General features: G+C 68.6%; 53 protein-coding genes (1 of these 53 cut by a window edge). 26 read left to right on the forward strand and 27 right to left on the reverse strand.

The window, feature by feature from the left end; all coding sequences use genetic code 11:
* From ACWDX9_RS09385 to ACWDX9_RS09405, 5 genes are all read right to left on the reverse strand, one after another.
* On the reverse strand, positions 1–730 hold a 730-nt coding region (locus ACWDX9_RS09385), incomplete at its 3' end, for an endonuclease domain-containing protein (RefSeq protein WP_449951047.1).
* Positions 731–1829: 1099 nt separating this feature from the next.
* On the reverse strand, positions 1830–2594 hold the full coding sequence (locus ACWDX9_RS09390; RefSeq protein WP_449951049.1) for a class I SAM-dependent methyltransferase: 765 nt from the start codon (positions 2592–2594) through the stop codon (positions 1830–1832).
* Positions 2595–2820: 226 nt separating this feature from the next.
* The gene (locus ACWDX9_RS09395; RefSeq protein ID WP_364259893.1) at positions 2821–3231 is read right to left on the reverse strand and encodes a DUF2000 domain-containing protein; all 411 of its coding nucleotides are present in this window, start codon (positions 3229–3231) and stop codon (positions 2821–2823) included.
* 56 nt (positions 3232–3287) lie between these two features.
* Complete coding sequence (locus ACWDX9_RS09400) at positions 3288–4121, reverse strand: SRPBCC family protein (protein ID WP_449951051.1); 834 nt, start codon at positions 4119–4121, stop codon at positions 3288–3290.
* An 80-nt stretch (positions 4122–4201) separates the two neighbouring features.
* Positions 4202–4969: a helix-turn-helix domain-containing protein gene (locus ACWDX9_RS09405; protein WP_449951052.1), complete on the reverse strand. Its 768-nt coding sequence runs from the start codon at positions 4967–4969 to the stop codon at positions 4202–4204.
* A gap of 61 nt (positions 4970–5030) precedes the next feature.
* Between ACWDX9_RS09405 and ACWDX9_RS09410 the strand changes: the two genes are divergently transcribed.
* Positions 5031–5864, forward strand: a complete 834-nt coding sequence (locus ACWDX9_RS09410; protein ID WP_449951055.1) for an AraC family transcriptional regulator — start codon at positions 5031–5033, stop codon at positions 5862–5864.
* 3 nt (positions 5865–5867) lie between these two features.
* Here ACWDX9_RS09410 and ACWDX9_RS09415 read toward each other — a convergent pair whose 3' ends face one another.
* The gene (locus ACWDX9_RS09415; protein WP_449951058.1) at positions 5868–6890 is read right to left on the reverse strand and encodes a GDP-mannose 4,6-dehydratase; all 1023 of its coding nucleotides are present in this window, start codon (positions 6888–6890) and stop codon (positions 5868–5870) included.
* A 255-nt stretch (positions 6891–7145) separates the two neighbouring features.
* Here ACWDX9_RS09415 and ACWDX9_RS09420 point away from each other — a divergent pair, with 255 nt between their 5' ends.
* The 4 genes from ACWDX9_RS09420 to ACWDX9_RS09435 all read left to right on the forward strand — a co-directional run bounded on the left by ACWDX9_RS09420 (position 7146) and on the right by ACWDX9_RS09435 (position 11290).
* Complete coding sequence (locus tag ACWDX9_RS09420; protein ID WP_449951060.1) at positions 7146–8405, forward strand: glycosyltransferase family 4 protein; 1260 nt, start codon at positions 7146–7148, stop codon at positions 8403–8405.
* Positions 8406–8408: 3 nt separating this feature from the next.
* Entirely contained in the window at positions 8409–9119 is a 711-nt protein-coding gene (locus ACWDX9_RS09425; protein WP_449951061.1) for a class I SAM-dependent methyltransferase, read from the forward strand.
* Complete coding sequence (locus ACWDX9_RS09430; protein ID WP_449951064.1) at positions 9116–10171, forward strand: prenyltransferase; 1056 nt, start codon at positions 9116–9118, stop codon at positions 10169–10171. Before ACWDX9_RS09425 ends, ACWDX9_RS09430 begins: the two co-directional genes overlap by 4 nt.
* 123 nt (positions 10172–10294) lie before the next feature.
* Positions 10295–11290, forward strand: coding sequence for a DUF1702 family protein (locus ACWDX9_RS09435; RefSeq protein WP_449951066.1), 996 nt, complete (start codon positions 10295–10297; stop codon positions 11288–11290).
* Here ACWDX9_RS09435 and ACWDX9_RS09440 read toward each other — a convergent pair whose 3' ends face one another.
* Complete coding sequence (locus ACWDX9_RS09440) at positions 11291–11920, reverse strand: class I SAM-dependent methyltransferase (RefSeq protein ID WP_449951186.1); 630 nt, start codon at positions 11918–11920, stop codon at positions 11291–11293.
* A gap of 85 nt (positions 11921–12005) precedes the next feature.
* On the opposite strand from ACWDX9_RS09440, the gene ACWDX9_RS09445 reads away from it, so the two are divergent.
* Genes ACWDX9_RS09445 through ACWDX9_RS09455 form a run of 3 tightly spaced genes read left to right on the forward strand, consistent with a single transcriptional unit; the run spans position 12006 to position 13766 of the window.
* Positions 12006–12458 (forward strand): pyridoxamine 5'-phosphate oxidase family protein, encoded by a 453-nt coding sequence (locus ACWDX9_RS09445; RefSeq protein ID WP_449951068.1) that lies wholly within the window; start codon positions 12006–12008, stop codon positions 12456–12458.
* Complete coding sequence (locus ACWDX9_RS09450; RefSeq protein WP_350729366.1) at positions 12455–12646, forward strand: ferredoxin; 192 nt, start codon at positions 12455–12457, stop codon at positions 12644–12646. Before ACWDX9_RS09445 ends, ACWDX9_RS09450 begins: the two co-directional genes overlap by 4 nt.
* Positions 12647–12677: 31 nt before the next feature.
* The gene (locus ACWDX9_RS09455; RefSeq protein ID WP_350729364.1) at positions 12678–13766 is read left to right on the forward strand and encodes a Zn-dependent alcohol dehydrogenase; all 1089 of its coding nucleotides are present in this window, start codon (positions 12678–12680) and stop codon (positions 13764–13766) included.
* Positions 13767–13805: 39 nt separating this feature from the next.
* On the opposite strand, the gene ACWDX9_RS09460 is transcribed toward ACWDX9_RS09455, so the two are convergent.
* Together ACWDX9_RS09460 and ACWDX9_RS09465 are read right to left on the reverse strand one after the other, a co-directional pair.
* Positions 13806–14390, reverse strand: coding sequence for a TetR/AcrR family transcriptional regulator (locus ACWDX9_RS09460; protein WP_449951070.1), 585 nt, complete (start codon positions 14388–14390; stop codon positions 13806–13808).
* 20 nt (positions 14391–14410) lie between these two features.
* Complete coding sequence (locus ACWDX9_RS09465) at positions 14411–15661, reverse strand: cytochrome P450 (RefSeq protein WP_449951072.1); 1251 nt, start codon at positions 15659–15661, stop codon at positions 14411–14413.
* 309 nt (positions 15662–15970) lie between these two features.
* On the opposite strand from ACWDX9_RS09465, the gene ACWDX9_RS09470 reads away from it, so the two are divergent.
* Entirely contained in the window at positions 15971–16414 is a 444-nt protein-coding gene (locus tag ACWDX9_RS09470) for a macro domain-containing protein (protein WP_449951075.1), read from the forward strand.
* 141 nt (positions 16415–16555) lie between these two features.
* Here the strand turns inward: ACWDX9_RS09470 and ACWDX9_RS09475 are convergent, their stop codons facing one another.
* The 8 genes from ACWDX9_RS09475 to ACWDX9_RS09510 all read right to left on the reverse strand — a co-directional run bounded on the left by ACWDX9_RS09475 (position 16556) and on the right by ACWDX9_RS09510 (position 25722).
* A complete protein-coding gene (locus ACWDX9_RS09475) occupies positions 16556–17557 on the reverse strand; it encodes a sugar phosphate isomerase/epimerase family protein (protein WP_350729357.1) in 1002 nt (333 codons plus the stop codon).
* A gap of 3 nt (positions 17558–17560) precedes the next feature.
* Complete coding sequence (locus tag ACWDX9_RS09480) at positions 17561–18718, reverse strand: Gfo/Idh/MocA family protein (protein ID WP_350729355.1); 1158 nt, start codon at positions 18716–18718, stop codon at positions 17561–17563.
* Positions 18719–18729: 11 nt separating this feature from the next.
* The gene (locus ACWDX9_RS09485) at positions 18730–19779 is read right to left on the reverse strand and encodes a substrate-binding domain-containing protein (protein ID WP_449951078.1); all 1050 of its coding nucleotides are present in this window, start codon (positions 19777–19779) and stop codon (positions 18730–18732) included.
* Positions 19776–20705 (reverse strand): ABC transporter permease, encoded by a 930-nt coding sequence (locus ACWDX9_RS09490; protein ID WP_449951081.1) that lies wholly within the window; start codon positions 20703–20705, stop codon positions 19776–19778. Before ACWDX9_RS09490 ends, ACWDX9_RS09485 begins: the two co-directional genes overlap by 4 nt.
* Positions 20706–20788: 83 nt before the next feature.
* The gene (locus tag ACWDX9_RS09495) at positions 20789–22264 is read right to left on the reverse strand and encodes a sugar ABC transporter ATP-binding protein (RefSeq protein ID WP_449951189.1); all 1476 of its coding nucleotides are present in this window, start codon (positions 22262–22264) and stop codon (positions 20789–20791) included.
* Between the two features lie 23 nt (positions 22265–22287).
* A complete protein-coding gene (locus ACWDX9_RS09500) occupies positions 22288–23445 on the reverse strand; it encodes an ROK family transcriptional regulator (RefSeq protein ID WP_364259837.1) in 1158 nt (385 codons plus the stop codon).
* Between the two features lie 292 nt (positions 23446–23737).
* Positions 23738–24610: an SDR family oxidoreductase gene (locus ACWDX9_RS09505; RefSeq protein WP_449951085.1), complete on the reverse strand. Its 873-nt coding sequence runs from the start codon at positions 24608–24610 to the stop codon at positions 23738–23740.
* Between the two features lie 53 nt (positions 24611–24663).
* Complete coding sequence (locus ACWDX9_RS09510) at positions 24664–25722, reverse strand: MBL fold metallo-hydrolase (RefSeq protein ID WP_350729344.1); 1059 nt, start codon at positions 25720–25722, stop codon at positions 24664–24666.
* Between the two features lie 44 nt (positions 25723–25766).
* Here ACWDX9_RS09510 and ACWDX9_RS09515 point away from each other — a divergent pair, with 44 nt between their 5' ends.
* Entirely contained in the window at positions 25767–26612 is an 846-nt protein-coding gene (locus tag ACWDX9_RS09515) for a glutathione S-transferase family protein (protein ID WP_364259831.1), read from the forward strand.
* On the opposite strand, the gene ACWDX9_RS09520 is transcribed toward ACWDX9_RS09515, so the two are convergent.
* The gene (locus ACWDX9_RS09520) at positions 26560–27843 is read right to left on the reverse strand and encodes an MFS transporter (protein WP_449951089.1); all 1284 of its coding nucleotides are present in this window, start codon (positions 27841–27843) and stop codon (positions 26560–26562) included. The genes ACWDX9_RS09515 and ACWDX9_RS09520 overlap by 53 nt on opposite strands.
* Entirely contained in the window at positions 27840–28406 is a 567-nt protein-coding gene (locus ACWDX9_RS09525; protein WP_449951092.1) for a winged helix-turn-helix domain-containing protein, read from the reverse strand. Before ACWDX9_RS09525 ends, ACWDX9_RS09520 begins: the two co-directional genes overlap by 4 nt.
* Positions 28407–28480: 74 nt before the next feature.
* Between ACWDX9_RS09525 and ACWDX9_RS09530 the strand changes: the two genes are divergently transcribed.
* From ACWDX9_RS09530 to ACWDX9_RS09550, 5 genes are all read left to right on the forward strand, one after another.
* Positions 28481–29125, forward strand: coding sequence for a B3/B4 domain-containing protein (locus ACWDX9_RS09530; protein WP_449951094.1), 645 nt, complete (start codon positions 28481–28483; stop codon positions 29123–29125).
* Positions 29126–29329: 204 nt separating this feature from the next.
* On the forward strand, positions 29330–32971 hold the full coding sequence (locus ACWDX9_RS09535; protein ID WP_449951097.1) for a multifunctional oxoglutarate decarboxylase/oxoglutarate dehydrogenase thiamine pyrophosphate-binding subunit/dihydrolipoyllysine-residue succinyltransferase subunit: 3642 nt from the start codon (positions 29330–29332) through the stop codon (positions 32969–32971).
* 68 nt (positions 32972–33039) lie between these two features.
* Complete coding sequence (locus tag ACWDX9_RS09540) at positions 33040–33219, forward strand: DUF6104 family protein (protein ID WP_192793777.1); 180 nt, start codon at positions 33040–33042, stop codon at positions 33217–33219.
* A 150-nt stretch (positions 33220–33369) separates the two neighbouring features.
* On the forward strand, positions 33370–34197 hold the full coding sequence (locus tag ACWDX9_RS09545; RefSeq protein WP_449951100.1) for a DUF4097 family beta strand repeat-containing protein: 828 nt from the start codon (positions 33370–33372) through the stop codon (positions 34195–34197).
* A complete protein-coding gene (locus ACWDX9_RS09550) occupies positions 34194–34934 on the forward strand; it encodes a helix-turn-helix transcriptional regulator (protein WP_449951104.1) in 741 nt (246 codons plus the stop codon). Before ACWDX9_RS09545 ends, ACWDX9_RS09550 begins: the two co-directional genes overlap by 4 nt.
* Before the next feature lie 7 nt (positions 34935–34941).
* Here ACWDX9_RS09550 and ACWDX9_RS09555 read toward each other — a convergent pair whose 3' ends face one another.
* The 6 genes from ACWDX9_RS09555 to ACWDX9_RS09580 form a co-directional block, all read right to left on the reverse strand.
* Positions 34942–35769, reverse strand: a complete 828-nt coding sequence (locus tag ACWDX9_RS09555) for an oxygenase MpaB family protein (RefSeq protein WP_364259813.1) — start codon at positions 35767–35769, stop codon at positions 34942–34944.
* 107 nt (positions 35770–35876) lie between these two features.
* The gene (locus ACWDX9_RS09560; protein ID WP_350729328.1) at positions 35877–36833 is read right to left on the reverse strand and encodes a zinc-binding dehydrogenase; all 957 of its coding nucleotides are present in this window, start codon (positions 36831–36833) and stop codon (positions 35877–35879) included.
* Between the two features lie 9 nt (positions 36834–36842).
* Positions 36843–37721: a hypothetical protein gene (locus tag ACWDX9_RS09565; RefSeq protein ID WP_449951106.1), complete on the reverse strand. Its 879-nt coding sequence runs from the start codon at positions 37719–37721 to the stop codon at positions 36843–36845.
* A gap of 46 nt (positions 37722–37767) precedes the next feature.
* Positions 37768–38196, reverse strand: a complete 429-nt coding sequence (locus ACWDX9_RS09570; RefSeq protein WP_449951109.1) for a TA system VapC family ribonuclease toxin — start codon at positions 38194–38196, stop codon at positions 37768–37770.
* Positions 38183–38446 (reverse strand): hypothetical protein, encoded by a 264-nt coding sequence (locus ACWDX9_RS09575; RefSeq protein WP_449951112.1) that lies wholly within the window; start codon positions 38444–38446, stop codon positions 38183–38185. Before ACWDX9_RS09575 ends, ACWDX9_RS09570 begins: the two co-directional genes overlap by 14 nt.
* Before the next feature lie 96 nt (positions 38447–38542).
* Complete coding sequence (locus tag ACWDX9_RS09580; RefSeq protein ID WP_449951115.1) at positions 38543–39979, reverse strand: acetyl-CoA synthetase; 1437 nt, start codon at positions 39977–39979, stop codon at positions 38543–38545.
* A gap of 283 nt (positions 39980–40262) precedes the next feature.
* Between ACWDX9_RS09580 and ACWDX9_RS09585 the strand changes: the two genes are divergently transcribed.
* From ACWDX9_RS09585 to ACWDX9_RS09615, 7 genes are all read left to right on the forward strand, one after another.
* On the forward strand, positions 40263–41384 hold the full coding sequence (locus ACWDX9_RS09585) for a trypsin-like serine peptidase (RefSeq protein WP_449951118.1): 1122 nt from the start codon (positions 40263–40265) through the stop codon (positions 41382–41384).
* A 280-nt stretch (positions 41385–41664) separates the two neighbouring features.
* Positions 41665–42786: a trypsin-like serine peptidase gene (locus ACWDX9_RS09590; RefSeq protein WP_449951121.1), complete on the forward strand. Its 1122-nt coding sequence runs from the start codon at positions 41665–41667 to the stop codon at positions 42784–42786.
* Between the two features lie 197 nt (positions 42787–42983).
* On the forward strand, positions 42984–44147 hold the full coding sequence (locus tag ACWDX9_RS09595; RefSeq protein WP_364259789.1) for a trypsin-like serine peptidase: 1164 nt from the start codon (positions 42984–42986) through the stop codon (positions 44145–44147).
* Between the two features lie 132 nt (positions 44148–44279).
* Positions 44280–44681 (forward strand): transposase, encoded by a 402-nt coding sequence (locus tag ACWDX9_RS09600; RefSeq protein WP_449951123.1) that lies wholly within the window; start codon positions 44280–44282, stop codon positions 44679–44681.
* 572 nt (positions 44682–45253) lie between these two features.
* Positions 45254–46786 carry a trypsin-like serine peptidase gene (locus ACWDX9_RS09605; protein ID WP_449951126.1) on the forward strand — a complete coding sequence of 511 codons (1533 nt, stop codon included), beginning with the start codon at positions 45254–45256 and terminating at the stop codon, positions 46784–46786.
* A 435-nt stretch (positions 46787–47221) separates the two neighbouring features.
* On the forward strand, positions 47222–48748 hold the full coding sequence (locus ACWDX9_RS09610) for a trypsin-like serine peptidase (RefSeq protein WP_449951128.1): 1527 nt from the start codon (positions 47222–47224) through the stop codon (positions 48746–48748).
* A 174-nt stretch (positions 48749–48922) separates the two neighbouring features.
* Positions 48923–50410: a trypsin-like serine peptidase gene (locus tag ACWDX9_RS09615; RefSeq protein ID WP_449951131.1), complete on the forward strand. Its 1488-nt coding sequence runs from the start codon at positions 48923–48925 to the stop codon at positions 50408–50410.
* Between the two features lie 93 nt (positions 50411–50503).
* On the opposite strand, the gene ACWDX9_RS09620 is transcribed toward ACWDX9_RS09615, so the two are convergent.
* Together ACWDX9_RS09620 and ACWDX9_RS09625 are read right to left on the reverse strand one after the other, a co-directional pair.
* On the reverse strand, positions 50504–51862 hold the full coding sequence (locus tag ACWDX9_RS09620; protein WP_364259775.1) for a hypothetical protein: 1359 nt from the start codon (positions 51860–51862) through the stop codon (positions 50504–50506).
* 157 nt (positions 51863–52019) lie between these two features.
* Positions 52020–53234, reverse strand: coding sequence for an NAD(P)-dependent malic enzyme (locus ACWDX9_RS09625; RefSeq protein WP_449951134.1), 1215 nt, complete (start codon positions 53232–53234; stop codon positions 52020–52022).
* Between the two features lie 260 nt (positions 53235–53494).
* Here ACWDX9_RS09625 and ACWDX9_RS09630 point away from each other — a divergent pair, with 260 nt between their 5' ends.
* The 4 genes from ACWDX9_RS09630 to ACWDX9_RS09645 form a co-directional block, all read left to right on the forward strand.
* On the forward strand, positions 53495–54352 hold the full coding sequence (locus ACWDX9_RS09630; protein WP_449951137.1) for an ABC transporter substrate-binding protein: 858 nt from the start codon (positions 53495–53497) through the stop codon (positions 54350–54352).
* A gap of 3 nt (positions 54353–54355) precedes the next feature.
* Positions 54356–55183: an amino acid ABC transporter permease gene (locus tag ACWDX9_RS09635; protein WP_350729305.1), complete on the forward strand. Its 828-nt coding sequence runs from the start codon at positions 54356–54358 to the stop codon at positions 55181–55183.
* Positions 55180–55923 carry an amino acid ABC transporter ATP-binding protein gene (locus ACWDX9_RS09640; RefSeq protein WP_449951139.1) on the forward strand — a complete coding sequence of 248 codons (744 nt, stop codon included), beginning with the start codon at positions 55180–55182 and terminating at the stop codon, positions 55921–55923. Before ACWDX9_RS09635 ends, ACWDX9_RS09640 begins: the two co-directional genes overlap by 4 nt.
* 219 nt (positions 55924–56142) lie before the next feature.
* A protein-coding gene (locus tag ACWDX9_RS09645; RefSeq protein WP_449951142.1) for a CGNR zinc finger domain-containing protein crosses the window boundary here: on the forward strand, positions 56143–56492 show its 5' portion. The gene runs 76 nt beyond the window's last position; only the first 350 of its 426 coding nucleotides appear in the window; it begins with the start codon at positions 56143–56145; the stop codon falls past the right edge of the window.

Below are 56492 nucleotides of genomic sequence, written 5' to 3' on the forward strand. Positions count from 1 at the left end.
TAGCGCCCAGCCGACACTGCGGCGTAGCGCCCGGCTGATGCTCCGGCGTGGCGTCTGGCTGGCATTTGGGCACGGCACCGGTCATCGGTCCGGTGTGGGCGTGCGCCCGGCGTGCGGGCGCGGCCGTCTGACCGGCACTCGGCGTGGTGGGTTGGAGGAGCGGGTGGCTGAGTAATCGGAAGCGGGAGCGGCGGCGGGCGGCTCGGATGCGGCGGAGGATGTGGTTGGTGCGCTCCGGGCCGGGCTGCCAGCCGCATTCGATCAAGGCGTTGGCCACGTGGTGGAGGAGGTCGGCGATCTGGCCGGGGATGACGTCTCGACGGACGGCGATCACGCGCCAGCCGCGTCGGCGCAACTCCTCGCGGCGGTCCGCGTCGCGTTGCTGGTCGGCGGGTGAGGTGTGATGCTCCTGGCCGTCGTACTCGACTGCGACCTTGAACTCCTCCCAGCCCAGGTCGAGGTACGCGAACCGGTCTCCGTCCAGCCCGACCCGGATCTGGGTGGTGGGTCTGGGAAGGCCGCCTTCCACGAGGATGGCCCGGAGCCAGCTCTCCCTGGGTGAGGCGGCGCCCCGGTCGGCGAGGCCTAGGGTGTCGCGAAGGCGCCAGGAGTTGAGCGGGCGGTGCCACAGAGCTTCGAGATCGACGCCCCGGCGTGCGAACTGGTCGAGGATCGCCACCGCCTCCATACGGGGCAACCAGCGGGCGCAGTCGAGGGCTGTGCGTTCCATGGTGGTGAGGCGGACGCCCTTGTGCGTGGTGATGTCTTCCGGAGGGAGCGGTGCCGGGTAGGTGACGCAGCCTGGGAGAGCGAGGTGGCCGGGGGCGGTCAGCTCTATGGGCCAGTCGGCTTCTGGGGTGTGCAGGGCGTTCAGACCCCAGATATGGGCGGCTGTCTGGCGGCAGACAACGGCCTGCGGGATCGCTCGGGTGATTCGGGCGGTCCGCTCGGCGAGTGATGGCGGGGTGGGTGGCATCTGTGGCTTTGGAAGCCCGCGATCGGTCTTTCCCTGAACGGGAGGCGGCTCTTTCAGGGGTGCGGTGCTGGGTGTCGATGTCCCTCTTTCGGGGTCCACAGCTCCGAGGCGCGGTGCCGCATGGGGTGGAGAGCCATGAGGCGTGGTTACGGCGCTGGGGTAAGCGGGGTCGGTGACGGTGCAGTCGGTGACTCTGGGGTCTCTGAGGCTGGGGTCGGTGACGGTGAGGTGGGTGGGGTGGTGTGGGCGGTGCATGGCGCACAGGATGCTATGGCGGGGCTGGTGGCGGGCGGCCGAATGGGGTTCTGTGGAGGACGTTGAGTTTTCCACAGTTCAGGGGATGACCTGCGGTTTAGGACCTACGCTGCCCCGAGGTGGCCGGGTTGGCCCGCGAGTAGCCCATCGTTGACGTTTTCGCAGGTCAGCCGCTGCCTCTGATCGTTGCGCCCCGACCGTAACCAGCACCAGGACCGGCCAATGCTCCCCCAACCGCAGCACACAGAACCTGTGCCGGGAGCCGCACGCTCACGCGGGTTCGAAGATCGCACTCCGCGAGGGGCTGTCTAGAAACCCGCCACCGCACCAGGCAGGCGACCTCGGGCATCAACCCCGCCCACTCCAGGCAGGCGACCTCGGGCATCAACCCCGCCCACTCCAGGCAGAATCCCCCGGCTCCACCGCTCGCAGGTCGATCAGCCGCATCAGGAGTTCCCGCGCCGGCAAGACCGACCCCGCAATACGAGCCTTGCTCATCGCCGAGAAGATAGCGCCCTCTGAAGTACGGCGCTCCGGTGCTCGCCAGGTCATCACCGAGTTACTTCGCCGGGATCCTCACAGCAAGCTCTCCGGCCTGCTAGGACTCGCCCGGCGCGTCGGCGTCACCCTCTAGACCAGCGGCTTGCAACTGGAATTGCAGGTCAGAGGCACCTTGCGTCTCCCGGACAGACACCGCGATCAGGCCGGCGGCTGCGGCAAGGCTCTCGAATCCCGAGCGGGTATACCAGTGCAGTACCCAGGGGCGGTCCACGATGGTGCTCTCGCCGTCGCGGTACCGCTCGTAACGCAACACCGTCGTCTGCGTCCGCGCGGAATCGCTACGCTCCTCGGACACCACCGAGACACGCAACTCAGCACCGTCGTCCGCCGTAGCGGTGCGCACTCGGCCGATCCGTTCGGCAGGTGTGGGCGACGGGACGAACAGCGGCACCAGGGCAGTGCCTCCCACGGCGAGATGGTTGCGGATGCGGTGGAGGGCAGCCAGAGCGATGGAGTCGTCGGGGAGCAGGTTGAAAGTCGGCCCGGCAAGAAAGATCGCACGGTAGCGGCGTGGCAGATCGAGCGCCTCCATGCGCTGTTGGTAGACGACGACATCGACGCCTTGCTTCCGCGCCCGGTGACGGCACCGCTGCAGCATGTCCGCCGAGGAGTCAACACCCTCGACGTCCAGGCCGCGCCGACGCAGGTCGAGCAATGGATCGCCGTCCCCACACCCCAGCTCCAGAGCCGGGGAACCAGCCTCTCGGACAAACGCCGCGTAGGGCTCTGGATCTTGGGCGACGGACTTCAGCGGCCCATATAACTCGGCAACGATACCTGTGTAGAAATCAGCAGGGTGCACGCCCGCACCTTACGCTTCGGCCAAATGCTCGGCGACATCATTTCCGGCGCCTCGCCACCGGCTCACCAAGTGAACGACACCTTAACGAGCGCACTGGCCAGACCGATCAAGCCCGGCCGGGGTCGAAGAGAGGGCAGGCGATGACACCGGGCCGTCGAACGAACCCGGCTGCCGTCGGCTCCGCCGCCACAAACGCCAAACCTGAAAGCGCGGTGGCGGTTGCGGGTCAAGGGTGCAGGGGGAGGCCCTTCAGGACCTTGTCCACGCCGTTCTTCGGCCCATGGATCGCCACCCCCACCAGCGCCATTTCCTCGGCCTCCACCGCTCGCACGGCCGCTCGGTTGTCCGCGTCGTGTCCCGTCTTGAACATCTCCTCGATGTAGACGGCCACGTCCATCTCCCTGCCCACCGCCTTCTCCCGGACGCCCCGGAGGCCCTCCAAGTCGGCCGTGTAGACGAGAACGGGCTGGCGGAGCATCGGCAGGTACGAATTGCCGGACCCGTCCTCGTACGGCTCCCCCATGAGCCCGGGCACCCCGCCCGCCACCGCGCTGGACAGGAAGGCGGTGACGTTGAGCTTCTGCCATGCGGCCAGATCCGCGCGGACCACGATGCCGATCTTGGTGTCGAAACGCATGGTCACGAGTCTCCACGTCCCGCCCCCGCCGTGTCTTGAACGCTGGTGCGGGAGCGTCAGCTCACGAAGACCGGCCGCCAGTCCGGCATCTCGTGGTAGCGCCGCAGCTCCGCGACGCCCGACAGGATCCCGCCCCACGCCGCGTACGGCGGGCGCTCCGCGTCGAACCCGCTCTGCACCAGCGTCAGCCGCGTCTTCCCGCCGGAGCCCTCCAGCTCCCACGTGCCGACTCCCGAGGTGCCCCAGTCCAGGGAGAACTTGCGGCCGGGCTCCAGCTCCAGCACCTTGGCCGGGCTGGGGTCGTTGGCCAGGCCGCCCATCGCGAAGCGCCCGCCCACGTGCGGCTCGATCTCGATCGGGTACCCGAACCACTTCGTCACCGTCTCGGAGTCGATCAGCGACTCGAACACCTGAGACGGCGAGGCGTCGATCGTGACCTGGGCCCGCAGGTCCACGGAGGAGAAGTCGATCTTGGGCGTGAGCTCGCGTCCCTCGAGGTGTTCGGCCAGGTTGGCGATGGCCAGGTACCAGTACGTCTGCAGCACGCCCCGGATGCTCTTGCCCGTGATGACGTCCTGGAAGTCGAAGTGCGTCTGCGACAGCGACAGGACGGTCGCGTCCCCGTCCTCCTCCAGCGTCAACTCGGTGGTCGTCTCCTCGCCGTCCAGCACCCACGCAAAGCGCACCGTGCTGTCGTCCGCGTGCAGCAGCCGCTGGTGCGGCGCGTCCCCCTCAGGCGTGGTACGCCCCCAGAACCCGAACCGGTCGGGCAGCTCCACCTCGGCGTGCTCGGCCAGCCAGATCCGCAGCGCGGCCGGGTCGGTGAGTGCGTGGCGCACGTCCTTGACAGGCGCCTGGATGCGGGCACGAAGCGTCATGGGCTCGGTCATCGTCATCTTCTCCTTTGGAGAGGGCGAGTGTGAGTGTGAGTGGCCGATCCGCGTGGGCGGTCGCCGGTCGGGCGTCGGCTTCAGGCTGGTTGCGGCCGGTCGCCCCCGTCCGGCCGCCGGTGCGGGCCGGTCTCGTCCGTGAGCGCCGGAGAGGCGTCGGACGAGGAAGGGTCGGTAGCGGCCGGAGGGTCGGTAGCGGCCGGAGGGTCCGGAGTGGCCAGAGGGTCAGGAGTGGCAAGAGAGTCCGAAGTGGCCAGAGGGTCCGAAGTGGCCAGAGGGTCCGGAGTGGCAGCAGGGTCGGGAGTGGCGTTCGGGTAGCAGGCGACGGCGAGCTTGAACGCGTCCCCCTCCGCCCCGCCGTACCGCGTGAACAGCCCCTGCAGCATCGTCTGCAGATCGTTCAGGAACTCCTGACGCTCTTCAGCACGCACGCGAATCTCCCCCGACAACCCGATGGACGGCAGCTCGGGCGCGCTCCTGTCGAGCGCCGCGATGTCCGACTGGACCTCCTCCATGAGATCCAGCAGATAACCGAGGCTCAGCTCGTCACGCGCCTTGCGCAGCCCGATCCGGCCCACCAGCCGGGGCGACAGCCAGTACGAGCGCGCACCGGCCTGGTAGATGCCCTCGTGGATCCCGCGCACCTTGCGCTCGGACACGAGGTCCACCAGGCCCGCCTCGACCAGCCGTTTGACGTGGTAGTAGACCCGCTGCGGTGTCTGGCCGAGCCGTTCGGCGACCTCCGAGCACGTACGAGGCTCGGCCAGCTGCCGCAGCACCTCCACGCGCTGCGGCTTGAGCAGTGCCTCGGCCTGCTCGATCTCTTCCAGGTACAGGACGTCTCTCATCGCAAAAACAATCCTTTACGTAAAAATTTGGTTTGTCAATGGCGATGAGGACAATGGATGGATGGCACATGACTGGTCCCGATACTGGCGGTCGCCCGACCAGCCGGTGGAGGCCATGCATGCCCACTTCGAGCGGCACGTCTACCACCGGCACAGCCACGAGACCTACTCGTTCGGGGTCACCGAGACCGGCGCGCAGTCGTTCACCTGCCGCGGCTCGGCGCACACGAGCTCGGCGGGCATGGTCATGGCATTCAACCCGGAGGACCCCCACGACGGCCACGCCACGAACGCGTACGGCTTCACGTACCGGATCGTCCACATCGGTCCCGAGCTCGTGTCGAACGCCCTGACCGACGCGACGGGCCGGCACCTGGGCCTGCCCCTGTTCGCCGCGCCCGTGGTCGAGGATCCCGTCCTGGCGGGGGCGCTGCGCTCCCTGCACGCGGAGCTCCTCGGCTCCGACGCGACGGCCCTGCGGCGCGACGAGCTGCTCACGGCCACGGTCGCGGCGATCGTACGGCGGGCCGCCACGACCCCGATCCACCCGGACGGCAGGCCAGGAAGGTCGGCGAGGGTCGCGCGGCAGGCCAGGCAGCTCCTCCATGACCGCCTCAGGGACGATCTCACGAGCGACGACCTGGCGCGGGCCACGGGCGCCAGCCGCTACGCGGTCTACCGGGCCTTCCACGCGGAGTACGGGCTGTCCCCCAGCGACTACCAGCGACAGCTACGGCTCAGAGCGGCACGTACGCTGATCGCCGGCGGCACGGCCATCAGCGAGGCGGCCACCGCGACGGGCTTCGCCGACCAGAGCCACCTGACCCGCTGGTTCACCCGCTACTTCGGCCTGACCCCGGGCACCTATCGACAGGCCGTCACAGGCGAACGATGACCGTCACGGCCAGGAGCTGTCCTGGTCGGGATCGCCTCCGTCGGAGAGCAACCGCAGGTCCGACTCGACCATCATCGCCACCAGCTCGTCGAACGACACGCTCGGCTCCCACCCCAGCTGCGTCCGCGCCTTCTTCGGGTCCGCGCACAGCAGGTCCACCTCGGCGGGCCGGTGCAGCGTCTGGTCGGTCACCACGTACCGCTCCCAGTCCAGCCCCGCGGCCGTGAAGGCCGCCTCCACCAGCTCCCTGACCGACTTCATCCGCCCCGTCCCGATCACGTAGTCCTCGGGATTGGCGGCCTGCAGCATCAGGTGCATCGCCTTCACGTAGTCGCCGGCGAACCCCCAGTCCCGCCGCGCCTCCAGGTTCCCCAGCCGCAGCTCGGTGGCCAGCCCCAGCTTGATCCGGGCCACCCCCAGGGACACCTTCCTGGTGACGAACTCGGCCCCCCGGCGCGGCGACTCGTGGTTGAACAGGATCCCGGACACGGCGAACATCCCGTACGACTCGCGGTAGTTCTGCGTGAGGAAGTGCCCGTACGCCTTGGCCACCCCGTACGGCGAGCGCGGGTGGAAGCCGGTCCGCTCGTTCTGCGGCGTCTCGCTGACCTGCCCGAACATCTCAGAGGATGAAGCCTGATAAAAGCGGATCTGTCGGGAGGCGCCCGAGCCCCGCGACGCCCCAGAGCACACCCGGATCGCCTCCAGCATGCGCAGCACGCCCATCCCGGTCACCTCGGCCGTGAGCTCCGCCTGCTCCCACGACATCGGCACGAACGAGATCGCCCCGAGGTTGTAGACCTCGTCAGGCTGAACGCGTTCCACCGCCGAGATCAGGGACCCCTGGTCCAGCAGATCCCCCCGCACCACCCGCACGTCGGAGAGCAGCTTGCGCATCCTGGACACGCGCGGGTTCGCCTGCCCCCGGGCCAGGCCCCACACCTCGTACCCCTGCTCCAGCAGGTGCTCCGCCAAGTAAGAACCGTCCTGGCCGGTGATGCCGGTGATCAGAGCTCGCCTGGCCAAGGGTCCTCCTGCTATCGCGTATAGCAATCTGTCTGGGACGGAATGTACAGCTAAGCGCCCAGATAGGGCACCAGCCCACCTAGAACCCGTTCCACCGAACCACGCTCGGTTACGGCAACGTCGCAGTTCGCACGACGTTTAACCGTAATTGTGAACAATTCCACCCGACCTACCGAATGGTAGCCTTCTCGGACTAAGGTCATCTTCACGGTACACGCCCATCTCAAGGGCCCTACCGGCGGAGAAAGGGGTGTCGTGGAAGAGCCAGCCCGGCGGGATCGAAGGCTGCGAGTCGCGTTGTTGTCCTACCGCAGCAAGCCCACCTGTGGTGGCCAAGGCGTCTATCTTCGCCACCTCAGCCGCGAGCTGGTCGCCTTAGGGCACCACGTCGAGGTGTTCTCCGGCCAGCCCTATCCCGAGCTGGACGAGGGCGTCATCCTGCGCGAGGTGCCCAGCCTCGACCTCTACCGCGACGAGGACCCGTTCAGAACGCCCAAGCTGCACGAATACCGCGACTGGATCGACTGGCTCGAGGTCGGGACGATGTGGACGGCGGGGTTCCCCGAGCCGCTGACGTTCACGCTGCGGGCCTACCGCGAGCTGAAGAAGCGCATCGGCGACTTCGACGTCGTACAGGACAACCAGACCCTCGGATACGGCCTGCTGGGCATCCAGCGGATGTTCCCCGTGGTCGGCACCATCCACCACCCGATCAGCGTCGACCGCCGCATCGAGCTCGAGGCCGCCACCGGCGGGAAGAAGCTGAGCCTGCGCCGCTGGTACGGGTTCGTGAAGATGCAGTCGCGCGTCGCGCCCCGGCTGAGCCCGATCCTGACCGTCAGCGAGTCGTCGCTGGCCGACATCCACCGCGACTTCAACGTCCCCCAGGCGAACATGCGCCTGATCCCCCTCGGCGTCGACACCCGCTACTTCCACCCGCGCCCGGACAAGCCCCGGCGCAAGGGCTCGATCGTGGCCGTGGCCAGCGCGGACTCGCCCATGAAGGGCGTCGCGACGCTGCTGCGGGCGGTCGCGAAGCTGGCCACCGAGCGCGACGTGCACCTCACCGTCGTCAGCCGACCCACCCCCGGCGGCCCGACCGAGCAGCTCGTCCAGGAGCTGTCGCTGCAGGACCGGGTGCGTTTCGTGCACGGCATCTCCGACGACGAGCTGGGCGAGCTGATCGCCACCTCGGAGATCTCGGTCGTCCCCTCCCTCTATGAGGGCTTCTCGCTGCCCGCCGTCGAGCACATGGCCTGCGGCACGCCCCTCGTGGCCAGCCGTACGGGAGCGCTGCCCGAGGTCGTGGGCGACGCCGCCATCCAGGTGGCCCCGGGCGACCCCGAGGAGCTGGCCGCGGTGCTGCGCCGCCTGCACGACTCCCCCGAGGAGCGCGAACGCGTGGGCAAGGCCGGATACGACCGCGTCATGGAGCGCTACACCTGGCACGTCGTGGCCAAGAAGACCGTCGAGGCGTACCTCGAGGCCATGGAGAACCACAAGAGAAGAGGCTGACCAGTGCTGACCGTCGACTTCGACCGGCTTCCCGTCGGCCCCGGCGTGCGCCTGCTCGACCTGGGCTGCGGCGGCGGCAGGCACGCCTTCGAGGCGCTGCGCCGGGGAGCGGACGTGATCGCGTTCGACATGGACCAGGCGGAGCTGGACGGCGTGGCGGCCATGTTCGCGGCGATGGACAAGGCGGGCGAGGTGCCGCCGGGGGCGAGCGGGCAGATCGTCCAGGGTACGGCGCTGGACATGCCGTTCGAGGACGGCAGCTTCGACCGGGTCATCGCGGCCGAGGTGCTGGAGCACATCCCAGACGACATGGCGGCCATGCGCGAGCTCTTCCGCGTGCTCAAGCCGGGCGGTACGGCGGCCGTCACCGTGCCGAGCTTCCTGCCCGAACGGATCTGCTGGGCGCTGGACGAGGCCTACCACACGGCCCCCGGGGGACATGTCCGGATTTATACGTTGGCTGAGCTGTCGGCCAAGCTGAAGTCCATCGGGTTCGAGATCGGCCCCCACCACCACGCCCACGGCCTGCACGCGCCGTACTGGTGGATCAAGTGCGCCGTCGGCGTCGGCAACGACGACCACCCGCTCGCCAAGGCGTACCACGAGCTGCTGGTCTGGGACATCATGAAGCGCCCGGCCGCCACCAGGATCGCCGAAGCCGTGCTCAACCCGATCATCGGCAAGAGCGTGGTCCTCTACGTCAGGAAGCCATGATCTCCCACGCGGAGGTCGTGCGGACGGGCGAGAGCATCGCGGCGATCCAGCAGGACGACGGCGGCGTGCCGTGGCCGGAAGGCCACGTGGACGCCTGGAACCACGTCGAGTGCCTGATGGCCATGTCCGTCGCGGGACTCGGCGAGCCGGTACGGCGCGGCTACGCGTGGCTGGCCCGCCACCAGCGCCCCGACGGCTCCTGGCCGATGAAGCTGGCCGACGGCGTGCCCACGGAGCAGGGCGGCGAGAGCAACCACGCCGCCTACGTCGCCGCCGGGCTCTGGCACCACCATCTCGTGACCGGCGACCAGGCGTTCACCGAGGAGCACTGGCCCATGGTCAAGGCCGCGCTCGACTACGTGGCGGGGCTGCAGACCGAGCGCGGGGAGATCGTCTGGGAGCGCGACGCGCACGGCGTCGCCTCGACGCTCGCGCTGCTCACCGGGTGCTCCTCCATCCACCAGGGGCTGCGCTGCGGCGTGCTGCTCGCGGACCACCTGGGCGACCCGCAGCCGCACTGGGAGCTGGCCGCCGACCGGCTGGCGCACGTGCTGGCGGCGCATCCCGAGGCGTTCGCGGACAAGAGCCGCTTCTCCATGGACTGGTACTACCCGGTGCTCGGCGGCGCGGTGCGCGGGCAGCAGGCGTTCGAGCTGCTGGAGCGCGAGTGGGCCACGTTCGTGGTGCCCGGGCTCGGGATCAGGTGCGTGTCCGACCAGCCGTGGGTGACGGGGGCGGAGACGTGCGAGCTGGTGCTCACGCTCGACGCGCTGGGAGACCGGGGGCGGGCGGTCACGCTGTTCACGGACGTGCAGCACCTGCGGCACGAGGACGGCTCGTACTGGACGGGCTGGCAGTTCGCGAACCTCAAGCACTTCCCCCACGAACGGTCCGGGTACACGGCCGCCGCCGTCGTGCTCGCCGCCGACGCGCTGCTGGCGCTGACGCCGGGGTCCGGCCTGTTCAGGGACATCGTGGGGACGTCGGTGTCCGACCCGGAGACCTGCGGCTGCGCCGCCGGCACGGGCCTGGTACGCCGCGACGACCTCTGACCCCACGCCCGCACAAGCGCTTTTGCGGGTTCTTTGCCGCCGAAATCCGGTGCGCCGCCGATGATCGACGCAATGGGCTTACTAGCTTCTGAGTGACTCGTACGAGGCGTCTTCGGGGGAAGCGTGGGCGACACGGGCACAACTTCGTTCTTGGATCAGGTCAGGACCGAGCCGACACTGTCCCGGGCGAGGGGGCTGCGGAGGTTCCTGGTCAAGGATCCTCTGGAGTCCGATCTGGGCCGGCGACGATTCCGGCTCAGAGGAGGAGCTTCCCGAGCGGTCTTCACCGATGCCGAAAGTGCATACGTTTTCGGCTTCAACGCGGTGATGTCCCGGGAGATTGAGAAGGTCGAGGACATATCGGCTGAGCAGCGGCCCTTCGGCTACGAAGGGGCGGCCGCCGCCTGCACCGTACTCGACCTGCTCACGCTGACGCGGGGCCGGCGCCTTCACGAGCTACTCACCGGCCCCGCCCAGCATCATCGCCACGCCGCCTACGTCGGCGCCGGTCGCGGCTACGCCCTGCTGCGGCTGCGGCCCCTGTGGGGCGCGCGGCGCGCGCATCCGCTGCTGCGCTGGCTGGCCGTGGACGGGTTCGGGTTCCAGTGGAGCCTGGCCAGGGCCGACCGCATGGTGGGCGAGCGCACGATGCCCGACCTGCTGACCCGGGCGCACTGCGCGGTGTTCGACCAGGGGCTGGGGCGGCTGCTCTGGTATCACGACAGCGCCTCGCCCGACGACATCGCCGCCAGGATCGGTGGATATCCGGCGGGACGTCGGGGCGACCTGTGGAGCGGGATCGGGTTCGCGGCGACGTACACGGGCGGGGCCGACTCCGACGAGCTGTGGTGGCTGACCGAGCACGCCGGGGCCGACGGGTTCCGCGCCCAGCTGGCCCAGGGGTGCGCGTTCGCCGTCGCCGCCCGGCTGCGGTCGGGGACGCTGCCGGACCACACGGCGCAGGCCGTGCCGATCCTGGCCGGGGCCGAACCCGAGGCGGCCGCCTCGTGGACGGACCAGGCGCTCCTGGCGCTCGGGCACGAGGCGCACACGCACGAGGACTTCCGGCGCTGGCAGTCCCAGACCCGCCGGTCCTGGAGCCAGCGCCACCGCTGCTGACTAGATTCCGGGGCCGACGCGCTCCAGCACGCGGAGCGAGCCCTCCACCGACACCTCGCTGAAGGCGCCCGACCGCACCGCCCGCTGGTAGACCCGGTACGGCGCCTGCCCGCCGTCGGCGGGATCGGGGTAGATGTCGTGGAAGACCAGCGCCCCGCCCTCCATGACGTGCGGCGCCCAGCCCTCGTAGTCGCGGGTCACCGGCTCCTCGGAGTGCCCGCCGTCGATGAACAACATCCCCAGAGGCGTCCTCCAGAGAGCGGCGACCTGCTCGGACCGGCCGACGATCGCGATCACCTCGTCCTCGAGCCCCGCGGACGCGATCGTGGCCCTGAACGTCGGCAGCGAGTCCATCTTGCCGAACCGGGGGTCCACCAGCGTCGGGTCGTGGTGGGCCCACCCTGGCTGGATCTCCTCGGAGCCCCGGTGGTGGTCGACGGTGACGACCACCGACCCGGCCTGCCTGGCCGCCGCGCCGAGATAGACGGCCGACTTCCCGCAGTATGTGCCGATCTCACAGACGGGGCCCAGCTTCCCGTACTGGCAGGCGGCCTCGTACAGGGCCAGCCCCTCGTTGTGCGGCATGAATCCCTTGGCGTGCTTCGCTGCGTAGAGCAGCTCTGACGGCATCGTCATGGGGATGCAGCCTAGCCGAACCGAATAACATTCCAGGGGACCCTTGCAGCGCCGTTCTGAAACCTGTTCTACTTACAACGTGAATCAGCGCGCTCGCATCGCCATGTCGGACGACGACGTCACCGCCTTCCTGGAGAGCTCGCGCAAGCTGCAGCTGGCCACCATCAACGCGGACGGCACACCCCATTTGGTGACGATGTTCTATGGGCTCGACAAGGGACGCATCACCTTCTGGACCTACGCGAAAGCCCAGAAAGCCCGCAATCTTGCCCGCGACTCCCGGGTGAGCTGCCTGATCGAGACGGGCGACGACTACGCCGAGCTCCAAGGCGTCCTGGTGTACGGGAACGCCGAGCGGGTGGACGACCGCGACCGCGTCATGGACATCGGGATGACGGTCACCCGCCGGATGACTCCGGGCGTACCGGACGAGCTGCTGCGCCCGTATGTGGAGCAGACCGGGCAGAAGCGAGTTGCGTACGTCGTGGAGTACACCAAAGTGGTCTCATGGGATCACAGGAGGCTCGCATGAGAGTCAAGGTGGACGAGCTGGTCTGCGAGGCCAACGCCGTGTGCATGGGGCTCGCGCCGGAGGTGTTCGAGGTGGACGACGACGACCAGCTCCACGTCCTGCTGCCAGAACCGCCCCCCGAGATGCAGGACCGCGTCCGCCACGCCGTCCGGTCCTGTCCCAAAGCCGCCCTTTCCCTAGAGGAATAGCCCCGCTAGGCACCAGCCGGAGGAGGAACCCATGCGCGCCGCGATCCTGCACGCCGTAGGCAACGACAAGCTGGACATCCGCGACGACGTCACCCTGGCCCCCGTGGGGCCGGCGGACGTACGCGTACGGATCAAGGCGACGGGCGTCTGCCACTCGGACCTGTCGGCCATGACCGGCGTACTGCCGCAGCCCGTGCCGCTGGTGCTCGGGCACGAGGGCGCGGGTGAGGTGGTCGAGGTGGGCGAGCACGTCACCTCGCTCAAGCCGGGCGACCACGTGGTCATCAACTGGCGGCCCGGCTGCCAGGAGTGCGACCTGTGCCTGGGCGGCCAGCCGTACCTGTGCATCAAGTACGTGGTCGAGGCGTTCAGCAAGGGCAACTTCCGGTTCGGCGGCGACGGGGCGACGGCGTACGGGATGGCCGGGTGCGGCACCTGGGCCGAGGAGATCGTCGTGCCGTGGCAGGGCGCGATCAAGATCGACGAGGACGTGTCGTGGGAGGCGGCGGCCCTGATCGGCTGCGGCATCACGACCGGGGTGGGCGCCGCGATCAACACCGCGAAGGTCCGCCCCGGCTCCACGGTCGCGGTGATCGGCTGCGGCGGCGTCGGCCTGTCGGTCATCCAGGGCGCCCGCCTCTCCGGCGCCCGCATGATCCTCGCGATCGACCCGCTGGAGTCCAAGCACGAGCTGGCCAAGAAGGTCGGCGCCACGCACGCCGTCACCCCCGAGCAGGTCCCCGACACCCTGAACGAGCTCACCGCCGGCGCCGGCTTCGACTACGGCTTCGAGGTGGTCGGCAAGGCGGCCACCATCCAGAGCGCCTGGCAGATCACCCGGCAGGGCGGCGACGTCATCGTGGTCGGGGCGGGCGCGGTGGACGACATGGTGTCGATCTCGGCGTTCAGCCTGCTGTTCGAGGGCAAGAACCTGCTGTCCAGCCTGTACGGCGAGGCGGACGTGCGCCACGCCTTCCCCTACTTCGCCAAGCTCCACAAGGCCGGCAAGCTGGACCTGGAGTCGATGATCAGCGCCCGCATCCGCCTGTCGGACCTGAACGACGCGGTGGCGGCGCTGCGGGGCGGCGAGGTCCTCCGCCAGATCGTCGTCATGGACTGACTCTGTTCCGAGTGAAAGGGGCCGCCGCGGTGGCCCCTTCTACTGCGTCGGCGCCGGCGCGAGCCAGTGGCGGTTGAGGTCGCTCACGGCCTCCAGCCAGACCTGCGGCGGCTCCCCGGCGGCGATCGCGTCCGCGGCGCTGTGCAGGACGGTGAACAGGAGCGTGGCCGCGACATGCGGGTCGACCTGGCGGAACGCGCCGTCGTCCATGGCCCGCCGCAGCGCCTTGGCGATGGCGGCGATGATGTCCGGCCCCCCATCGGGCGCGGGGTTGGAGTGGAAGACCGCGGCGTGGAGCCCGCCGGGTCTGGCGATGGACTCGACGGCCGCCGCGCATTCGGCGTCGAGGGTGGCCCACCAGTCGATCGGCTCGGTGGTTTCGGCGAGCCGGTGGAAGCGGTCCACGTAGTCCCGTAGCACGCGGTCGCGTACCGCGGCGACCATCTCCTCCCAGGAGGAGAAGTAGACGTAGAAGGTGCCCTTGGCGGCGTCGGCTTCGGCGGTGACGGCCTGGACCCAGTTGGTCACGTCCTGCCCGGAGTCCAGGAGCCGGATGGCGGCGTCGATGAGTTCGCCGCGCCTGGCCTCGGGGGAAAGGCGGCGCCGGCTCCTGGAGGTCACCATCGCATCAGGTTAGCCGACCGTCACGTCATCACCCCTGCGTGGGAGATGAGGAGCTCGCTGACGCCGCGAAGGTTGATGTGCTCCCGGTACGGCGGCGGGTCGGCGACCAGCTTGGGCTCCCGTACGCGCCGGGCGAACGCGGCCATCGCCACCCGGCCTTCGAGCCGGGCCAGCGGCGAGCCGAGGCAGAAGTGCGGACCGAAGCCGAAGCCCAGATGCCGCATCTGCTCGCGGGCCGGGTCGAACCGGTCCGGGTCCGGGTTCGCCTCCGGGTCCCGGTGAGCTGCGGCCAGCAGCAGGATGACCAGGCTGCCCGCGGGCACCTTCGCCTTCCCGACGCTCATGTCCTCTTTGGCGACCCGGGCGGTGAGCTGGACGGGCGGGTCGTGGCGCAGGGTCTCCTCGACGACCGCGGACGCCGTACCGGGGTCGGCGCGCAGGGCGGCGAGGTGGCCGGGGTGCCGCAGCAGGGCGAGCACGCCGTTGGCGATCAGGTTGACCGTCGTCTCATGGCCCGCCACCAGCAACAGCACGATCGTGGAGACCAGTTCGTCATGGCTGAGCGCGTCACCGCCTTCCTGCGCGGCGAGCAGCTCGGAGATCAGGTCGTCCCGGCGCGGGCTCCGGCGCCGTTCGGCGACGAGGTCGTTGACGTACCGGTGCATGTCCGCCATGCCACCCGCCCACTCGTCGTTCCCGTCGCCAGGATTGCCGAACCCGTCGAGCAGCCGGGTGAGCTGGGCGGTCCACCCGTGGAACAGCCGCTCGTCGGCCTGCGGCACGCCGAGCATCCGGCAGATGACCGTCACCGGCAGCGAGTAGGCGAGGCCGGACATCACGTCGAACGTCTCCCCCTCGGCCGCGCGGTCGAGGCATTCATCGACCAGCCGCGTGACGGAGTCCTCCATCCGCGCGACGGTACGGGCGGTGAACGCGCTGCTGACCAGACGCCGCAGCCGGGTGTGGTCCGGAGGATCCAGGGAGAGGAACCACGGCCGCCGTACCGAGGCGGGAGCGTCCGCGGGGTACGGGTCTGCTGCCCCATCGGGCTGGAAGAACCGCCACCGCTCGGCGCTGAGCCGCTGGTCCCGCAGCAGCGTCTCGCAGTCGCGGTAGCCGGTCACCACCAGCGAGGACATCTCCTCGATCCACAACGGGCCGCGGGCGCGGAACTCGGCGTAGATCGGATACGGGTCGGGCCTCGACGCGTGGTCGAGAAGCTTGGCGACCAGGTGGAAGCCGGACATCTCACTGTTCGTCGCGTTGGACATCTGCATCTCCTCGATTGTTGACCTCAGGTCATTAGTAAATGACCTGAGGTCAACATGTCAATGGCGAGGGTGCGAGATGCGGAGGTACGGGATACTCGGACTTGACCCGGCCGGCCTTCCCGCCGGAGAACGACACGGCGCGGACCTGCAGCCCGGGCTCTCAGAGATGCGACTTGTGCCATATGAGGTCATGTCCACGGTGCGCGCGACCGAGCCGGCGCTACGCTGACCGGCCTCGTGGCGACGGTGATTGTCGGGGGTGCCTGCTAGTTCTGGTGGTCGGGCACCTCGAGCCGCGGGAGAGCATCCTTGATCACGGAAACCACCGGCGACCTGCTCCAAGACGACGCGCAAGCCCTCGTCAACGCGGTCAACACCGTGGGGGTGATGGGCAAGGGGATCGCCCTGGAGTTCAAGCAGGCGTTCCCCGAGGTGTTCGCCGCCTACGCGCAGGCGTGTGCCGACGGCCGCATGCGGATCGGGCACGTCCTCCCGGTACGGCTCGGCGACGGCGATCGGTGGGTGCTCAACTTCCCGACCAAACGCCACTGGCGCCAGAAGTCCAGGCTGCCGGACATCGCCGCAGGGCTGGACGACCTGGCGCGGCTCCTGGTCGAGCTGCGCCTCGGCAGCATCGCGATCCCACCCCTGGGCTGCGGGCACGGTGGGCTGGCCTGGCCGGAGGTGCGGGCGCTCATCCGGGAGAGGCTGGGCGATCTGGACCTCGACATCCGGCTGTACGGCCCCGGTTGAGGGTCGAGCGGCTGCCACTCGCGATTCGAGGCGGGCTCCAGCAGGCCAAGCCGGTAACCAGGCAACCGGTGGGCGCGGGGGGCCTGAAGGGAGGCGCTGTCTGGAGCTCCGAGGCGTGCAGCGCCCCCCTCGCAAAAGGCCTTACGTCGTGGAGAAGGCGGCGTCGAAGGCGGTGGCCGGTGGGGTGATGGAGTTGAGCTTGCGGATGTAGCCGAGCGCCTCCCGAGCCCCATCCAGCCGGTCCATCCCCGCGTCCTCCCACTCGATCGAAATGGGCCCTTCGTACCCGATCGAGTTCAGCGCCCGGAAGCAGTCCTCCCAGGGCACGTCGCCGCGCCCGGTCGAGACGAAGTCCCAGCCGCGGCGCATGTCGGCCCACGGCAGGTGCGAGGACAGGCGGCCCTTGCGGCCGTCGCCCACGCGCATGCGCGTGTCCTTGCAGTCGACGTGGTAGATGCGGTCCTTGAAGTCCAGGATGAACCCGACCGGGTCCAGGTCCTGCCAGACCATGTGGGACGGGTCCCAGTTCAGGCCGAAGGCGGGGCGGTGGCCGATCGCCTCCAGGGTCCGCGCGGTCGTGTAGTAGTCGTACGCGATCTCACTCGGGTGGACCTCGTGCGCGAAGCGCACCCCGACCTCGTCGAAGACGTCGAGGATCGGGTTCCAGCGGTCGGCGAAGTCCTGGTACCCGGCGTCCACCATCGACGCCGGCACCGGCGGGAACATGGCGACCGTGTGCCAGATCGACGACCCGGTGAAGCCGACCACCGTGTCCACGCCCAGCAGAGCGGCCGCGCGGGCCGTGTTCTTCATGTCCTCCGCCGCCGCCTGGCGGACCGACTCGGGGTCGCCGGAGCCCCAGATGCGGGCGGGGAGGATGGACTTGTGGCGCTCGTCGATGAGGTCGCACACCGCCTGGCCGACAAGGTGGTTGGAGATGGTCCAGACCTTGAGGCCGTGCTTGTCGAGCTGGGCGTGCTTCTGCTCCACGTACGACGGGTCCGCCACGGCCTGGGCCACGTCGAAGTGGTCGCCCGAGCAGGCGATCTCCAGGCCGTCGTAGCCCCATTCGGCGGCCAGCCTGCACACCTCCTCGAACGGCAGGTCGGCCCACTGCCCCGTGAACAGGGTGACAGGTCGCATGTGTCAGTCCTCCACGTTCATGTAGCGGCTGCCCTCAGCCGCGCTCCGCTCGACCGCCTCCAGCACCCGCTGCACCCGAAGCCCGTCGGCGAACGACGGCGTGGGGTCGGCTCCGGTGGCGATCGCCTCCAGGAAGTCGTTGATCTCGTGGGTGAAGGTGTGCTCGTAGCCGAGCCCGTGCCCGGGCGGCCACCAGGCGCCCACGTAGGGGTGGTCGGGTTCGGTGACCAGGATCCGCTCGAAGCCGCCGCCTCCGGAGCTGAACCACAGCTCGTTCATGGCCTCGAAGTCGAACGCCAGGCTGCCGAGCGAGCCGTTGATCTCGATGCGCATCGCGTTCTTGCGGCCGAAGGCGAAGCGGGTGGCCTCGAACGAGGCCAGCCCTCCGCCCGAGAGCCGGCCGATGAACAGGGCGGCGTCGTCCACGGTCACCTGGCCCATGTCGCCGGTGCCGGTGGCCTCCAGGCCCGCGGACGCCGCGGCGACGGGGCGTTCCTTGATGAACGTCTCCGTCAGCGCGGAGACGCCCACCAGCTGCTGCCCGGTGATGAACTGGGCCGCGTCCACGATGTGCGAGCCGATGTCGCCCAGCGCGCCCGCGCCCGCCTTGTCCTTCTGCAGTCGCCAGACCAGCGGGAACTCCGGGTCGACGATCCAGTCCTGCAGGTACGCGGCCCGTACGTGCCTGACCTCGCCGATCCGGCCCTCCTCGACGTACCGGCGGGCGAGCGCGATCGCGGGCACCCGCCGGTAGTTGAAGGCCACCATGCTCTTGACCGAGGACGGCGCCGCCTGCGCGGCCCGGACCATGGCCTCGGCCTCTTCGACGGTGTTGGCGAGCGGTTTCTCGCAGATCACGTGCTTGCCCGCCTGCAGCGCGGCGATGGCGATCTCGGCGTGCGAGTCACCGGGCGTGCAGATGTCGACGATCTGCACGTCGTCGCGCTTGATCAGCTCTCGCCAGTCCGTCTCGACATCGGCCCAGCCGAGCTGTGCGGCGGCCGCCTCGGTGCTCTCCTTCGACCTGCCGCCGAGCACCGCCATGCGAGGCACCAAAGGCAGGTCGAAGAAGGCCGAGACGCTGCGCCAGGCCTGGGAGTGGACGCGGCCCATAAAGGCGTAGCCGATCATGCCCACGCCGATGGTGGTCTTGTCTGACATGCAACCCCCGATCAGGATTCGAAGCCGAGCGACAGGTACTTCTCGACGTTGTCCTTGGTAATGGTCTCGGATGCGAGCGTGATGGACTGCGGAACCTGGTTCTCCACCAGATCACTCATGCCCTTCCCCTGCGCGATCAGACGTGCGAGTTTGATCGCCGAGGAGGCCATCGTGGGGCTGTAGGTGACCGTGGCCTTCAGCACCGACGTACCCGACTGGATCTCCTTCATCGCGTTCAGCGACCCGGCGCCGCCGACCATGATGAACTCGTTCCGGTTCGCCTCCTTGATCGCGGCCAGCACGCCGACGCCCTGGTCGTCGTCGTGGTTCCAGAGCGCGTCGATCTTCTTGTGCGCCTGGAGCAGCGACGTGGCCACCTGGTTGCCGGTCTCGACCGTGAACTTGGCGTCCTGCTTGGCCGTGACGCTGAACCCGAACGTCTTCAGCGCGTCGGCGAAGCCCTTGCTGCGGTCCTGCGTCAGCGGCAGCGTGGCGATGCCCTGGATCTCGACGATGACGGGGTTGGCGACGCCCTTGTCCTTGAGCTGCTTGCCGATGTACTGCCCGGCCGCGACGCCCATGCCGTAGTTGTCGCCGCCGATCCAGGTCCGGTAGGCCAGCTTGTCGGGGAAGACGCGGTCGAGGTTGATGACCGGGATCCCGGCCGCGGTGGCCTGGAGCGCGACCTGGTTCAGCTGCTGGCCGTCGTTGGGCAGGATGACCAGCGCGCTCACCTTGGCCGCGATGAGCGACTCGACCGCGGAGATCTGCTGGTTGATGTCGTTCGTCGGCTCGACGGGCTTGAATTCGACGTCGGTGTACTGCTTCGCGGCGCTCTCGGCGTTCTTGGCGATGGCCGCGATCCAGCCGTGGTCGGCGGCGGGCGCCGAGAAGCCGATCGTGACCTTGTCCCCCGGCTGGTCATTGCCGCTGGCCGCGGGAGCGGGCGCGGGGGCCGCGCTGCTGCTGGTCGAGGCGACGGGCTCGTTGCTGGTGCAGCCCGTCGCTAAGAGTACGGCTCCGCCGACAAGGAATCCCCTGCGCGCGACGTTCTCACTCATGGTGATCTCTCCTTCAAGTTCCGCCGCTGGAGAAGGACGGCGACGACGATGATCAGGCCCTTGGCGATCAGCTGGTCGCTGGTGTTGAGCCCGTTGAGAATGAACAGGTTCGTGATGAGGGTGAAGATCAGCAGGCCCAGGATCGAGCCCACGATCGTGCCCCGGCCCCCGGTGAGGAGCGTGCCGCCGATGATCACGGCGGCGATGGCGTCGAGCTCGTACAGGTCGCCGTGGGTGGACGAGCCCGTCGTCGTACGCGCCATGATGAGGATCGCGGCGATGCCGCAGCAGAGCCCCGACAGGGCGTAGAGCAGCATCGTGTGCCTGCGCACGTTGATCCCGGCGAGCCTGGCCGCCTCGGGGTTGCCCCCGACCGCGTACGTCCGCCGCCCGAACGTCGTGCGGTTGAGCACGATCCACCCGAGCACCACGACCAGCGCGAAGATGTAGACCAGCAGCGGGATGCCGAGCAGGCGCGTGGTCGACAGGTCCACGATGGCGGAGTTGTCGGACTGGATGAGCTGCGTCTTGCGGTCGGACATGCGCTGCGCCAGCCCTCGGGCGGCGACGAGCATGGCCAGCGTCGCGATGAACGGCACCAGTCGCCCGTAGGCGATGAGTAACCCGTTGACCAGCCCCGCCCCGGTGCCGACGGCGATGGCGCAGATCGCCATCACCACCGGCCCGTACGACTGCGTGGCCAGCGTCGTGGCCCAGACCGAGGCCAGCGCCATGACCGCGCCGACCGACAGGTCGATGCCGCCGCCGATGATCACGAACGTGGCCCCGACCGTGATCACGCCGATCGTGGCGGCCAGGGAGAGGATGCTGACGAGGTTGGAGGCGGTGGCGAAGTTCCCGGGCACGGTGACGAGGCCGACGACGATCAGCAGCGCCAGCGCCGCCAACAGCCCGAGATGTCGCATTTCTCCGAAACTGGCGCGGAAGCCGCCCGGCGACGGGGGCGACCCCACTCCCGCGAGCGGCCGGTCCGTTGTGGGCTCGCTCATCACGCCGCCCTCCCATTCATGATCATGTCGAGTACGCGGTGCTCGTCCAGGCCCTCGGCGTCGCCCTCGTGGATGACCGTGCCCTCGCGTAACACGAGCACCCGGTCGGCCAGGCCGAGCACCTCGGGCACCTCGCTGGAGACCAGCAGCACGCCGATCCCCTGCTCGGCCAGGTTGCGGATCACCGCGTACAGCTCGGCCCTGGCGCCCACGTCCACGCCTCTGGTCGGTTCGTCGAGCAGGAGCAGCTTGCGGCCGCCGAGCAGCCAGCGGGCGAGCACGGCCTTCTGCTGGTTGCCGCCGGACAGGGTCCGGATCGGGCGTTCGGGATCGGGTGGTCTGATGTCCAACATCTCCGACAGGCGCTTGGCCTCGGCCCGCTCCCGTTTGCGGTCGATCCAGCCGAACCTGGCGAACCCCGGCAGGGTGCCCAGCGTGATGTTGGCGGTGACGCTCTGGTCGAGGAGGAGGGCCTGGGCCTTGCGTTCCTCCGGGGCCAGGCCCATGCCGCGCTTGACGGTGCCGACGACGCTGCGGCGCATGGGAGTTCCGGCGAGCAGGACGCGGCCCGAGGCGGGGCGGGCGCCGTACACGGCCTCCAGGATCTCCGAGCGGCCCGAGCCGACGAGCCCGGCCAGCCCGACGATCTCGCCCGCCCGGACGGAGAACGACACGCCCGAGAAGACGCCCGGCGAGGACAGGTTCTCGACCTTGAGCACTTCCTCGCCCGGCGAGCGGCCGGCCCGGGGCGGGAAGACGTACTCGACGTTCCTGCCGGTCATGAGCGAGACGATCTCCCCGGTGGGGGTGTCCCGCGCGGACAGCCCGACGGCGACCGTGCGGCCGTCCTTCAGCACGGTGACCCGGTCGCCGATCTCGCGGATCTCCTCCAGGCGGTGCGAGATGTAGACCACGGCCACGCCCTGGGCGGTCAGCTCGCGGATGATGCGGAAGAGGTTGGCGACCTCGTCGTGGGCGAGGGCGGCGGACGGCTCGTCCATGATGATCAGGCGGGCGTCGTGGGAGAGCGCCCTGGCCATGGACACGACCTGCTTGGCCGCCGGCGACAGCCGCCCCACCTCGGCCGACGCGCGGATCTCCCCGTGGCCGAGCCGTTCGAGCACCTCGCGGGCGGCGCGCCTGGCGGCCGCCCGGTTGACGAAGCCGAAGCGGGCGTGCTCGTGGCCGAGGAAGATGTTCTCGGCCACGCTGAGCCCGTCGACCAGGTCGAGTTCCTGGTAGATCGTGGCGAAACCGAGCCTGATGGCGTCGATGGGGCTGCTCGGGCGCACTTCCTGGTCGTTGAACAGGATCGTGCCCTCGTCCGGCTGGTGCGCTCCGGCCAGCACCTTGATCAGGGTGGACTTGCCGGCGCCGTTCTGGCCGAGCAGGCAGTGCACCTCGCCCGCCCGTACGTCCAGGTCGACCCCGTCCAGCGCGCGCACACCGGGGAACTGCTTGACGATGCCCTTCATGACCAGCACGGGGAAGGTCCCTTTCAGGCGTTGACGATCCGGTTGATGTTGTCCGGAGACAGGTAGTGCTCGATGGCGAGGATCCCCGCCCCGAGCGCGGCCGCGTTGATGCCCGTACGGCTCGGCGTGATCGACAGGTGGTGCGTGGCCAGCGGGAGCGACCTGCGGTAGACCGTCTCCCTGATCCCGGCCAGCAGGTGCTCGTGCACCCGTGACAGCGCGCCGCCGATGACGATGACCTCGGGGTTGAAGAAGTTGACCAGGCTGGCCAGCACCTCGCCGACGAGCCGGCCGGCCTCTCTGACCAGCCGCAGCGCCTGGGTGTTGCCCGCCTGTACGAGCGCCACGACGTCGGCGCCCGACTCGGCCGGCAGGCCCAGCTCGCTCAGCCGCCGCGCGATGGCGGCACCGCCGGCCACGGCCTCCAGGCAGGCGCTGTTGCCGCACCGGCAGCCCGCGTCCTCGTGGCCGCTGACCCGGATGTGCCCGATGTCGCCGGCCGAGCCCTGGGCTCCCCTGTGCAGCTTGCCCTCGGCCATGATGCCGCAGCCGATGCCCGTGCCGACCTTGACGAACAGCAGGTGGCCGGCGCCGGGGAACGAGTGACGGTGCTCGCCGAGCGCCATCACGTTGACGTCGTTGTCGACCAGCACCGACACGCCGTCGAAGTACTCGGGGATGGGGTAGTCGTTCCAGCCCGGCATGATCGGCGGGTTGTTCGGCCGTCCCGTGGCGAACTCCACCGGCCCCGGCACCCCGACCCCGATGGCGCGCAGCGCCGACCGGGGCCGCCCCGCCTCGCCGAGCAGCTGGTCGAGACGCTGGTCCACGTGGGCGAGCACTTTCTCCGGCCCCTCGCCGATCAGCAGCGAGTCCTCGCACTCGGCCAGCAGGTTGCCCGAGATGTCCATCAGCACGACCCGGCAGTGCGTGGCCCCCAGGTCGACGCCCGCGAAGGCGTGATCCTCGGTGTGCAGGCGCAGCTGGCGCGGCGGCCGGCCACCGGTGGACTCACCGCTCTCGGTCTCCTCGACCAGCCCGCGCTCGATCAGCGCGTCCACGCGCTGGGAGATCGTGGACCTGGCCAGGCCGGTGAGCCTCGCTAGATCGGAACGGGTCGTGGCCGAACCTGCGCTGATCAACGTCAGCACATCTCCGGCAGAGCCCGGCTGGGGGGTCATGCCGCGACAATAAGATCACCGATGCGGCAAATCAAGAGTGAGTATCGACAAAACTCCGGCGACTTCCGCCGAAGATCGAACAAAGCCCGGTTTTTCCGGCTTTTTGGGCATCTATCGCGACTTCGTACTTCGGCCAAGGTCCTTCGATGAGCGGCCATGCCGGCGTCGCCCTCTGACAGAAGTCCCTCTGGCAGCCTCGCTCGTTACGCCGCGTCCTCCACGTCGCCTTGCTGGGCGCATGGCGGAGCCCCGCCGCCGACGTGGAGTGCCCGGCGGCGGGGACCCGCAAGCGTTAGAGCATCGCCTTCATCGAGTCGGCGGCCGTGAGCACGTAGGGCTGCTCGGCCATGACGGCCTCCCAGTTGCCGGCGACGGCCTCCGGCGTGAGGTCGTCGGTCTTCCAGCCCGGCCCCTCCGCCACGAACACCCGCGCCACCCGGCCGCCGCCCACGCTGAACACCTCGCCGCTCGCCTCGCACGTGTCGTGCACGAGGTACGCCACCAGCGCGCTCACCCGCTCCGGCGTGAACTTGGCCTCGAACTCGGCCGGCAGCAGCGCCTCCGTCATCCGGGTCCAGGCGATGGGCGCGATGGCGTTGGCCTTGATGCCGTTGCGGGCGCCCTCGATGCCGAGCGTCTTGGTCAGGCCGACCAGGCCCATCTTGGCGGTGGAGTAGTTGGCCTGGCCGAAGTTGCCGAACAGGCCCGCCGGGCTGGAGGTGTTGACGATGCGGCCGTAGCCGGCCGCCTTCATCAGCGGGTACGCGGCCTGGCTGACCAGGTACGAGCCGCGTACGTGGACGGCCAGCACCCCGTCGAAGTCCTCGACCGTCATCTTGCCGAACGACTTGTCCCGCAGGATGCCCGCGTTGTTGACGACGATGTCCACCTTGCCGAACGCGTCCACGGCGGCCTGCACGATGGCCCTGGCGCCCTCCGGCGTGGCGACGTTGTCGGCGTTGGCGATGGCCTGGCCGCCGTTCTTCGTGATGAGCTCGACCACGTCGGCGGCGGGCCCCGTGGAGGCGCCCGTGCCGTCGAGCGCGCCGCCGAGGTCGTTGACGACGACCTTGGCGCCCCGCTCGGCCAGCAGGAGCGCGTGCGACCTGCCAAGACCGTGCCCGGCGCCCGTGATGATCGCGACCCTGTCATCGAACCGAAGCATCGAACCTCCCACGCAGGAGAACAACATTCTGTTACGAGCTACGATAGACCGCGTCAGGGCAGGCGCCACAGTTCGGGTTCGCCGGGCTCCCTGCGTACCCGCCCCTTGGCCGCCAGCCACGCCAGGTGGGCCAGCGTCTCGTTGTTGGCCGCGCGCCGCATGAACGGCGGGATCGTCTCCCACGGCCGCGACCACGACAGGCGGGTGGCCACGTCCCAGCACGTGACGCCGTCCAGGGAACCGACGACCTGCTCGATCTCCGCCAGCCGCTCGTCGTGGTGCGCCAGCACGTAATCCACCCGCTCGGCCAGCTCCAGGAACCGGTACTCGTGGGCCGGCAGCACCTCCTCCACGTCCAGCTTGCGCACGGCGGCCAGCGCGTCGAGGTAGTCGGCCAGCGGGTTCGGACCCGACTGGGGGTGGACGGCCACGATGGGCGTGATCTTCGCCAGCACGTGGTCGCCGGAGAACAGCAGCCGGCGCGAGGGCGAGACGAAGCACAGGTGGCCGGGCGAGTGGCCCGGCGTCCAGATCGCCCGCAGGTCCCAGCCGGGCAGGCCGAGCTCGTCGCCGTCCTCGACCAGCCGGTCCGGCCTGGCCATCGAGACCACGTGCCTGATCATCATGGACGCGCCGGCCAGCTCGTCCAGCGTCAGCGGCGGCACGCCGCAGCGGACCAGCAGCGCGCGTTCCCGGTCCACGAGGGAGTCGATGACCTCGTCGTCGTAGCGTTCGCGGATCAGGCGGGCGTCGGCCGGGTGCAGGGCGATCCAGGCCCCGGACATCTCGCGGATGCGCCCGGCCAGGCCGTAGTGGTCGGGGTGGATGTGGGTGACGAGCACGCCCTTGACGTCGGTGATCGCGTACCCGGCCACGCCGAGACCCGCGACGAGCGCGTCGTACGCCTCGTCGGTGTTCCACCCGGCGTCGACGATCACCACACCGTCGGGGAGTTCGAGGACATAGACCAGCACGTACCGCAGGGGGTTGATCGGGATCGGCACCGGGACCGACCACAGCCCCGGACGCACCCGCTCGACCTCGGGGATCGCCCCGCCCACCCACGCCTCCCGCTGCGCCTGGCTCGCGGGAGTCACCACAAATTTCGACACATGCCGAATATAGTTCTGTGTCCGAATCATGTTCTACTGGGGTCATGAAGCTGCGCCGCGAGCTCTCCGAGGATGGCCGGTTCGTACGGCAGCCGAACCGCTTCACCGACCGCCTCGGCCCGCCCGAACCCGGCCGCTACCGCCTCTACGCCTCCTACGCCTGCCCCTGGGCGCAGCGCGTGCTGATCGTCCGGGCGCTGCTCGGCCTGGAGGACGTGCTGGACGTCACGATCGTCGACCCCATCCGCGACGAGAAGGGCTGGCGCGTCCCGGACGGCGACCCCGAGTATCTGTCGGAGCTCTACCACGCGACCGACCCGGACTACACGGGCCGCTACACCGTGCCGTGCGTCTGGGACACCAGGGACAAGCGGATCGTCACCAACGACTTCCCGCAGATCACCCTCGATCTGGAAATGTCATGGGGAACCTCCCCCGACCTCTATCCGGAACGTCTCCGCCCCGACATCGACATCATGAACGACCGCCTCTACCACGGCCTCAACAACGCGGTCTACGAGGCGGGCTTCTCCCGCGACCAGCAGGTGTACGAGGAGGCCGTGGCCCGGGTCTTCACCACGCTGGACTTCCTCGAGGTGCGCCTGGCGGAGTCGGAACACCTCTTCGACGTCCTCACCGACAGCGACGTGCGCCTGTACACGACGCTGGCCAGGTTCGACGCCGTCTATCACGGGCACTTCAAGTGCTCGGTCCGGCGGCTGGTCGACTATCCGGCGCTGTGGGCGTACGCGCGCCGGCTGTACGCGATCCCGGCCTTCCGCGAAACCACCGTCTTCGACCAGATCAAGCGTCACTACTACATCACCCAGACCAACATCAACCCGAGTGGGATCGTGCCCGTGGGGCCGGAGATCGACTGGAGCCTGTAGGCGCGGGCATCCGTACGAACAGCAGGGCCGAGGCCAGCACCACCAGCGCGGCGCCGGTCCACGCGACGGCCACGCCCGCCTGCCCGGCCAGCGCGCCGAGCGTCAGGTTGGCCACGACCCCGCCCGCCTGCAGCGACAGCGAACTGGTCGAGGTGACGGTGGTGCGCTCGGCCGCGCTGACCGCGTTGTGGGTCATCTCCAGGCAGAGCAGGCCCGCCACCGAGAGGCCCACGAAGAGCGTCATGTACGCCAGCCCCGCGCTCACCAGCCCAGCCGGGCCCCTTAGCCCCGCGGTCGCGGCGAGCGCCCCGACGGACAGAGCGGCGAGCACAGTGCCGGCGATCGCACCGCCGGCCGAGCCGCCGGCCAGCCGCGCCACCCGGGGTGCGAGCGCGCTGCCCGCCGCGCTGCTCGCGAACCCGAGGGCCGAGACCACGGCGTAGGCCAGGCTGCCCCGCTCGGCCGTGCCCGCCAGCTCGGCCAGCCGCCCGGGGGTGAGCAGCTCGATGCTGATCAGCACCACGCCGGAGGCCGCCGCGGCGGCCGTCATGCGGCGCAGCACGGGCGCGCCCGCCGCCAGCCGGAGGCCCGCCCCGACCGTGGCCGGCACCTCGCGCAGCACGCCCGCCAGCGACCTGCGGGCGTGCGCTGGCTCCGGCATCGCGAACACCACCACGACCAGCAGCACGGCCGCCGCCGTCGCGCCCACCAGCGGCGGCGCGGCCAGCGGGAAGATCACCTGTGCCGGCACCAGGAGCGGCAGGCCGCCGCCCGCCAGCACGCCCACGCACAGCGCCACGGACTCCATCGCGCCGCCTCTGGCCAGCCCCGGTTTGAGGTCGGCGTCGCGGCCCTCGATCCCGTGGAGCGTGTCGACGTACCAGGAGGTGGCCGGGCCGCTGGACAGCGCCCTGGCCACGCCCTTGAGCACGCCGCTGATCAGGAACATCCAGAACGTGGTGGAGACGGCGAGCAGCACGAGCGCGGCCACGGTGAACGCGGCGGAGACGGCCAGGACCACGCGCCGCCCGAGAACGTCGGCCAGGCCGCCGGTCGGCAGCTCCAGGGTGGCGGTGACGACCGAGAACACCGTCACCGACAGCCCCACCTCCGCCAGGCCGAGCCCCCGCGCGGTCATGAGCAGCACCATGGTGGCCGCCATCAGGCCCAGGGGCAGCCAGGTCAGGAAACTGACGAGCATGTAGCGGCGTAAGGCCGAGCGTGCGGTCACGACTCCTCCTCCTGCGATCGCGGTACGGCGCCGTGCCAGGCGTTGACCTGCCTGGCCTCGGGATCGCCGGCGTATTTGGCGGCGAGGTCGCGCAGCAGCTCCTCCGCCTTGTCGTTGAACTCGCGCACCCCGGCGGGCGGCAGCGAGACGATGTGGTCGCTCATCCCCGCCACCTCGACCCAGTCGCGCGACCAGCCGTCGAGGTCGAACTCCTCCATCACCCGCCCGACGAACTCGGCCTGCCGCAGGTGCATGATCCGGACCGCCTCGCGGCCCTCGGCCGTGTCGGACAGCTCGCCGGCGTCCCACGAGGTGTAGGTGTGGCGGGCCCGCCAGCGCCGCTCACGCCCGTCGCGCCGGTCGTCGTCCTCCTCGATGAAGCCGTACTTGAACAGCTCCCGGAGGTGGTAGCTGGTGGAACCCGAGCTCTCGCCCGCCTTGCGCCCCAGCTCGCTCGCCGTCGCGGGGCCGTCCAGGCGCAGCAGGCCGAGCAGGCGCACGCGCAGCGGGTGGGAGACCGCTTTGAGCACCCGCGGGTCACTGATCCTGTACTGCTCTTCCATGCCTCTCACCGTAAACCGCAAAGCTAATTTTGCAAAGAGATTTTTGCGGTCTCGGCCGCTTCTAGACTGTGGGAATGCTTGACGACATCTGGGTGGACGACTCCGTCTTCGCACTGCGCCCCGACTTCGCGGTGCTGGTCATGACCGCGCACGGCCTGCGTAACGGGCCCACGGACGACCGGTCCCGGGCCTGGCTGGCGGCGGCCTCCGAGTACGAGGTGCAGACGGACAAGATCGACGCCTGGAAGGACGCCTATCGGGCGTTCGGCGCCAAACCGCAGCGGACCAGGCCCTCGGTCGACGCCCTGACCCGCAGGATGCCGCTGCCGGAGATCAACCAGGCGGTGGACGCGTACAACTCGATCAGCGTGAAGCACGCGCTGCCGATCGGCGGCGAGGACCTCGACCACTATGTGGGCCCGGCCCGGCTGCTGCGGGCGGCCGGCGACGAGGCGTCCGAGGAGGCGCTCGGCACGCCCGAGCCGGGCGAGGTGATCTGGCGCGACGACGTCGGCGTCACCTGCCGCAGGTGGAACTGGCGTCAGGTCGCGCGCACCCGGCTCACCGAGGAGACCACCAACGCGATCTTCCTCCTCGAGCGCCTCGAGCCGATGTCCCTGGAGGAGCTCAAGGAGGCGGGCGAGGAGCTGGCCGACCTGCTGTCCGAGTTGTCACCAGGGGTACGGATTGCTAGCAGATTGGTGTCCAGCGGGAAATAAACCCCTCGTCGTGGTGTTGATACCAAAGAGTAATAATTGCGGCACCACCCGGATTGACTAGGGGGACGTGACCTCTTTGCACTGTCCTGAGAGGATCGTTCGAGGCGGCACGGGCTCTTCGGCGCGCGCTGCCGGTCCGGGCGAGTAGCCTTGGACAGGTTCTCTAACATCAACGCCGATCTGCGGAAGAGGGCGATTTCCGCCGTGTCGTCAGAGTCGTCGCGGACAAACCCGCTGGCAAGCTTTGGTCAGAACGAGTGGCTTGTCGACGAGCTGTACCAGAAGTACCTCCAAGATCCCGAGTCTGTCGACAAGGCATGGTGGAACTTCTTCGCTGACTACAACCCTGATTCCGGAACGGGCCGGGCAGCGCCGGTCAGGGAGGTGGCGAACGGCACCGTGACCGCTCCCGCTCCCCCCCAGGCGCCGCCGAAGGCACCACCGGCTGCCGAGAAGCCGAAGCAGCCGGCCACCCCGGTGCCCAAGGGCGCCGAGGAGGTCAAGCTGCGCGGCGCCGCCGCCCGCACGGCCGCCAACATGGACCTGTCACTGACGGTCCCGACGGCCACCAGCGTGCGCGCGATCCCGGCCAAGCTGCTGATCGACAACCGCATTGTGATCAACAATCACCTCAAGCGGGGTCGCGGCGGGAAGATCTCCTTCACCCACCTGATCGGCTTCGCGATCGTCAAGGCCCTGCGGGCCATGCCGGAGATGAACTACTCCTACACGGAGGTCGACGGCAAGCCGACGCTGATCAAGCCCGAGCACGTGGGCTTCGGTCTGGCGATCGACGTCCAGAAGAGCAACGGCGAGCGCCAGCTCCTCGTGCCCTCGATCAAGGGCGCCGAGGAGATGGACTTCCGCCAGTTCTGGATGGCGTACGAGGATGTCGTCCGCAAGGCCCGCGCGGGCAAGCTGGGCGTCGACGACTTCGCCGGCACGACGATCTCGCTGACCAACCCCGGCACCATCGGCACCGTCCACTCCGTGCCGCGCCTGATGCCCGGTCAGGGCACGATCATCGGCGTCGGCGCGATGGAATACCCGGCCGAATACCAGGGCGCCTCGCCCGACACGCTCTCGCGCCTGGCCGTCTCCAAGGTCATGACGCTCACCAGCACCTACGACCACCGGATCATCCAGGGCGCCCAGTCGGGCGACTTCCTGCGCCAGATCCACCGGCTGCTGCTGGGCGAGGACGGCTTCTACGACGAGATCTTCGAGGCGCTGCGGATCCCGTACGAGCCGGTCCGCTGGGTCCAGGACGTCTCGGCCTCCCACGACGACGACGTGTCGAAGTCCGCCCGCGTGATCGAGCTGATCCACGCCTACCGCGTGCGCGGCCACCTGATGGCCGAGACCGACCCGCTCGAGTACAAGCAGCGCAAGCACCCCGACCTGGACATCCAGTCCCACGGGCTGACGCTGTGGGACCTGGAGCGCGAGTTCGCCACGGGCGGTTTCGGCGGCCGCGCGCTGATGAAGCTCCGCGAGATCCTCGGCGTGCTGCGCGACTCCTACTGCCGCACGGTCGGCATCGAGTACATGCACATCCAGAACCCCGAGGAGCGGGCCTGGATCCAGGCACGGGTGGAGAAGCCGCACAAGTCGCCCGAGCGTGACGAGCAGCTCAACATCCTGTCCCGGCTCAACACCGCCGAGGCGTTCGAGACCTTCCTGCAGACGAAGTTCGTCGGCCAGAAGCGCTTCTCCCTGGAGGGCGGCGAGTCCCTGATCCCGCTGCTCGACTCGGTGATCAGCGACGCCGCCGACGAGGGCCTCGACGAGGTCGTCATCGGCATGGCCCACCGCGGCCGCCTCAACGTGCTGGCCAACATCGTGGGCAAGTCGTACGCGCAGATCTTCGGCGAGTTCGAGGGCAACATCGACCCGCGCACGGCGCACGGCTCCGGCGACGTGAAGTACCACCTCGGCGCGACGGGCACGTTCACCTCGCCGAGCGGCAAGACCATCACCTCCTCCGTGGTCGCCAACCCCTCCCACCTGGAGGCGGTCGACCCGGTGCTCGAGGGTGTCGTCCGTGCCAAGCAGGACCTCCTGGAGCGCGGCGAGGAGGGCTTCACCGTCCTGCCCGTGCTCATCCACGGCGACGCGGCCTTCGCCGGCCAGGGCGTCGTGGCCGAGACGCTCAACCTGTCGCAGCTGCGCGGCTACCGCACCGGCGGCACCGTGCACGTGGTGGTCAACAACCAGGTGGGCTTCACCACCTCGCCCGCCTCGTCCCGGTCCTCGGTCTACGCGACCGACGTGGCCCGGATGATCCAGGCCCCGATCTTCCACGTCAACGGCGACGACCCCGAGGCCGTGGTGCGCGTGGGCCAGCTGGCCTACGAATACCGCCAGGCGTTCCGCAAGGACGTCGTCATCGACCTCATCTGCTACCGCCGCCGCGGCCACAACGAGGGCGACAACCCCGCCTTCACCCAGCCGCTGATGTACGACCTGATCGACGCCAAGCGCTCGACCCGCAAGCTCTACACCGAGGCGCTGATCGGCCGGGGCGACATCACGGTCGAGGAGGCCGAGCAGGCGCTGCGCGACTACCAGGCCAAGCTGGAGCAGGCGTTCACCGAGACCCGCGAGGCGGCGAAGAAGCCGGCCGAGGCCGCCGCGATGCGGGTGCCGCCGACCGAGGTCGTCAAGTGGTCGCACGCCGACACGGACACCGCGATCAGCGACGAGACGCTCAAGCGCATCGTCGACACCCAGCTCAACCTGCCCGAGGGCTTCACGCCGCACCCGCGCCTGGCGCCGGTGCTGCAGCGCCGCGGCCAGATGGTCGAGACGGACACGATCGACTGGGCGATGGGCGAGACGCTCGCCTACGGCTCGCTGCTGATCGACGGCCACCCGGTGCGCCTGGTCGGCCAGGACTCGCGCCGCGGCACGTTCACGCAGCGCCACGCCGTCCTGGTGGACCGGATGACCGGCGCCGACCACACGCCGCTCAAGACCTTCAACCAGGGCACCACGAAGTTCTACATCTACGACTCGCTGCTCAGCGAGTTCGCGGCGCTCGGCTTCGAGTACGGCTACAGCGTCGTCCGCCCGGACGCCCTGGTCGCCTGGGAGGCGCAGTTCGGCGACTTCGTCAACGGCGCCCAGACGATCATCGACGAGTTCATCTCGTCGGGCGAGCAGAAGTGGGGCCAGAAGTCCTCCGTCGTGCTGCTGCTGCCGCACGGCTTCGAGGGCCAGGGCCCCGACCACTCCTCGGCCCGCATCGAGCGGTTCCTGCAGGTCTGCGCGCTCGACAACATGACGGTCGCGCAGCCCTCGACCCCGGCCAACTACTTCCACCTCCTGCGCTGGCAGGTGGAGTCGCAGCGGCACAAGCCGATGGTGGTCTTCACGCCGAAGTCGCTGCTGCGCCACAAGGCGGCCACGTCCAAGGCGTCCGACTTCACCACGGGCACCTTCCAGCCGGTCCTGGGCGACACGACCGCGGACGCGGCCAAGGTCACCAGGGTCGTGCTCACGTCCGGCAAGCTCTACTACGACCTGGCGGCGGAGCGCGACAAGAAGGGCCGCAACGACGTCGCGATCGTCCGGCTCGAGCGCCTCTACCCGTTCCCGGGTGAGGAGCTGGCGGCCGAGCTGTCCCGCTACGGGTCGCAGGCGGAGCTGATCTGGGCGCAGGACGAGCCGGTCAACATGGGGCCGTGGCCGTACCTGGCGCTCAAGCTGGCCGAGGACCCGGAGACGCTGGGCGGCCGCCCGCTGCGGCGCGTCTCGCGCCGTCCCAACAGCTCGCCGGCGACGGGCTCGCACAACTCGCACGACACCGAGCTCGAGGAGATCCTCCACGAGCTGTTCGGCTGATCCAACACCAGAGTGAGCCCCCGGCCCCGGCTGGGGGCTCACTGCCGTTTCAGGAGGACTTGAGAAAGATGTACTTCACCGATCGGGGGATCGAGGAACTGGTCGAGCGGCGGGGCGAGGAGGAGGTCAGCCTGCTCTGGCTCGGCGAGCGGCTGCGCGAGTTCGTCGACCTCAACCCGGAGTTCGAGATCCCGATCGAGCGGCTGGCCACCTGGCTGGCACGGCTCGACGACGACGAGGACGACTGACCCATCCCACCGCGCCCCCTTCCCAGCCACGGCGGCAAGGGGGCCACCCCCGAGCCCGCCCCTCCCCCCAAGGGACGACACCTCGACGCGCCAACGCGATACATCTTGAGTTTCCCGAGAACGCGACATATCGTGTTACGTAGGGAGAACATGTCGCCAGAAGGGCGGGGGAACATGCAGCAGTGGACGATCGAGGGCCCAGAACAGCTGACGTTCGGCCAAGTGGAAGCGCTCGACGTGCGCATCGTCGCCGGCCGCCTGGCCGTGCTGGCCAGCGACGGCCCGCCCACAGTCGAGGTGTCCGAGATCGAGTCGGCATCCCCGCTGCTGGTCACGTACGACGAGGACGCCAAGGAGCTCTCCATCACCTACAAGGACCTCACCTGGGACGGCCTGCTCGGCTGGCTCCGGCGCGACCGGCGCAGGACGGTCCTGACGATCACTGTTCCCAAGCACTGCACCGTCAACGCCGGAGTGGTCTCCGCGCCCGCCGTGGTGGCCGGGTTCGAGAGGATGACGCAGGTCAGGAGCGTGTCCGCGGAGATCGTGCTCGACGGCGTCAGCGGCGACGTGAACGCGACGACCGTCTCGGGCCCCGTGGAGAGCCGGGCGATGGACGGCGACCTGGCGTTCAAGAGCGTCTCGGGCGACCTGACCGTGGCCGACGGCACCCCGCGCCGGCTCAAGGCGAACACCGTCTCCGGCCGCATCACGGCGGATCTGTCGCTTCGGCCGACCGGCCATGTGACGCTCAACAGCGTTTCCGGTGACATCCTTGTCAGGCTGCCGGAAAACGTGGAGGCGGACGTCAACGTGCGATCCACCTCCGGCAGGCTGGTCAGCACGTTCCACGAACTGTTCAACTCGAACGGCCCCGGCACGAAGTCGATGTCGGGCAGGCTGGGCGGCGGCATGGCGTCGCTGTCGGCGATCACGGTCTCCGGCGAGGTCGCGCTGCTCAAGGGGGAGAAGGAATGAGCCCTGTCTTCGGTCACGGCCGGCTCCGGCTGTACCTGCTCAAGCTGCTGGAAGAGAGCCCGCGTCACGGCTACGAGGTCATCAGGCTGCTCCAGGACCGCTTCCTCGGCGTCTACTCGCCCTCTCCCGGCACGATCTACCCGCGCCTGGCCCGCCTGGAGGAGGAGGGCCTGGTGACGCACGAGGTGGTCGAGGGCAAGAAGGTGTTCTCGATCACCGACAAGGGCCGCGAGGAGCTGAACGCCCGGCTCGACGAGCTCGACGACCTGGAGCAGGAGATCTCCGCCTCCGTGCGCGACATCGCCCGCGAGGTCAAGGAGGACGTCCGCGACACGGTCAAGTCGTTGCGCGACGAGCTCACGCGGATGGCCAAGGACGTTCGCACGGGAGCCCGGGACGACACCCGGCGGCTCAAGGAGCAGCAGAAGGCGGACTTCAGGCGGCTCAAGGACCAGCAGAAGCGGCAGTGGATGGAGCACGCCACCCACTGGCAGGACGAGGGCGAGCGGCTCAGCGGGGAGTGGCGCAGGATCTGGTCCGAGGTCTGGGCCACGCTGGGCGGCTCGCCGAAGAGCCGTGCCGACCTCGACGCGGAGCTGGGCGAGCTGCTGGCCGACTTCATCGCCGAGGCCCGCCAGGAGGCGTCCGAGGCCCGGCTGACGCCGGAGAAGCTGGCGGAGCTGCGTACGGCGCTCGACGAGACCCGCCGCCGCGTCCGCGACATCCTCGAAGGCTGACCTCCCATTATGCCGACCGGAGGTGCCCTTCCAGGCGGCGCGCGCCGCGGGCGGCCTTGCGGGCGCGGTAGGCGATGGGCATGTACCTCAGGCGTTCGGGCAGGCGCGGCGTCAACGCCGCCACCGCGTGCCCGAGGTGCCGCAACCGCCGCTCCTCCCGCGCCGTCCACGGCAGCCCCAGCTTCCGCCGGATGGCGGGCGGCAACGTACCGACCGTCACGAAATAGTTGAACTCCCCCGATCCCACCCCCACAGGCGTCCACAGCCGCCGCAGCGGCCTCGGCAGCCCGGGCGGCGCCGGCGTGCCGCGCAGGGTTGACAGCACGTCGAGCGCCGTCGGGTGCGCCTCCAGCCGGTCGGCCACCATCGCGTCGAAGTACCGCCAGAACGCCTCCAGGTCCGCGGGCATCTCCCGCTCCGGCACCCGCAGGATCGCGCCGAGCTGCCGCGACTCGGCGTAGAGCCGCCGCTCCTGCGCGACGGTGAACGGGGTGCCGAAACAGCGGTTGAGCACGACGAAGCGCTCGAACAGCGACAGGTGCACCCACGCCCACGCCTCGCCGTTCAGCGCGTGGTAGGGCCTGCCGAGCTCGTCCACCCCGCTGATCTGCCGGTGCAGCCTCCTGAGCCGCGCGCCCTCCGCCGGACCGTCCGCGCCGCCGTACACCCATTTCTGGATCGAGACGAGCGTGCGGGTGAGCCGCCCCCACGGGTCGTCCTTGTACGTGGAGTGCTCGGCGACGGCCGCACCGACGGCCGGGTGCATCGTCTGCATGACCAGCGCGCTCCCGGCGACGAGCAGGTTGCGGTATTCGCCGGTGGTGTCCCAGTGCATCGAACCTGGACCGAAGGGCTGAACCTCCATCATCACGGCCTCCCGGGTGAGACAAGCCCACTCATGCTTGTATCACCCGGAAAGCCGGGAAGTAACCCTTTACTTATTCAGACGGTGAAGACGATCTTTCCGAAGATGTCCCCTTCGGCCATGGCCGCGAACCCGTCCCGCGCCTCCGCCAGCGGCAGCACCCTGTCGACGACGGGCCGTACCCCGGTCTGCTCCAGGAAGACCGCCAGCCGGCCGAGCTGTTCCCGCGTGCCCATCGTTGAGCCGACGACGGACAGCTGCAGGAAGAAGACCCGGTTCAGGTCGGCGGGCGGGACCGCGCCGCTGGTGGCGCCGCTGACGACGATGCGCCCGCCCGGCTTGAGCGACTTGAGCGAATGGTCCCAGGTGGCCTGACCGACGGTCTCCATGACCGCGTCCACCCGCTCGGGCAGCCGCGCGCCCGGCTCGAACACCTGGTCGGCGCCGAGTTCGAGGGCACGCGCGCGCTTCTCCTCGGAGCGGCTGGTGGCCCACACCCGGTAGCCGCCGGCCCGGCCGAGCGCGATCAGCGCGGTGGCGACGCCGCCGCCCGCGCCCTGCACCAGCACGGTGGAGCCGGGCTCGAGCCCGGCCTTGTCGAACAGCATCCGGTACGCGGTCAGCCAGGCCGTGGGCAGGCAGGCGGCGTGCTCGAAGCCGAGCCCGGCCGGCTTGGGCACGAGGTTGCGCCGCGGCACGGCCACCCGCTCGGCGAACGTGCCGTCGTGCACCTCGGACAGCAGCGTGCGCTTGGGATCGAGCGTCTCGTCGGCGCCCGTGCCGATCACGGAGTGCACGATGACCTCGTTGCCGTCCTCGTCCACGCCCGCGGCGTCGCAACCGAGCACGATCGGCAGCCGGTCCTGCCTGATGCCGACGCCTTTGAGCGTCCACAGGTCGTGATGGTTGAGCGCGGCCGCGCGCACGGAGACGGTCGTCCATCCGTCCGGGACCTTCGGCTCCGGACGCTCGCCGAGCGTCAGCCCGGCGAGTGGGTTGTCGGGGTCGGTCTGTGTGGCGGTTACGGCGAACATGGCCGCACCCTACTTCAGCGTGATCCGAATCCCTTCCAAGGCCCGCTTCCTGAACGACTGTGGCCCCGTGACCGCGACCAGCACGTCGCCCCTGCACACCGAGCCGGCCGGCCGCCCGCGCCCCACGATCACACTCGGCATCCCGGCCTTCTTCTTGCAGCCGGGCGTGGGCGCCAGCACGACCATCTCCCCCGCGCCGCCGCCGAACCACAGCTGCGGCCCCAGCGGCTGCCCCTGCGCCGTCTCCCCCGGCCTGGCCAGCCGCACGGGCGACTTGGCCGACAGCACGAGGTAGCCGTCCTTCGTCTCCCTGCCCTTCAGCCCTCGCGCGAGCGCCACCCGCTGGTCGAACGTCAGCCCCTGCCCCCGGTCGTACATCGCCAGCCGCCACCGCCCGAACGTGAACAGCAGCACCTGCCCGTAGTAACCGCTGCCCGCCCGGCGGGGCCAGAGGGTGACGTTGGGCGCGTAGTTCCTGATCGCCTGGCCACCCGCGGTCACCTCGAACTCACCGTTGTACGGGGCGGACAACTGCCGATACTGCCCGTCGATCCAGACTCCCTGGTAGGGCCGCGACCCCATGGCGGCCAGACCGAGCTCTGCCGGATATCGCACCTCGGCCCGCACCCCGTGCGGGAACACCACCTCCATGACCTCCTCACCGCCCTTGGCCGCGGGCCGGACGGTGAGGGCGTTGGGGGCGCTGTCTATCTTGGTGAGGGACCTGATGGGCTCGGAGGTCGGCCCCGCCGGCGGCGCAGGCTCGGGATCCCGGCTGATGAGCAGGCTGACGACGGGGATCAGGAGGAGCGCGAGTACCACCACCAGCCCGACCCACCGGCGGCGACCGCGCTCGCCTACCTCGATGACATCGAACCGGTCAACCACGACGGTTCCTAGCCGAGTAGTGCGGGCTTGCGCCCTTTCATCCAGTTCAGTTGAGCGGCGACCGCCAGCGCAAGCCCTGGAACCTGGCGAAATCCTTGTCGCAGGTCACAAATTCACAACCGTGCTCGATGGCGAGTGCGGCGAGATAGGCGTCGGGGATGAGCTTTCTTCGGGCGTCCGACTCACGGCAGAGTCTCGTGAAGATCTCCCAGTGCCGCCCGCCGGGGTTGACCACCACGGCGTGCGGCTGGTTACGCACCTGACCGACATAGGTGAGGATCTGCTCCATCGTCGGAGCGACGGCGTAGAGCGCATCGACGCTCAGGACACGGATGACCCCGTTGATCACGTAGTCGGTGACCGCATAGGCGGAGTCGCCGTTGATCAGCTCGTCGACCAGTTTGTGGCAGACCACGTGCGCGGGGGCCTCCCTGCGGAAGGCGTTGACGAGGACGTTGATGTCACTGAGCAGCATCGGCCTGCACCCTCAGGTAGCGCTCGATGTCGTCCTGCTCGATCAGGCTGTAGATGAGCTCCGGTGTGAGCTCGATCCCGGGCTTGAGCCGGCTTCCAGAGGTGATCAGCTCCACCCGCGGCCGTTCGGCCACCTCGGTGGAGCGGTTGAGCATCTGCCTCAAGGCATCCTCCATCACTGAGTTGAGACTGCGTCCGTTACGTGCCGCGTACGCCTTCGCCTCGTTGAGGAGCGTCTCGTCGATGCGCACAGTTGTCCTCCGCATGACTCCAGCGTCCGCCGCTGACATCAAAATGTCAACTCCAGATAGTAGTCGTGCAGTCACAATCTTTGCAGCAACTTTGAGTCACCACGCCGCCACGTTGACCTTCCCGTCAGAAGACACCCGCACCACCTGCCCCACCAGCTCCCGCGACTCCGCGTCCGCCAGCAGCCCGGCCTCCTCCACCACCGCGTAGGCCCGCCCGCCCGGCACCTCCACCACCAGCACCCCCCTCTCGGCCGCGCCGTCGCGTCCGTGCGCCACCGTGTACCCCGCCACCACCCCCTCCCCCGCACAGGCCCCCACCAGAGGCACCTCCTCGGCCACGAACACCGGCGCGGCACGGCCCAGCCGCCCTCCCGGCTCGGTGGACCACACCGCATATGTGTGCTTGGTCAGATGCATCCCCACCCCGCTCACCAGCCCGTGCCCGGACTGGGCCCGCAGCAGCCCCGCCATGGTCGCCGTGGAGTGCAGGACGTAGTCGCTGGCCGGCCCGCCCGCGTACGGCAGCCCGCCGGTGACCGTGAGCCCGCGCCGGTCCAGGGGATCGAGCCCGATCGCGTCGCACGCCTGCCGCAGCGCCACCGCGAAACAGCTGTACAGGTCGAGCGCGTGCATGTCGCCGAGCCCGAGCCCGGACCGCCGGAAGGCGGCCTCCGCCACGTGCGCGATGGCCCGGGAAGAGCCGAGTTCGGGCCGCGCGGCCACCTCCCAGGTGTCCTCCCCGTACGCCCACCCGCGCAGGTAGACCCGTCCCTCGGCCGGCACCCCGAGCCGGTCGGCCAGCCGCGAGCTGGCCAGGATGACGGCCGCCGCCTGGTCCACCTCCAGCACGGCCACCGTGTCCCTGGTGTAGGGCCAGCCGACGAAGCGGTCGCCCTTCGCGAGGTCGTCGGGGGTGCGGACGGTCCGGCGCCAGGCGTACGGGTTCGCGGCGGCCACCTCGGTCATGGGCGCCATCAGGCGACCCCTGTCGCGCATCTCCTCCGCGATCGTGAGCCCGGACGCCGCCCGCCGCGCCGTCTCCATGATCGCGTAGGTGTGCACCGGCATGAAAAGCCCGTGGGCCAGCGCGTACGGATGCGGCGGGCGCTCCCATCCGTACGGGGGCTTGGGCACGGCGGCGTGGCTCCACGGGACGTGCTCGCCCGCCCGCCGGTACGCCCGGCGCGTCGCCAGCGCCTCGGCCCCCGTGACCAGCGCGGAGTCGAGGTCGCCCGCCGCGATCCTGGCCGCCGCCTCGCCGATGAGCAACTGCGGGGCCGTACCGCTGACCTTGGAGTACGCACGGTGTCGCGGCGTCGCCCCGAGGCGCTCGGCGAGGCGGCCGACCGGCGAGTCGTACTGCCACGAGTCGGTGTGGACGATCTGGATCGAGTCCAACCGTTCGACGGGGAGCCGGGCGTCCTCGGCGGCCGCGCGCGCCGTCTCCTCCCACAGATCGAGCGGTTCCGGGCCGGGCTGCTCGCGAATGGTGCGTTGTGCGATGCCGATGAGGCAGGGGGTGCGAGGATCCATGAATCCATCTAACCAGAACAAGATTCGGTTGATAAGAAGTGGCATTTGATAATGCCTGTTACCGCTGTTGCGCAAGACAAAAAACGGGCGGCGCGACCTGCGGGGATGCCAATTACGAATACATGCGGTTTCGCTATTTCTATAACGGAATGGAACCGGGCCATGCTTTTTCGCGTCGTTTCATGGCCAGCCCCTTGCGCCATTCATTAGCGTTCCGATCGTTTTCCTGGCCCACCGGGGCGCAGTACCCCGCTCTGGGCCGCCGAAAGCCGAAAGGAGCTCCATGTTTTCCCGAGCAAGGCGCATCGCGTTCCCGCTCGCCGGCCTGATGGCCGTCGGGCTGGCCGCGGGCATGGTCGGCGGCACCCCGGCCAACGCCCAAGCACCCTCCGACGTCGTGTCCCAGAACTCCGCCACCCCCGCCGAGCAGGCGGTCCAGTTCTGGACCCCCGACCGCGTCAAGCTGGCCACCGACTACGACGACGGCCTCGGCCTGACCTCCAAGGGCGTCAAGGGCAGCAACGACGCACCTGACGGCCCTCCGGGATCCGTCCCGCCGATCGGTGAGGAGAAGACGAAGGCCAAGAAGAGCAAGCACGTCAATCTGCCCAACACGGTCGGCCGCGTGTTCTTCACGCTGCCCAAGGCCGACCCGCGCGACCCGAGGAGCTGGCGCTACTGCTCGGCCAGCTCGGTCCAGGGCAAGTACCGCAACCTCGTGGCGACCTCGGCCCACTGCGTCTACGACACCAGCAAGAACACCTTCTACGACAACTGGATCTTCATTCCGTCGTACTGGGACGGCAACAATGTCTGGGAGGGCAAGGCGCCCTACGGCATTTACGCCGCCAAGACGTTCAACGCGCACGACGACTTCGTGGTGAAGGAGGATTACGACTTCGACTACGCGTTCGTCAACGTCTACAACGGCATCAAGGTCAACTGGGAGAAGGTCGGCAACCGCTGGCAGTGGACGGTCAAGAACGTCGGCCGCCTCGGTGACAACGTCGGCGGCCAGGGCTTCACCTGGAACAGGAGCACGAAGCTGGACGTGTTCTCGTTCGGGTACCCGGCGGGCGAGCACCCCGACGGCGACAAGCCGTACACCGGCCGCACGATGAAGTTCTGCTTCGGCAAGACCCGGCCGATGCCCGAGGCCAGGAAGTACAACCTGCAGGAGCACATCGGCTTCAAGTGCTCCTTCACCGCCGGCGCGAGCGGCGGGCCGTTCATCTACAACTACAAGAGCGCGTCGCGCACCGGCTACCTGGTCGGCGTCAACAGCGTCGCGTGGGACACCGACGCCAACGACCGCTACGACTACATCTCGTCCCCGTACTTCAACACCGACACGTACAAGGTCTACAAGGCCGCTGCCAACCGCTGGACCGGCAACTTCCGCTGATCGAGGTGGCTTCCGAGGCCCCGGTTCCCCTGGGAACCGGGGTCTTCCACTGAGGCGTACATCACTGGAACGGGCGCGGAATGAGTGGAATTCAACAAGCGCCTACACCCACTCCGACCTGCGGAAACGCCCCTTACCAATGATCATTTAGAGATCTGTCTGACGGTGTCCTTATAGTGCACAGAGCACTCTTGATCAGGTAACGAATCTCTATCCTGGCTGCAATACCACCAGTACATCTGGAAAAATCCACCCTTACGACCCCAAGAAAGGCTAATTCATGATCCCCCGGGCCAGGCACTTGGTGGCGGCTGCGCTCAGCAGCGCGCTGCTGATGGCGCCCGCCTTCACGGGGATCGCGAACGCCGCGCTCGACGGCAACGCCGTGCTCGACAGCAAGGTCTTCGCCGTCTCGCTGGCCAGGACCGCGGTGGACGTCAAGCGGGTCGCCGACTACTGGACACCCGACCAGCTCAAGCAGGCCGACAGCTACAGCCCCGCGACACCCGGCACGCAGGCCGCCACCCCGGCGCCCTCGGCCTCCGCGCAGGCCTCCAACCCCGCCACGCAGGCCGCGACCACCGTCACGCGGGCCGTCGCCGCACAGGCCGTGTCGCCCGTGCTGCCGCGCAAGGGCTCGGTCGCCAGGACCATGGGCAAGGTCTTCTTCCGGTTCGGGGACAAGGAGTACTGGTGCTCCGCCAGTGCGGTCGCCGCCAGGAACCGCAGCGTCGTCGCGACGGCCGGGCACTGCGCGTACGACTCGCGGCAGGCCAAGGCGGCCGACTACTGGATCTTCGTCCCCAACCCCGGGCCCAACGGCGAGACGCCCGACGGCATCTACGTGGGCTCCTCGATCAGCATGCACGAGGACTGGTCGGGCAAGGGCGACTACGACTTCGACTACGCGTTCGTGACCGTGCACCGCGGCTTCAAGTGGGAGGCCAAGGACGGCCGCTACGTCATGAAGGACGTGGGCCGGCTCCAGGACAACGTGGGCGGCCAGGGCATCGAGCTGAACAAGAAGCCGACCACGTACACGGTGGCCGCGTTCGGCTACCCGGCGGGCGCGCAGCCCGACGGCACCCGCCCGTTCGACGGCAAGCGCCTGGAGATGTGCAAGGAAGGCCCCACCCGCTGGACCTCCGCCGTCAGCCTCGACCTGCAGAAGGGCGTGCAGCTGCTCAACTGCGACTTCAGCCCGGGCGCGAGCGGCGGTCCATGGCTGATCGGCTTCAACAAGGACCGCTGGACCGGCTACCTCAACGGCGTCAACAGCCTGACCTGGAACAGAGACGCGAAGGGCTGGTACGACGCGGTGTCGTCCCCGTACTTCGACACCACCGCCGGAGCGGTCTACCGACGCGCCGCCGCGCAGACCACTCCGCCAAATGTGACCTAAATCACTGCAACCGTCCGGTCACTGGTGGTGATCAGCGCATCCTTTGTCTCAGCAAGGTCACGACGCCCTGTTGGAACGCTGACATGATCTACCCGAAATTCACATAGGCATTGTCAAACCGGTAAGTTCCGGGCTGTCCGTTTGCTGAGTTATGGGGGTGCACCAGGCGCCTCATGTCAGCGCAACCTGGAGTTACCTTGAAGCGAATCCTTCTGCCCGTCGGCGGTGCCGTCCTCGCGACCGGCCTGCTTGCCGTAGGTCTGACCGGTACGGCCCAGGCCGACGGCGACGTTTCCAACGACCCGATGGCCAACAACACCTCCGAGGCCGCCTCCGTCGCCTCCTTCTGGCTCGCCTCGAACGGGGCCGCGCTTCGCCAGGCGACCCAGTACACCTGGGACGCGAAGGAAGTCCGGAAGGTCGTCTCCAAGGGTGGCTACAGCCCCGACGGCAAGCCCGGCACCACGGCGCCGACCGGTGAGACGAAGTCGACCGGCAAGGCCCAGAACGTGAACATCCCCAAGACCATCGGCAAGGTCTTCTTCGTCGACGGCTCCGGCAAGTTCCGCTGGTGCTCGGCCACCTCCATCCAGTCGAACTACCGCAACCTGGTCTCCACGGCCGGCCACTGCGTCTACGACACGGACAGCGACAAGGCCCTCCTCGACAACTGGGTCTTCGTCCCGGGCTACTACCAGGGCAAGACCCCCTGGGGCATCTACGTGGGCAAGCAGGCCTTCACCCACTACGACTTCGACACGTACGAGGACTACGACCGCGACTACGCGTTCGTGACCGTCTACAACGGCATCCAGTTCAACGGCGTGAAGCAGGTGGACCGCAAGGACTACCAGGGCTTCACCGGTCCGAAGCGCGCGTGGGGCGGCCACTACTACATCCTGCTGTCCAAGGACGCCGGTCGCCTCGGCGACAACGTCGGCGGCCAGGGCTTCTCCTGGAACCAGCCCACCGGCAAGCCGGTCCGCGCCTTCGGCTACCCGGCCGCTCCGCACCCGGACGGCAACAAGCCGTACAGCGGCGTCACGCCGAAGAACTGCTACGGCACGACCACCGCCAAGGCGGTCGGCGCCCCCTGGCTCAAGATCGAGGAGCACATCGGCCTCAAGTGCGCCGTGACCCCCGGTTACGACGGCGGCCCCTGGCTCCAGAACTACAGCAACGGCAAGCGCCTCGGTTACGTGAACGGTGTGACGAGCACCTTCGCCGACCAGGACGGTAACGACCGCGTCGACTACATCACCTCGCCGTACTTCGACGGCGAGACGGCGGCGGTCTACAACGCGGCCAAGAACGTGTGGTCCGGCAAGATCGTCGGCCCGAACGGCGAGCTGTACAAGTAAGCCCTTCCAGGGGAAAGGCGAGGGTCTCGGCATTCCGAGGCCCTCGCCTCATCTTTTGTCGGGACACTTCCGAAGACGAAGATCTTTTTTGGATCTGCTGACACAGAGTGTTTACCTTGTCACGATGGGCACATGCATCGTGGCGATCTGACGAACGCCGAATGGGAACGGCTGGCATCGCTGCTACCCCCCGGCGACACGCTTGGAGACCGGTGGGACGAGCACCGGATGATGATCAACGGGGCGCTCTACCAAGCCAGGACCGGTCTGCGATGGCGTCATCTGCCCGGGCGCTTCGGCTGCTGGGTGACCATCTACCGGCACCACCGCCACTGGACGGCCGACGGCACCTGGCGACGACTGCTGAGAGCGATCGAGACCGCCCAGGACGACACGCCCACCGATGACGGCACCGCACCGCCACCACGCCCCGTGCCCACCCATCACCCGCGACACGAACCCCTCGTCCGCGATCCGGTGCTGCTGAGCCTGCGCACCCATCTGGCGGCAGTCGTCCGGCAGAGGGACATCTAAGCCACACCTGGCGAACCGACCCGTTCGCCCTTCCTCCGACGGCCGAGGAGCACCCCTCCAGCTCCTCGCCCGCCATCACGCACACTGAGGCGCTCAAGGGCGTCCCAGTCCAAATAGGCCAGGCGCGGGGGTGTCTCCCCTACGACCCCACGCCTGGCGCTCAACAGCCGTCCTCGCCGCCCCTCCTCCCGGCGAGGGCGGCTTCTTTTTGGCCCCTATAACCCGAACCTGAAGATCACCTGTGAGGATTGGAGCGAGTTAGACGGATTAGGCGCCAATCCGGTTCCTGTGATCTAAGTCACGTTTAGCCGACTACAGAGTGTGGCGGTTGACTAACGACACTCCAGTCCCATCAGTAATAACCCCTCCATACCCTGCGAAAACGTAACTATCCAATCACCACGCGCAAAGATCTCTGACAGATAACAGCACGGTAACGGCGGTAGGGGCGCCTACCGGATCGTCCGAAGCGGGTTCCACCTGCGGAGATCACCACGCTATGTTCCTTGCTATCCCTTTACTGACGCATGGGACGCATGTTGCGACCCACGACAGAGCAAGGAGCAGTTCCCTTGAAGCGCATCCTCATCCCCGCCGGTGGTGCCATCGTGGCTACCGGCCTTCTGGCCGCCGGCCTGGCCGGCACCGCCCAGGCCGAAAGTGACGTCGCATCTGACCCGATGGCGACGAGTGCGGCGAACGCCAAGGCCATTGCAGAGTTCTGGGCCGACAACAACGGCGCTGCCCTCCGGGCCGCCAAGGAGTCGAACGTCTGGGACAAGGGCGACGTCGCGAAGCTGCAGAGCAAGGGCGGCTACAGCGCCGACACCAAGCCCGGCTCGACGGCTCCGATCGGCCAGGAAAAGAAGACGACCGTCAAGGTCCAGAACGTCAACATGCCGAAGACCATCGGCAAGGTGTTCTTCGTCAACAGCAAGGGCGAGAAGAAGTGGTGCTCCGCCACTTCGATCCAGTCCCAGTACCGCAACCTGGTCGCCACGGCCGGTCACTGCGTGTACGACACGGCGACCAACTCGGACGTCCTGTCCAAGTGGGTCTTCGTCCCCGGTTACTACCAGGGCAAGTCCCCGTGGGGCATCTACGTGGGTAAGCAGGCCTTCACCCACTACGACTTCGACGTGTACGAGGACTACGACCGCGACTACGCGTTCGTGACCGTGTACAACGGTGTCAAGCTCGGTGGCGGCACTCCCAAGCAGGTCTCCAAGGCCGACTGGGACAAGTACACCGGCATCAAGGACGCCAAGGACGTCGAGATCAGCCGCGACGAGTTCCTGAAGGGTCAGCTTGACCCGACGAGGACCGAGGCGTACTGGGTCAAGGAGGGCACGGCGCCTGAGGCGACCGGTCCCGACTACCCCGGTGCCGCGGTGGGCAAGGTCGAGACCACCGAGGGCGTCTACAACGACGCCAAGGTCGGCAAGGGCAACGGTTTCAAGTTCGGTGAGCCTGTCACCGAGATCGTCACCGACGCCGAGGCCGCTGCCTACAAGGAGAAGCAGGGCGACAAGCCCACCGACAAGTACCCCGCCAAGGTCGTCAAGGACGAGCGCGGCAACTGGACGATCACGCACTACTACGTCCAGCAGTGGTACAAGGCGGGCTCGGAGGCCAAGTACTACAAGACCGTCTTCTTCATCGTCGAGGGCTTCGCCAAGGACGCGGGCCGTCTCGGTGACAACGTCGGCGGTCAGGGCTTCGCCTGGAACCAGCCCACCGGCAAGCCCGTCCGCGTGTTCGGCTACCCGGCCGCCGCGCACCCCGACGGCAACAAGAACTACACCGGCGTGACTCCGAAGTGGTGCTACGGCAACACCACGAAGAAGCTGGTCGGTTCGGCTGCCAAGAAGATCGAGGAGCACGTGGCCCTCAAGTGCGCCTTCACCGAGGGTGCCGACGGTGGCCCGTGGCTGTACAAGTACAGCAACTCCAAGCGTCTCGGTTACCTGAACGGTGTCGTGAGCACCTTCAACGACCAGGACGGCAACGGTCGCGTGGACTACATCTCCTCGCCGTACTTCGACGGTGAGACCAACGTGGTCTACAAGTCCGCTGCGGCCTCGTGGTCCGGCAAGATTGTCTAAGGTGACGGACAGCGACCGGTCTTAGACCGTTCGTATAACCGTTTCCTCAGAAGGGCCCGGCATCCTGCCGGGCCCTTCTGCGTTCCCGCCGAAAGTGAAGGGCGGTTGGACGCATGGGACGCCCAGACGGTGCCATCAATCCAATGTGATCTGCATCACACCGTCTTTTCGACCGCGATCGAAGGGACACGCGGACCCCGCGAACCGCACTGACAACTCTCTTATGTTGATCAGGGCAAACGGTCCCGAAGCGAGCTTTCCTCGACTCCTGCGCATCAGCCGTTTAAACATCACAGAACGGTCACGCCCGTCTTGTCGCCTCTTTTCCTGTCAAAGCGGCTACCCGCGAGCAAGATCCACACTGTATGTTCCTGGCTATCCCTTTACTGACGCATGGGACGCAAGAGGCGTTCCACGACAGCGCAAGGAGTTACCGTGAAGCGCATCCTCCTCCCCGCCGGTGGCGCCATTCTGGCCACTGGCCTCCTGGCCGCCGGCCTGGCCACCACGGCTCAGGCTGACGACACCATCTCGACCGACGTGCTGGCGAGCCAGCAGAAGGCGGCCGAGACCCTGGACTTCTGGACCAAGTCCAACTACGCGGCGCTCAAGAGCGCCGTTGCCTTCAACCCCGACGCGCTCGAGGTTCAGAAGATCTCCTCCGGTGGTGGCTATTCCTCGGACACCAAGCCGGGTTCGACCGCCCCCATCGGCGAGGAGAAGAAGGCGGCTGTCAAGGTTCAGAACGTGAACCTGCCGAAGACCATCGGTAAGGTTTTCTTCGAGGGCCGTGACGGCAAGCTCTACTGGTGCTCCGGCACCTCGATCCAGTCGCAGTACCGCAACCTGGTCGCCACGGCCGGTCACTGCGTGTACGACATCGCCGGCAACGACGAGGTCGTGTCCCGCTGGGTCTTCGTCCCCGGTTACTACCAGGGCAAGGCTCCTTGGGGCGTGTACGTGGGTAAGCAGGCCTTCACCCACTACGACTTCGACGTCTACGAGGACTTCGACCGCGACTACGCCTTCGTCACCGTCTACGACGGCATCGGCGGCACGCTGAACAAGCCCAAGCTGGTGGACTGGAACTCGTACAAGGCGTACCAGGGCGAGAAGTTCGTCAAGGACGTCACCGTCTCCAAGGACGAGTACGACAAGGGCAGGCTCGACCCCAAGACCACGAACTACTACGACGTGGACCCGGGCAAGGCCGACGAGGCCACTGGTCCGGACTACCCCGGCGCAGTCGTGGACCGTGTCGAGGTTTCCGAGGGCACCTACAAGGACGCTGGTGTCGGCCAGGGGAACGGCAAGAAGTTCGGTGAGCCCGTCACCGAGATCGTGACCGACGCCGAGGCCGCCACCTACAAGGCGGACCAGGCGAAGGACGCGGCGAAGTACCCGGCCACGGTCGTCCAGGACGCCCGCGGCAACTGGACGATCACGCACTTCTACGTCCAGAAGTGGTACAAGAAGGGCAGCGTCGAGCGTTACATCCGTCTCGAGCCGTACATCGTCGTCCACGAGGTCAAGAGCGTTGGTCGCCTCGGCGACAACGTTGGCGGCCAGGGCTTCGCCTGGAACCAGCCTGCTGGTGGCTACGTCCGTACCTTCGGCTACCCCTACGGCCCGCACCTGGACGGCAACAAGCCGTTCACCGGTGTGACGCCGAAGTGGTGCTACGGCAAGACCGCGAAGAAGGCCCTGCTCATCCCCTCGAAGAAGGTCGAGGAGCAGGTGTCGCTGAAGTGCACCGTTACCGCTGGCTACGACGGTGGCCCCTGGCTGTACAAGTACAGCAACGCCAAGCGTCTCGGCTACGTCAACGGTGTCACCAGCCTCATCGCGGACACCGACGGCAACAAGCGCTACGACACGATCACCTCGGCTTACTTCGACGGTGAGACCAACGTCATCTACAAGGCCGCTGCGGCCTCGTGGAGCGGCAAGCTCATCCCGTAGTTCGCTGCGGATCGGAACGAAGACTTGTTCGTCGTTCTCTAGCAATACCGAAGGGCTCGGCATCCTGCCGGGCCCTTCGGCCTTTTTGCTGAGAAATCTGGCAACCACCCTTACCAGAGGGACTAAAGGGTCGATAGTGTCCTTACACCCTTTTTGACAACTGTGGAGCCTCCCGTGAAGCGCCTGCTCGTCCCCCTAGCCGCCGCCTGCCTGAGTGCCGCTGCCCTCGCCGTCCCAGCCACCGCCGCACCGAGCTGGGCCACCGATAATCTCCAGCCGAAGCCGGCCGACGCGTACGGCGACGCCTACTTCTGGCTCGACTCCAACGGAGCCGCCCTACGCAAGGCCACCCAGTACAACCTGGACGTCAAGAAAGTCTCCAAGCTGGTGTCGGCCGGCAGCAACGGCGCCACTGACGGCAAGCCGGGCATGACCGGCCCGAGCACCACCGCCAAGGCGACGGTGTCCAAGAACGTCAACCTGCCCAAGACCATCGGCAAGGTGTTCTTCCTCGACAAGGCCGGCAACTACCGCTGGTGCTCGGCGACGTCCATCCAGTCCAGAAACCGCAACCTGGTCGCCACCGCGGGCCACTGCGTCTTCGCGAACGGCAAGGACGACGTCTACGACAAGTGGATCTTCGTGCCCGGCTACTACCAGGGCAAGGCCCCCTGGGGCGTGTACGTCGGCGCCTACGCCTTCACGGCGTACGACCTGGACACCTACGACGACTACGACGGCGACTTCGCGTTCGTCGCGGTGCACAACGGATTCTCGCTGGCCGGCGAGAAGGAAGTCTCTCGCAACGACTTCAAGGCGTGGGCCGGCGACAAGTGGGTCAAGCCGCGCGAGATCAGCTCCACGGAGTTCCTCAAGTGCCAGCTGACCCTCGGCGACTGCTGGTCGGAGGGCGAGGACAAGCCGGCCGACCTCGTGGGCCCCGACTACCCCGGCGCCGTCCTGGAGAAGGTCGAAGTCACCGGGGACGCGTACAAGGACGCGAAGGTGGGCAAGGGCCAGGGCTTCAAGTTCGGCGAGCCCATCGTGGAGCAGGTCACCAAGCCTCAGCAGGACGCCTACCAGGGCCCCGGCGTCAAGGGCACCGACAAGCTGGGCGGCTACACCATCACCCACTACTACACGCAAAAGTGGGTCAAGCCCGGCACATCGCGTAAGTACTACGAGGCCCGCTACGTCCTCGGGATCGCCAAGGACATGGGCCGGCTCGGTGACGTCGTCGGTGGGCAGGGTGTGGCCTGGAACCAGCCCCTCGGCCAGCCGGTGACCGTCTTCGGCTACCCCTCCGCCCCGCACCCCGACGGCGACCGCCCGTTCACCGGTGTGACGCCGAAGTGGTGCTCCGGCAAGACCGCCACCAAGAGCTACCAGGTCAACACGTTCAAGGTCGAGACGCACCAGCTGCTCAAGTGCTCCATGACCGCCGGCGCCGACGGCGGCCCCTGGCTCATGAAGTACGACAACAACAAGCGCACCGGCTACGTCAACGGCGTGACCAGCCTGTTCCACGACAACGACGGCAACGGCCGGGTCGACTTCATCAGCTCGGCGATCTTCGACGGTGAGGTGGCCGACGTGTACAACAAGGCCAACTACGCGGAGACCAAGAAGATCGTCGGCCCGAACGGCGAGCTCCTCCAGTAGACGCCAGCACGTAGACGACAGCACGTAGACGCCAGCACGTAGACGGCAACACGAAGAACGGCCCGGGTGACAAGCACCCGGGCCGTTCTCGCGTCATACCGGCGTGAGCTCCCGCGTCCGTGCGCGCAGCGCCAGCACGGCCCGCTCGTTCTTGTACGGCTCCAAGCGCCGCCGCAGGTCGGCCGCGTACGACCGCGACCGGGTCGACTGCAGCTCCCCCGCCAGCGCGAAAGCGGTGCCCGCGACCGAGCACGCCTCCTCCAGCTCCCCGCACTGCAGCAGCCCGGCGGCCAGCAGCGACAGGTTGAACATCCGCCCGCGGACGTAGCGGGAGTCCATGTCGAGCGAGCGCCGGGCCTGTCGCACGGCCCGCTCCCCCTCCCCCAGGTCACGGAAGCAGTGGGCGAACTTCGCCGACAGGTAGGCCTCGTCGAAGTAGCTGAGCCAGACGGGCTCGTCGTCGGGCTTACGGGCGTCGAAGGCGGACTCCGCCTCATGCAGGGAGACCCCGCAGGAGCGGGCGTCGCCCAGGCCGGCGTGGGCGTGGGCCTCCAGAACGTGCGCGGAGGCCAGGAGCGTGTGGACGCCGGCGCGGCGGGCCGCCATCTGGGCGGAGCGGGCCAGGTCGAGAGCATGGGAGGGCTGGCCCATGTAGATGGCCTGGTGGGCCATGCCGGCCAGGATCTCGCCGCCCAGGGTGTGGTCGTCGGCGCTCCTGGCCAGGCGGAGCGCCTGGATGAGGTAGCGCTGGGCGAGACCGTGCTGCTCCATGTCGTACGCCATCCAGCCGGCCAGGCGGGTCAGCTCGGCGGCCGCGGCGGCCAGGCGGCGGCCGGTGGACTCGCCGTACAGGCCGTCCTTGAGCAGTGGCGAGACGGCGGTGTCCAGATATTTGACCACGGACGAGCGGACCCGGCCGCTGCCGAAACGGTTGTCGAGCTCACCGAACGATCGGGTGACCTCATGGATGGCGGCGATGTCGGCGCGGCCCACCCGCCGCCCGCCCGTGCCGCTCAGCTGTCCCCCGGGTGGGGACGTCAGCCAGCGGATGGCTCCCACGGAGCCCGCTCCTATCGCGAAGGTCGAGTCGATCAGGAACCTCCGCCTCTCCACGTCGGCCCGCCATAGCGCAGTCACGGTCGCGACCCCCTCCTGCCACGTGTGCGTGAACTCCTGCCCGAGATCGAGGGGTGTGAGGATCGCCGGCATGCCCAGGTCCTCCGAGGTAACCGGTCGGCCCAGCCGCATCGCGAAGATCTCCGCGAGCAGGTAGGGCACCGGGTCACGTGGCCTCTGACCGCCGATCCAGCGCAACACGGAGCTGTGGTCGTATTTGAGGCCCGGAGTGCCACGGGCGGCTCCCCAATCGTTCAGGCACCTGGCCAGTCCTTTGTGGGAGAAGCCCGCTTCCGCGATGAGCTGCTGAAGCAGTCGGTTCGGCTCGCGTTCCATCGCTCTCCTCGTCACAGGAGTTGGGCGCCCACACCTTACAGAGAGCTACTGTTATAGCACCTTGAGTAAAGGTTTCAGGGCGGTTCTCAAAGAGACCACCAACTCCACGACGAAAACGGGGGCCTCCCTGATCCAAGGAGGCCCCCGTACGAAGAGGTCAGACGCGGGCGACGCCGTCCGCGCGGGCCTGGGCCGCGACCGCGGCGGTCACGGCGGGCGCGACGCGCTCGTCGAACGGGCTCGGGATGACGTACGTCGGCGAGAGGTCGTCTCCGACGACACCGGCCAGCGCGTTGGCGGCGGCCACCTTCATGTTCTCGGTGATGGCGGACGCGCGCACGTCGAGGGCGCCCCTGAAGACGCCGGGGAAGGCCAGCACGTTGTTGATCTGGTTGGGGAAGTCGGAGCGGCCGGTGGCCACGACCTTGGCGTGCCGGGCGGCCACCTCGGGGTGGACCTCGGGGGTGGGGTTGGACAGGGCGAAGACGATGGCGTCGGGCGCCATGGAGGCGATGGCCGCCTCGGACACGGTGGACCCGGACAGCCCGACGAACACGTCGGCGCCCGCCAGCGCGTCCTCCGTCGAGCCGGTGTGGCCGGCGCGGTTGGTGTCGCGCGCGAGGGCCTCCTTGACGGGGTTGAGCCCCTCACGGCCCGCGTAGATCATGCCCTTGGAGTCGGCGACCGCGATGTCGCCGATGCCCGCCTCCAGGAGGATGCGGGAGACCGCGACGCCGGACGCGCCCGCGCCGGCCACGACGGCGCGCAGGTCGCCGAGCGAGCGCCCGGTCAGGCGGGCGGCGTTCTGGAGCGCGGCGAGCACCACGATGGCGGTGCCGTGCTGGTCGTCGTGGAAGACGGGGATGTCGAGCAGCCCCCGGAGCCGGTCCTCGACCTCGAAGCAGCGCGGGGCGCTGATGTCCTCGAGGTTGATGCCGCCGAACGACGGCGCGAGGCGCACGACGGTCTCGACGAGCGCGTCGACGTCGGTGCAGTCGAGGCAGATGGGGACGGCGTCGACGTTCGCGAACTGCTTGAACAGCAGCGCCTTGCCCTCCATGACCGGCATGGCGGCCGAGGGGCCGATGTCACCCAGGCCGAGCACGGCGGTGCCGTCGGAGACGACGGCGACCACGTTGGAGACCCAGGTGTAGTCGTTGACCAGCGCGGGTGTCTCGGCGATGGCGGTGCAGACCCGGGCGACGCCGGGCGTGTAGGCGAGAGAGAGATCGTCCGCGTCGCGGACGGGAACGGTGGAGCGGACCTCGAGCTTGCCTCCGCGGTGCAGCGCGAAGGCCGGGTCGAGATCGAGTTGCTCGACGGGAACGGAAGCAGAAGCGGGCGTGACAGCCACAGCGACCCCTGTAGTCATCGGGAGCGGAAGAAACCTTCGGCGGGCGAGCGCGAGCGGGCTGGCCTCGGTAGCTGCCAGGATCCCCTCGTCGGTCGTCTCAGAGGGGTACGGGGGTCACCCGTCTCCCTATCGTGCCACATGGTGAGATGGAGTCGGTCTCAGGTCCGACGCCGTTCCGTTGACGCATCGTTAAATGTCTGATGACGGAGCGGTGCGAAACCCCATTTAAACTGCACAAAACGCAAGTTTCCTGGCTTTCACTTTCGAGGAGGCCGTACATGGCCCTCAGCCCCAAGGGCCGCCGTGGCTATGCCGCCGGCGCGCTCGCGTTGACCGCCGCACTGGCGCTGACCGCGTGCGGGAGCGGCGGCAACAGCTCGAGCTCCGCCACCACCAGCGCGAGCACCTCCGCCGCCGGCGGTGTCCAGCTGGTGACACCTGGCAAGCTCACGGTCTGCACGAACATCCCGTACGAGCCGTTCCAGTTCAAGGACGCGAGCGGCAAGATCGTCGGGTTCGACGTGGACATCGTCGACCTGGTCGCGAAGAAGCTGGGCGTGACCCAGGAGATCGTGGACATCGACTTCGCCGTGATCAAGAGCGGCGCCGCCATGGCGGCCAAGAAGTGCGACCTGGCCGCCGCCGGCATGACGATCACGCCGGAGCGCAAGGCGAACATCGACTTCTCCGACCCGTACTTCGACGCCACCCAGGCGCTGCTCGCCAAGAAGGGCACCGGGGCGACGTCGCTGGCCGACGTCAAGGCCAAGAACCTCAAGCTGGGCGCCCAGGCCAGCACCACGGGCCTCGACTACGTCAAGAAGCAGGGCTTCGACCCGACCGAGTACGCCGACTCCGCCAAGGAGCTGCTGGCCCTGCAGGCCGGCCAGGCCGACGTGATCGTCCAGGACCTCCCCGTGGTCCTCACCTGGCTGAAGAAGCCGGAGGTCGCCGCGAAGTTCGAGCTGATCGGCAGCCTGGACACCGGCGAGCAGTACGGCCTCGGCCTGAAGAAGAACGCCGACCCGGTGCTGCTCAAGACGATCAATGAAGAGATCGCCAAGGCCAAGCAAGACGGCACCTACGAGAAGATCTACGTGAAGTGGTTCGGCAAGAAGCCCGGCGAGCTGGGCTGATCCATGGCCGACCAGCCGAAGACGGCTGAGCCCGCGCGCGCCGGGCTCAGCCCTCGGAAGAAGCAGCAGATCAGCCGCGGCATCCAGTACGCCGTCCTGGTCGTCGTGCTCCTCCTCCTCGTCCTGTACGCGGACTGGGGCAGCCTCGCCCAGAACTTCGCCAAGCCCGACGTGGCGAAGGAGACGCTGCCGGAACTGTTCACCATCGCGCTGCGGAACACGGTCATCTACACGGTCACCGGATTCGTCCTCGCCTTCCTTGTGGGACTGCTGCTCGCGCTCATGCGGCTGTCACCGGTCCGGCCCTACCGGTGGATCGCGATCGTCTACATCGAGATCTTCCGTGGCCTGCCCGCGCTGCTGATCTTCATCATGATCACCTTCTTGCCACTGGCGCTGCCAGGCTTCCAGGTGCCTTTCGGCACATACGGCCAGGTCGCCCTCGGGCTCGGTGCGATCGGCGCGGCCTACCAGGCGGAGGTGTTCCGCGCAGGGCTGCAGGCCGTGCCCAAGGGGCAGGTCGAGGCCGCCAGATCGCTGGGCATGTCCGCCACCCGCGCCCAGTTCACCGTGGTGATCCCGCAGGCCCTCCGCATGGTCATCCCGCCGACCACCAACCAGTTCGTGGCTCTGCTCAAGGACTCCTCGCTGGTGCTGTTCCTCGGCGTGTCCAGCGAGTATGTCGAGCTCGCCAAGTTCGGCAACGACCTGGCCTCCCAGCACTCCAACGCCACGCCCATCATGGTCTCCGGTCTGACGTACCTGATCGTCACGATCCCGCTGGGATATCTGGCGACCCGGCTGGAGGGACGTAAGGGGAGGAACCGATGACGCACGCGATCGAGATCGCGGACCTGCACAAGCACTTCGGCAAGAACGAGGTGCTCAAGGGCATCCACATGACCGTCGACCCCGGCCAGGTCGTCTGCGTCATCGGGCCGTCGGGCTCCGGCAAGTCCACCCTGCTGCGCTGCGTGAACCTGCTGGAGGCGCCCACCAAGGGCAAGGTGTTCGTGGAGGGCGTCGAGCTCACCGACCCCGACGTGGACATCGACGCCGTACGCCGCCGCATCGGCATGGTCTTCCAGCAGTTCAACCTGTTCCCGCACATGACCGCGCTGCAGAACGTGATGATCGCCCAGCAGCGGGTGCTCAAGCGGGGCAAGAAGGAAGCCGAGGTCGTCGCCAGGGAGAACCTGGACAAGGTCGGCGTCGGCGCCAAGTGCGACGCCTATCCGGCGCAGCTGTCGGGCGGCCAGCAGCAGCGGGTGGCGATCGCCCGGGCGCTGGCCATGAACCCGAACCTGATGCTGTTCGACGAGCCCACCTCGGCGCTCGACCCCGAGCTGGTGGGAGACGTGCTCACCGTCATGCGGAAGCTGGCGGAGGAGGGCATGACCATGCTCGTGGTCACCCATGAGATGGGGTTCGCGCGGCAGGTGGCCGACCGGGTGGTGTTCATGGACGGCGGCGTGATCGTCGAGGACGGCGAGCCGGCGCAGGTGATCGGCGACCCGCAGCAGGAACGCACGCGCGCCTTCCTCCACCGGGTCCTGCACCCCGAGGAGTAGGCCCGGCAGGCACGGCGGGGCGCATCCGCCCGTACCACGGTACGGAGCGCCCCGCCCACCGGGACTCAACGCGCCATATACGCCTCGAAGCGCCGCCCAGGGCCCTCTTTACCCGGCGGCGCGCACGGCCCCTGAAACGCCTTCTCAGCCGCGCCTGAGCGCACTCCCCGCCGGAAGACCCGGCCCCGATCGGCGGGGTCCGTGATGTAATACACCCGCATGGACCTCACCTCTTACGCCGAGTGGGCCGTCCGGCTGGTCAACGATCCCGACCCGCCGCCGGAGCTGAGGCCGCTGCGCGACGAGCTGGCCGCCGCCTTCGACGAGGCCGACGACGAACGGGCCGTGGCCGCGCGGCTCAACGCCCTGCTCGTGCGCTATCCCGTACGCCCCCAGCTCACCGACCACGACGGCGGGGGCTGGCACCTCCACCTGGCCGAGGACTCCGCCGCCAGCGCCGTGATGGGCCTGGCCGCGGCCGTGGCGGAGCTGGGCGCGGACCGGCTCGGCCGGTGCCAGGAGCCGCGCTGCGGCAAGGCGTTCCTGGACACCTCGTCCAACCGTTCGCG

This window comes from Nonomuraea sp. NPDC003201, assembly GCF_053590415.1.

Bases quoted from the DNA above. Each gene is read 5' to 3' on its own strand.
- ACWDX9_RS09480 (WP_350729355.1), bottom strand. From the start codon at position 18,718: ATGTCAGACAAGACCACCATCGGCGTGGGCATGATCGGCTACGCCTTT.
- ACWDX9_RS09620 (WP_364259775.1), bottom strand. From the start codon at position 51,862: ATGGAACGCGAGCCGAACCGACTGCTTCAGCAGCTCATCGCGGAAGCG.
- ACWDX9_RS09430 (WP_449951064.1), top strand. From the start codon at position 9,116: ATGATCTCCCACGCGGAGGTCGTGCGGACGGGCGAGAGCATCGCGGCG.
- ACWDX9_RS09395 (WP_364259893.1), bottom strand. From the start codon at position 3,231: ATGCGTTTCGACACCAAGATCGGCATCGTGGTCCGCGCGGATCTGGCC.
- ACWDX9_RS09555 (WP_364259813.1), bottom strand. From the start codon at position 35,769: ATGCACTGGGACACCACCGGCGAATACCGCAACCTGCTCGTCGCCGGG.
- ACWDX9_RS09465 (WP_449951072.1), bottom strand. From the start codon at position 15,661: ATGTCCAACGCGACGAACAGTGAGATGTCCGGCTTCCACCTGGTCGCC.
- ACWDX9_RS09495 (WP_449951189.1), bottom strand. From the start codon at position 22,264: ATGAAGGGCATCGTCAAGCAGTTCCCCGGTGTGCGCGCGCTGGACGGG.
- ACWDX9_RS09440 (WP_449951186.1), bottom strand. From the start codon at position 11,920: ATGCCGTCAGAGCTGCTCTACGCAGCGAAGCACGCCAAGGGATTCATG.
- ACWDX9_RS09540 (WP_192793777.1), top strand. From the start codon at position 33,040: ATGTACTTCACCGATCGGGGGATCGAGGAACTGGTCGAGCGGCGGGGC.
- ACWDX9_RS09500 (WP_364259837.1), bottom strand. From the start codon at position 23,445: ATGACCCCCCAGCCGGGCTCTGCCGGAGATGTGCTGACGTTGATCAGC.
- ACWDX9_RS09515 (WP_364259831.1), top strand. From the start codon at position 25,767: ATGAAGCTGCGCCGCGAGCTCTCCGAGGATGGCCGGTTCGTACGGCAG.
- ACWDX9_RS09580 (WP_449951115.1), bottom strand. From the start codon at position 39,979: ATGGATCCTCGCACCCCCTGCCTCATCGGCATCGCACAACGCACCATT.
- ACWDX9_RS09530 (WP_449951094.1), top strand. From the start codon at position 28,481: ATGCTTGACGACATCTGGGTGGACGACTCCGTCTTCGCACTGCGCCCC.
- ACWDX9_RS09640 (WP_449951139.1), top strand. From the start codon at position 55,180: ATGACGCACGCGATCGAGATCGCGGACCTGCACAAGCACTTCGGCAAG.
- ACWDX9_RS09410 (WP_449951055.1), top strand. From the start codon at position 5,031: ATGGCACATGACTGGTCCCGATACTGGCGGTCGCCCGACCAGCCGGTG.
- ACWDX9_RS09505 (WP_449951085.1), bottom strand. From the start codon at position 24,610: ATGCTTCGGTTCGATGACAGGGTCGCGATCATCACGGGCGCCGGGCAC.
- ACWDX9_RS09550 (WP_449951104.1), top strand. From the start codon at position 34,194: ATGAGCCCTGTCTTCGGTCACGGCCGGCTCCGGCTGTACCTGCTCAAG.
- ACWDX9_RS09455 (WP_350729364.1), top strand. From the start codon at position 12,678: ATGCGCGCCGCGATCCTGCACGCCGTAGGCAACGACAAGCTGGACATC.
- ACWDX9_RS09560 (WP_350729328.1), bottom strand. From the start codon at position 36,833: ATGTTCGCCGTAACCGCCACACAGACCGACCCCGACAACCCACTCGCC.
- ACWDX9_RS09570 (WP_449951109.1), bottom strand. From the start codon at position 38,196: ATGCTGCTCAGTGACATCAACGTCCTCGTCAACGCCTTCCGCAGGGAG.
- ACWDX9_RS09485 (WP_449951078.1), bottom strand. From the start codon at position 19,779: ATGAGTGAGAACGTCGCGCGCAGGGGATTCCTTGTCGGCGGAGCCGTA.
- ACWDX9_RS09630 (WP_449951137.1), top strand. From the start codon at position 53,495: ATGGCCCTCAGCCCCAAGGGCCGCCGTGGCTATGCCGCCGGCGCGCTC.
- ACWDX9_RS09585 (WP_449951118.1), top strand. From the start codon at position 40,263: ATGTTTTCCCGAGCAAGGCGCATCGCGTTCCCGCTCGCCGGCCTGATG.
- ACWDX9_RS09590 (WP_449951121.1), top strand. From the start codon at position 41,665: ATGATCCCCCGGGCCAGGCACTTGGTGGCGGCTGCGCTCAGCAGCGCG.
- ACWDX9_RS09460 (WP_449951070.1), bottom strand. From the start codon at position 14,390: ATGGTGACCTCCAGGAGCCGGCGCCGCCTTTCCCCCGAGGCCAGGCGC.
- ACWDX9_RS09450 (WP_350729366.1), top strand. From the start codon at position 12,455: ATGAGAGTCAAGGTGGACGAGCTGGTCTGCGAGGCCAACGCCGTGTGC.
- ACWDX9_RS09475 (WP_350729357.1), bottom strand. From the start codon at position 17,557: ATGCGACCTGTCACCCTGTTCACGGGGCAGTGGGCCGACCTGCCGTTC.
- ACWDX9_RS09600 (WP_449951123.1), top strand. From the start codon at position 44,280: ATGCATCGTGGCGATCTGACGAACGCCGAATGGGAACGGCTGGCATCG.
- ACWDX9_RS09625 (WP_449951134.1), bottom strand. From the start codon at position 53,234: ATGACTACAGGGGTCGCTGTGGCTGTCACGCCCGCTTCTGCTTCCGTT.
- ACWDX9_RS09545 (WP_449951100.1), top strand. From the start codon at position 33,370: ATGTCGCCAGAAGGGCGGGGGAACATGCAGCAGTGGACGATCGAGGGC.
- ACWDX9_RS09490 (WP_449951081.1), bottom strand. From the start codon at position 20,705: ATGCGACATCTCGGGCTGTTGGCGGCGCTGGCGCTGCTGATCGTCGTC.
- ACWDX9_RS09525 (WP_449951092.1), bottom strand. From the start codon at position 28,406: ATGGAAGAGCAGTACAGGATCAGTGACCCGCGGGTGCTCAAAGCGGTC.
- ACWDX9_RS09635 (WP_350729305.1), top strand. From the start codon at position 54,356: ATGGCCGACCAGCCGAAGACGGCTGAGCCCGCGCGCGCCGGGCTCAGC.
- ACWDX9_RS09405 (WP_449951052.1), bottom strand. From the start codon at position 4,969: ATGAGAGACGTCCTGTACCTGGAAGAGATCGAGCAGGCCGAGGCACTG.
- ACWDX9_RS09400 (WP_449951051.1), bottom strand. From the start codon at position 4,121: ATGACCGAGCCCATGACGCTTCGTGCCCGCATCCAGGCGCCTGTCAAG.